This is a genomic window from Pseudomonas hefeiensis, assembly GCF_030687835.1.
In the GTDB taxonomy this organism is placed as follows: Bacteria; Pseudomonadota; Gammaproteobacteria; order Pseudomonadales; family Pseudomonadaceae; genus Aquipseudomonas; species Aquipseudomonas hefeiensis.
Window position 1 is genome coordinate 5,985,245 of record NZ_CP117449.1, and the last position, 55,490, is coordinate 6,040,734.

56 protein-coding genes and 1 pseudogene (2 of these 57 running past the window's edge) are annotated in these 55,490 nt (G+C 61.0%); 35 read left to right on the forward strand and 22 right to left on the reverse strand.

All coding sequences use genetic code 11. The features are described from left to right. The 5 genes and pseudogenes from PSH57_RS27020 to PSH57_RS27040 all read right to left on the reverse strand — a co-directional run. Nucleotides 1–1,565, reverse strand: a pseudogene (locus PSH57_RS27020) (Hpt domain-containing protein); it reaches 4,347 nt to the left of the window's first position. 138 nt (nt 1,566–1,703) lie between these two features. Continuing rightward, nucleotides 1,704–3,761 (reverse strand): methyl-accepting chemotaxis protein, encoded by a 2,058-nt coding sequence (locus tag PSH57_RS27025; RefSeq protein ID WP_256229994.1) that lies wholly within the window; start codon nt 3,759–3,761, stop codon nt 1,704–1,706. Between the two features lie 228 nt (nt 3,762–3,989). Continuing rightward, on the reverse strand, nt 3,990–4,529 hold the full coding sequence (locus PSH57_RS27030) for a chemotaxis protein CheW (protein WP_305386558.1): 540 nt from the start codon (nt 4,527–4,529) through the stop codon (nt 3,990–3,992). A 10-nt stretch (nt 4,530–4,539) separates the two neighbouring features. Next, nucleotides 4,540–4,905, reverse strand: a complete 366-nt coding sequence (gene pilH / locus PSH57_RS27035; RefSeq protein ID WP_047226188.1) for a twitching motility response regulator PilH — start codon at nt 4,903–4,905, stop codon at nt 4,540–4,542. Nucleotides 4,906–4,953: 48 nt separating this feature from the next. Then, a complete protein-coding gene (locus PSH57_RS27040; RefSeq protein WP_256229990.1) occupies nt 4,954–5,382 on the reverse strand; it encodes a response regulator in 429 nt (142 codons plus the stop codon). Between the two features lie 223 nt (nt 5,383–5,605). Here PSH57_RS27040 and gshB point away from each other — a divergent pair, with 223 nt between their 5' ends. From gshB to PSH57_RS27080, 8 genes are all read left to right on the forward strand, one after another. Next, nucleotides 5,606–6,559, forward strand: coding sequence for a glutathione synthase (gene gshB / locus PSH57_RS27045; protein WP_305386561.1), 954 nt, complete (start codon nt 5,606–5,608; stop codon nt 6,557–6,559). A gap of 77 nt (nt 6,560–6,636) precedes the next feature. Beyond that, complete coding sequence (locus PSH57_RS27050; RefSeq protein WP_305386564.1) at nt 6,637–7,533, forward strand: energy transducer TonB; 897 nt, start codon at nt 6,637–6,639, stop codon at nt 7,531–7,533. Nucleotides 7,534–7,900: 367 nt separating this feature from the next. Continuing rightward, nucleotides 7,901–8,833, forward strand: coding sequence for a transposase (locus tag PSH57_RS27055; RefSeq protein ID WP_305384149.1), 933 nt, complete (start codon nt 7,901–7,903; stop codon nt 8,831–8,833). Between the two features lie 193 nt (nt 8,834–9,026). Next, nucleotides 9,027–9,596 (forward strand): YqgE/AlgH family protein, encoded by a 570-nt coding sequence (locus PSH57_RS27060; protein WP_305386569.1) that lies wholly within the window; start codon nt 9,027–9,029, stop codon nt 9,594–9,596. Further along, the gene (gene ruvX / locus PSH57_RS27065) at nt 9,596–10,033 is read left to right on the forward strand and encodes a Holliday junction resolvase RuvX (RefSeq protein ID WP_092395470.1); all 438 of its coding nucleotides are present in this window, start codon (nt 9,596–9,598) and stop codon (nt 10,031–10,033) included. Before PSH57_RS27060 ends, ruvX begins: the two co-directional genes overlap by 1 nt. An 85-nt stretch (nt 10,034–10,118) precedes the next feature. Further along, nucleotides 10,119–10,625, forward strand: coding sequence for a bifunctional pyr operon transcriptional regulator/uracil phosphoribosyltransferase PyrR (gene pyrR / locus PSH57_RS27070; RefSeq protein ID WP_305386575.1), 507 nt, complete (start codon nt 10,119–10,121; stop codon nt 10,623–10,625). A 24-nt stretch (nt 10,626–10,649) separates the two neighbouring features. Then, nucleotides 10,650–11,654 (forward strand): aspartate carbamoyltransferase catalytic subunit, encoded by a 1,005-nt coding sequence (locus PSH57_RS27075; RefSeq protein ID WP_047226003.1) that lies wholly within the window; start codon nt 10,650–10,652, stop codon nt 11,652–11,654. Next, nucleotides 11,651–12,922 (forward strand): dihydroorotase, encoded by a 1,272-nt coding sequence (locus tag PSH57_RS27080; RefSeq protein WP_305386578.1) that lies wholly within the window; start codon nt 11,651–11,653, stop codon nt 12,920–12,922. The genes PSH57_RS27075 and PSH57_RS27080 overlap by 4 nt, the downstream gene beginning before the upstream one ends. Before the next feature lie 132 nt (nt 12,923–13,054). Here PSH57_RS27080 and PSH57_RS27085 read toward each other — a convergent pair whose 3' ends face one another. Further along, the gene (locus tag PSH57_RS27085; RefSeq protein ID WP_047226005.1) at nt 13,055–13,483 is read right to left on the reverse strand and encodes an NINE protein; all 429 of its coding nucleotides are present in this window, start codon (nt 13,481–13,483) and stop codon (nt 13,055–13,057) included. Between the two features lie 249 nt (nt 13,484–13,732). Here PSH57_RS27085 and PSH57_RS27090 point away from each other — a divergent pair, with 249 nt between their 5' ends. Then, nucleotides 13,733–14,344 (forward strand): C40 family peptidase, encoded by a 612-nt coding sequence (locus PSH57_RS27090; RefSeq protein ID WP_305386580.1) that lies wholly within the window; start codon nt 13,733–13,735, stop codon nt 14,342–14,344. Between the two features lie 145 nt (nt 14,345–14,489). Here the strand turns inward: PSH57_RS27090 and PSH57_RS27095 are convergent, their stop codons facing one another. After that, on the reverse strand, nt 14,490–15,524 hold the full coding sequence (locus PSH57_RS27095) for a type IV pilus twitching motility protein PilT (RefSeq protein ID WP_047226007.1): 1,035 nt from the start codon (nt 15,522–15,524) through the stop codon (nt 14,490–14,492). A gap of 53 nt (nt 15,525–15,577) precedes the next feature. Here PSH57_RS27095 and PSH57_RS27100 point away from each other — a divergent pair, with 53 nt between their 5' ends. From PSH57_RS27100 to PSH57_RS27140, 9 genes are all read left to right on the forward strand, one after another. Beyond that, nucleotides 15,578–16,264: a YggS family pyridoxal phosphate-dependent enzyme gene (locus PSH57_RS27100; RefSeq protein WP_305386582.1), complete on the forward strand. Its 687-nt coding sequence runs from the start codon at nt 15,578–15,580 to the stop codon at nt 16,262–16,264. Between the two features lie 42 nt (nt 16,265–16,306). Then, nucleotides 16,307–17,125 carry a pyrroline-5-carboxylate reductase gene (proC, locus tag PSH57_RS27105; RefSeq protein ID WP_305386585.1) on the forward strand — a complete coding sequence of 273 codons (819 nt, stop codon included), beginning with the start codon at nt 16,307–16,309 and terminating at the stop codon, nt 17,123–17,125. Nucleotides 17,126–17,135: 10 nt separating this feature from the next. Then, nucleotides 17,136–17,726 (forward strand): YggT family protein, encoded by a 591-nt coding sequence (locus PSH57_RS27110; protein ID WP_256229982.1) that lies wholly within the window; start codon nt 17,136–17,138, stop codon nt 17,724–17,726. Between the two features lie 155 nt (nt 17,727–17,881). Then, nucleotides 17,882–19,021, forward strand: a complete 1,140-nt coding sequence (gene metX / locus PSH57_RS27115; protein ID WP_305386589.1) for a homoserine O-succinyltransferase MetX — start codon at nt 17,882–17,884, stop codon at nt 19,019–19,021. A 7-nt stretch (nt 19,022–19,028) separates the two neighbouring features. Then, nucleotides 19,029–19,649, forward strand: coding sequence for a methionine biosynthesis protein MetW (gene metW, locus PSH57_RS27120; protein ID WP_305386592.1), 621 nt, complete (start codon nt 19,029–19,031; stop codon nt 19,647–19,649). 25 nt (nt 19,650–19,674) lie between these two features. After that, the gene (locus PSH57_RS27125; RefSeq protein ID WP_305386593.1) at nt 19,675–20,109 is read left to right on the forward strand and encodes a DUF4426 domain-containing protein; all 435 of its coding nucleotides are present in this window, start codon (nt 19,675–19,677) and stop codon (nt 20,107–20,109) included. Next, nucleotides 20,106–20,702 (forward strand): RdgB/HAM1 family non-canonical purine NTP pyrophosphatase, encoded by a 597-nt coding sequence (gene rdgB, locus PSH57_RS27130; protein ID WP_305386595.1) that lies wholly within the window; start codon nt 20,106–20,108, stop codon nt 20,700–20,702. Before PSH57_RS27125 ends, rdgB begins: the two co-directional genes overlap by 4 nt. Further along, nucleotides 20,699–21,898, forward strand: coding sequence for a radical SAM family heme chaperone HemW (gene hemW / locus PSH57_RS27135; RefSeq protein ID WP_305386597.1), 1,200 nt, complete (start codon nt 20,699–20,701; stop codon nt 21,896–21,898). The genes rdgB and hemW overlap by 4 nt, the downstream gene beginning before the upstream one ends. A gap of 17 nt (nt 21,899–21,915) precedes the next feature. Further along, nucleotides 21,916–22,239, forward strand: a complete 324-nt coding sequence (locus PSH57_RS27140; protein ID WP_092395450.1) for a DUF3392 domain-containing protein — start codon at nt 21,916–21,918, stop codon at nt 22,237–22,239. A gap of 180 nt (nt 22,240–22,419) precedes the next feature. Here PSH57_RS27140 and trmB read toward each other — a convergent pair whose 3' ends face one another. From trmB to PSH57_RS27160, 4 genes are all read right to left on the reverse strand, one after another. Continuing rightward, entirely contained in the window at nt 22,420–23,145 is a 726-nt protein-coding gene (trmB, locus tag PSH57_RS27145; protein WP_305386601.1) for a tRNA (guanosine(46)-N7)-methyltransferase TrmB, read from the reverse strand. 9 nt (nt 23,146–23,154) lie between these two features. Beyond that, entirely contained in the window at nt 23,155–23,949 is a 795-nt protein-coding gene (locus PSH57_RS27150; RefSeq protein ID WP_003177480.1) for a thiazole synthase, read from the reverse strand. 54 nt (nt 23,950–24,003) lie between these two features. Then, nucleotides 24,004–24,204 carry a sulfur carrier protein ThiS gene (gene thiS / locus PSH57_RS27155; RefSeq protein WP_305386604.1) on the reverse strand — a complete coding sequence of 67 codons (201 nt, stop codon included), beginning with the start codon at nt 24,202–24,204 and terminating at the stop codon, nt 24,004–24,006. A 90-nt stretch (nt 24,205–24,294) separates the two neighbouring features. After that, complete coding sequence (locus PSH57_RS27160) at nt 24,295–24,666, reverse strand: DUF423 domain-containing protein (protein ID WP_305386607.1); 372 nt, start codon at nt 24,664–24,666, stop codon at nt 24,295–24,297. 73 nt (nt 24,667–24,739) lie between these two features. On the opposite strand from PSH57_RS27160, the gene mtgA reads away from it, so the two are divergent. Continuing rightward, nucleotides 24,740–25,462, forward strand: coding sequence for a monofunctional biosynthetic peptidoglycan transglycosylase (mtgA, locus tag PSH57_RS27165; protein ID WP_305386610.1), 723 nt, complete (start codon nt 24,740–24,742; stop codon nt 25,460–25,462). A gap of 136 nt (nt 25,463–25,598) precedes the next feature. Here mtgA and rpoH read toward each other — a convergent pair whose 3' ends face one another. From rpoH to ftsY, 4 genes are all read right to left on the reverse strand, one after another. Further along, on the reverse strand, nt 25,599–26,453 hold the full coding sequence (rpoH, locus tag PSH57_RS27170; protein WP_092395442.1) for an RNA polymerase sigma factor RpoH: 855 nt from the start codon (nt 26,451–26,453) through the stop codon (nt 25,599–25,601). A 112-nt stretch (nt 26,454–26,565) separates the two neighbouring features. Next, a complete protein-coding gene (gene ftsX, locus PSH57_RS27175; RefSeq protein ID WP_305386614.1) occupies nt 26,566–27,588 on the reverse strand; it encodes a permease-like cell division protein FtsX in 1,023 nt (340 codons plus the stop codon). Next, nucleotides 27,585–28,256 carry a cell division ATP-binding protein FtsE gene (gene ftsE, locus PSH57_RS27180; RefSeq protein WP_024778908.1) on the reverse strand — a complete coding sequence of 224 codons (672 nt, stop codon included), beginning with the start codon at nt 28,254–28,256 and terminating at the stop codon, nt 27,585–27,587. The genes ftsX and ftsE overlap by 4 nt, the downstream gene beginning before the upstream one ends. After that, the gene (gene ftsY, locus PSH57_RS27185; RefSeq protein WP_305386618.1) at nt 28,253–29,695 is read right to left on the reverse strand and encodes a signal recognition particle-docking protein FtsY; all 1,443 of its coding nucleotides are present in this window, start codon (nt 29,693–29,695) and stop codon (nt 28,253–28,255) included. Before ftsY ends, ftsE begins: the two co-directional genes overlap by 4 nt. A 344-nt stretch (nt 29,696–30,039) precedes the next feature. On the opposite strand from ftsY, the gene PSH57_RS27190 reads away from it, so the two are divergent. Genes PSH57_RS27190 through PSH57_RS27205 form a run of 4 tightly spaced genes read left to right on the forward strand, consistent with a single transcriptional unit; the run spans nt 30,040 to nt 34,508 of the window. Beyond that, nucleotides 30,040–31,395 carry a M16 family metallopeptidase gene (locus tag PSH57_RS27190; RefSeq protein ID WP_305386621.1) on the forward strand — a complete coding sequence of 452 codons (1,356 nt, stop codon included), beginning with the start codon at nt 30,040–30,042 and terminating at the stop codon, nt 31,393–31,395. Continuing rightward, a complete protein-coding gene (locus PSH57_RS27195; RefSeq protein WP_305386623.1) occupies nt 31,388–32,878 on the forward strand; it encodes a M16 family metallopeptidase in 1,491 nt (496 codons plus the stop codon). Before PSH57_RS27190 ends, PSH57_RS27195 begins: the two co-directional genes overlap by 8 nt. Beyond that, nucleotides 32,878–33,489 carry a 16S rRNA (guanine(966)-N(2))-methyltransferase RsmD gene (gene rsmD / locus PSH57_RS27200; protein WP_305386625.1) on the forward strand — a complete coding sequence of 204 codons (612 nt, stop codon included), beginning with the start codon at nt 32,878–32,880 and terminating at the stop codon, nt 33,487–33,489. Before PSH57_RS27195 ends, rsmD begins: the two co-directional genes overlap by 1 nt. A 29-nt stretch (nt 33,490–33,518) precedes the next feature. After that, complete coding sequence (locus PSH57_RS27205; protein WP_305386628.1) at nt 33,519–34,508, forward strand: hydrolase; 990 nt, start codon at nt 33,519–33,521, stop codon at nt 34,506–34,508. Nucleotides 34,509–34,633: 125 nt separating this feature from the next. On the opposite strand, the gene PSH57_RS27210 is transcribed toward PSH57_RS27205, so the two are convergent. Together PSH57_RS27210 and PSH57_RS27215 are read right to left on the reverse strand one after the other, a co-directional pair. Then, on the reverse strand, nt 34,634–35,488 hold the full coding sequence (locus PSH57_RS27210) for a sulfurtransferase (RefSeq protein ID WP_305386629.1): 855 nt from the start codon (nt 35,486–35,488) through the stop codon (nt 34,634–34,636). Nucleotides 35,489–35,521: 33 nt separating this feature from the next. Continuing rightward, the gene (locus tag PSH57_RS27215; protein ID WP_305386631.1) at nt 35,522–36,193 is read right to left on the reverse strand and encodes a TetR/AcrR family transcriptional regulator; all 672 of its coding nucleotides are present in this window, start codon (nt 36,191–36,193) and stop codon (nt 35,522–35,524) included. 149 nt (nt 36,194–36,342) lie between these two features. Between PSH57_RS27215 and PSH57_RS27220 the strand changes: the two genes are divergently transcribed. The 5 genes from PSH57_RS27220 (at nt 36,343) to PSH57_RS27240 (ending at nt 41,058) form a co-directional block, all read left to right on the forward strand. Continuing rightward, complete coding sequence (locus PSH57_RS27220; protein WP_305386634.1) at nt 36,343–37,773, forward strand: coniferyl aldehyde dehydrogenase; 1,431 nt, start codon at nt 36,343–36,345, stop codon at nt 37,771–37,773. A gap of 27 nt (nt 37,774–37,800) precedes the next feature. After that, nucleotides 37,801–38,346 (forward strand): twin-arginine translocation pathway signal protein, encoded by a 546-nt coding sequence (locus tag PSH57_RS27225; protein ID WP_305386636.1) that lies wholly within the window; start codon nt 37,801–37,803, stop codon nt 38,344–38,346. A gap of 133 nt (nt 38,347–38,479) precedes the next feature. After that, nucleotides 38,480–40,075: a GMC family oxidoreductase gene (locus tag PSH57_RS27230; protein WP_305386639.1), complete on the forward strand. Its 1,596-nt coding sequence runs from the start codon at nt 38,480–38,482 to the stop codon at nt 40,073–40,075. Nucleotides 40,076–40,190: 115 nt separating this feature from the next. After that, entirely contained in the window at nt 40,191–40,670 is a 480-nt protein-coding gene (gene coaD, locus PSH57_RS27235; protein ID WP_007897855.1) for a pantetheine-phosphate adenylyltransferase, read from the forward strand. Between the two features lie 136 nt (nt 40,671–40,806). Continuing rightward, entirely contained in the window at nt 40,807–41,058 is a 252-nt protein-coding gene (locus tag PSH57_RS27240; RefSeq protein WP_047226031.1) for a YfhL family 4Fe-4S dicluster ferredoxin, read from the forward strand. Between the two features lie 148 nt (nt 41,059–41,206). Here PSH57_RS27240 and PSH57_RS27245 read toward each other — a convergent pair whose 3' ends face one another. From PSH57_RS27245 to PSH57_RS27255, 3 genes are read right to left on the reverse strand one after another with little or no spacing between them, the layout of a single operon-like run. Then, entirely contained in the window at nt 41,207–41,524 is a 318-nt protein-coding gene (locus PSH57_RS27245; RefSeq protein ID WP_305386643.1) for a multidrug transporter, read from the reverse strand. Between the two features lie 53 nt (nt 41,525–41,577). Continuing rightward, nucleotides 41,578–42,390 (reverse strand): bifunctional DNA-formamidopyrimidine glycosylase/DNA-(apurinic or apyrimidinic site) lyase, encoded by an 813-nt coding sequence (gene mutM, locus PSH57_RS27250; protein WP_305386646.1) that lies wholly within the window; start codon nt 42,388–42,390, stop codon nt 41,578–41,580. A 45-nt stretch (nt 42,391–42,435) separates the two neighbouring features. Beyond that, on the reverse strand, nt 42,436–43,251 hold the full coding sequence (locus PSH57_RS27255; RefSeq protein WP_305390485.1) for an HDOD domain-containing protein: 816 nt from the start codon (nt 43,249–43,251) through the stop codon (nt 42,436–42,438). A 199-nt stretch (nt 43,252–43,450) separates the two neighbouring features. On the opposite strand from PSH57_RS27255, the gene PSH57_RS27260 reads away from it, so the two are divergent. The 5 genes from PSH57_RS27260 to ilvD all read left to right on the forward strand — a co-directional run bounded on the left by PSH57_RS27260 (nt 43,451) and on the right by ilvD (nt 50,423). Then, nucleotides 43,451–44,647: a class I SAM-dependent rRNA methyltransferase gene (locus PSH57_RS27260; RefSeq protein WP_092395418.1), complete on the forward strand. Its 1,197-nt coding sequence runs from the start codon at nt 43,451–43,453 to the stop codon at nt 44,645–44,647. A gap of 439 nt (nt 44,648–45,086) precedes the next feature. Then, nucleotides 45,087–46,169 carry a SagB family peptide dehydrogenase gene (locus PSH57_RS27265; protein WP_305390486.1) on the forward strand — a complete coding sequence of 361 codons (1,083 nt, stop codon included), beginning with the start codon at nt 45,087–45,089 and terminating at the stop codon, nt 46,167–46,169. Beyond that, the gene (locus tag PSH57_RS27270; RefSeq protein ID WP_305386650.1) at nt 46,166–47,119 is read left to right on the forward strand and encodes a diiron oxygenase; all 954 of its coding nucleotides are present in this window, start codon (nt 46,166–46,168) and stop codon (nt 47,117–47,119) included. Before PSH57_RS27265 ends, PSH57_RS27270 begins: the two co-directional genes overlap by 4 nt. After that, nucleotides 47,112–48,314, forward strand: coding sequence for an MFS transporter (locus PSH57_RS27275; RefSeq protein ID WP_305386652.1), 1,203 nt, complete (start codon nt 47,112–47,114; stop codon nt 48,312–48,314). Before PSH57_RS27270 ends, PSH57_RS27275 begins: the two co-directional genes overlap by 8 nt. A 267-nt stretch (nt 48,315–48,581) precedes the next feature. Next, complete coding sequence (ilvD, locus tag PSH57_RS27280) at nt 48,582–50,423, forward strand: dihydroxy-acid dehydratase (protein ID WP_092452702.1); 1,842 nt, start codon at nt 48,582–48,584, stop codon at nt 50,421–50,423. A gap of 789 nt (nt 50,424–51,212) precedes the next feature. On the opposite strand, the gene PSH57_RS27285 is transcribed toward ilvD, so the two are convergent. After that, nucleotides 51,213–52,268, reverse strand: coding sequence for an HAD family hydrolase (locus tag PSH57_RS27285; RefSeq protein WP_305386654.1), 1,056 nt, complete (start codon nt 52,266–52,268; stop codon nt 51,213–51,215). A 243-nt stretch (nt 52,269–52,511) separates the two neighbouring features. On the opposite strand from PSH57_RS27285, the gene PSH57_RS27290 reads away from it, so the two are divergent. Beyond that, the gene (locus PSH57_RS27290) at nt 52,512–53,903 is read left to right on the forward strand and encodes an L-cystine transporter (RefSeq protein WP_305386655.1); all 1,392 of its coding nucleotides are present in this window, start codon (nt 52,512–52,514) and stop codon (nt 53,901–53,903) included. 108 nt (nt 53,904–54,011) lie between these two features. Here PSH57_RS27290 and PSH57_RS27295 read toward each other — a convergent pair whose 3' ends face one another. Next, nucleotides 54,012–54,524 carry a dihydrofolate reductase gene (locus PSH57_RS27295; protein WP_305416230.1) on the reverse strand — a complete coding sequence of 171 codons (513 nt, stop codon included), beginning with the start codon at nt 54,522–54,524 and terminating at the stop codon, nt 54,012–54,014. 75 nt (nt 54,525–54,599) lie between these two features. Between PSH57_RS27295 and PSH57_RS27300 the strand changes: the two genes are divergently transcribed. Beyond that, nucleotides 54,600–55,490, forward strand: the 5' portion of a protein-coding gene (locus PSH57_RS27300; protein ID WP_305390488.1) for a DUF2868 domain-containing protein. The gene runs 477 nt beyond the window's last position; the window shows 891 of its 1,368 coding nt (coding positions 1–891); the start codon lies at nt 54,600–54,602; its stop codon lies off the right edge, out of view.

A 55,490-nucleotide genomic window follows, 5' to 3' on the forward strand; every position in this document is an offset into this window, starting at 1 on the left:
ACATCGGCCAGGTGATCAAGCTCTTCCCAACCCGGCTGGGCGTGGTCCAACAGCAGATGTTCACGGATGAAACCGTTGCAGGCCTCCACCAGGCTGGCGGCCCGGCTCAGGGGGATCATCGCCAGCGCGCCGCGCACCTGGGTCAGCAACGCCGGTAGCGCTTGCAGTTGTTCGCTGTTCCAGTCGGCGTCGATGTAGTCGACGATCATGTCCTTGGCCTGTTGCAGGCAGGTGTGGGCTTCCTTGATGACAATCTGGTGGATCTGGGTCAGGTCGGTGGTGGGCAGGTGGCTGTCTTCAGGGCTCTCGGGCTCGACGGTGCCGACCATGCCGGCCAGGGTGGCCTCGACGTAGAGCAAGGCCCCGGCGACATCCATGAGCGTCGCGTCATCCGGCTCGCGATGACCTTGGGCGAGGCTCAGGACTACCGCCAATTGATCGATGATCACTTTTCGCGGCTGACCGAAGCCAAGCACCGCCAGGGTGTCAGCGATCTGTCGCAGGGGTGCCAGCAAGCTGTCCAGCTCAGAGGCGTGCTGGCGGTCACTGCGCACGAACAGGTCGAGCCGCTCCTTGACCCGCACCAGTTCTTCACAGAGTGCGGCGAGCACCGAGCGCATGGCATCACGGTCCGGTCCGGCCAGGCGTGCGCGTTCTTCGTCGACCATGGCGCTGTCGGGCAGCGCGTCGTCCAGTGAGTAGCGTTCTTTCATGATCTGCATCTGCCCGCTGGGATGTTCGGCCTTGGCAATATAGAACAACAAACTTGTTAGCAACTGTGGCGGCGCCGGTTGATTGATGCCTTGCATGCCCTGGTCCAACAGTCGCTTGAGTTCCTTGTCCGCCTCCTTGAACAGGCTGCGCAACGCCGGGCTATTGGCGATACGCCCCTCGCGCATGCCTTCGACCAGCGCCGACGCCACCTGCCACAACGCATTGAGCGGTGCTGCGGCGCACAACCCTTCCAGGCGATGGAAGACCTTGGCCAGGTAGCCTAAATGGGTGGCGTCGCCCTGTTCGCGCAACAGGCCCACCAGGGCCACTTGCAGGGTCTGGCGCAATTTGCGCAAAGTGCTTGGCAGGTCCGGCGGCTCGAGTCGCTTCAAGGCCTCGTCGCTGAGTGGCGCGATCTGCGGCAACTCAGGACTGAACAGGCTGGTCTCCGACAACAGGCTCTCACCCCGGGCGCTGCGCAAATCATTGATCAATGGCAGCACCACCAACGGCAGGTCGCGGCGGGCGCCCTGTATGCGGTCCAGATAGATCGGCAACTGCCCAAGGGCCTGGCTCAACAGGCTGATGGCTTCGTCGCGATGGGCGATGCGGTTGTCCTGCAGGGCGACGCACAGCTGTTCCATCTCCTCGGCCAGCAGCGCCGCGCCATAGAACTCGACCATCTGCAGGCCGCCATGCACCTGGTGGATGCAAGCCAGGCATTGCGCGAGGGCATCCGCCGCCTGCGGGTCGTCCACCAGGCGGTTGAGGGCCAGATGGGCCTGCTTCAGCGTTTCGGCAATCTCGCCCTTGACCCACTCCAGAGCCACATAGTCGTGCCGATCACCCATAACCACTCCAATCAGGAGAACACACCACCACTGCGGGGAAGGGATTTCTCTGTTGGAGCAAAGCTTGCTTGCGATGCAGGCGCCGCGGTTCCCGAAGTACCGCGTTATCTTCATCGCGGGCAAGCCTTGCTCCCACAGTCACACTTTTCCCTCATCAACAGCCGCCGCCGGCAAAGTAAAACCCGACACCGAACGACGCAACTGACTGGCCATTTTCGCCAGGTTGCCGATGCTTTCGGCGGTGGCGGTAGAGCCGGACGAGGTCTGGCTGGTGATTTGCTGGATCACGTTCATCGTCAAGGAAATCTGTCCCGCCGAGGTGGTCTGTTGCTGCGCCGCGTTGGAAATGCTCTGGATCAGCGCCGCCAGGGTTTTGGACACGCCTTCGATCTCTTCCAGGGCTACCCCGGCATCCTGGGCCAGCCGGGCGCCGCGCACTACTTCGGTGGTGGTCTGCTCCATGGAAATCACCGCCTCGTTGGTGTCAGCCTGAATCGCCCGCACCAGGGTCTCGATTTGCCGGGTCGCCGCCGAAGAGCGCTCCGCCAGCCGCTGCACTTCATCGGCCACTACCGCGAAACCGCGCCCGGCATCACCGGCCATGGACGCCTGGATCGCGGCGTTGAGGGCGAGGATGTTGGTCTGGTCGGCAATGTCATCGATCAGGCTGACAATGTCGCCGATTTCCTGAGATGACTCACCCAGGCGTTTGATGCGCTTGGCCGTGTCCTGGATCTGCTCGCGAATGTTGTCCATGCCATGAATGGTGTTATGCACCACCTCGTTGCCCTTGTTGGCGATCTCCACGGAGCGCTCGGCCACCGCCGACGACTCGGCGGCATTGGCCGAGACCTGATCGATGGACTGGGCCATTTCATTGATTGAAGTCGACGCTTCGGATATCTGCTGGGCCTGATGCTCGGAGGCCTGCGCCAGGTGCATGGCCGTCGCCTGGGTTTCCTGCACCGCAGCGGCGACCTGGCCGGCGGTGAGGTTGATGGTGGCCACGAGGTCACGCAGTTGGTCCACCGAATAATTGATGGAATCGGCGATGGTGCCGGTGAAGTCTTCGGTAACCGAGGCGGTGACGGTCAGGTCGCCATCGGCCAGGTCTTCGATCTCGTCCAGCAGGCGCATGATCGCGTTCTGGTTACGCTCGTTCTTTTCTGCGGTTTCACGCAACTGACGGTTGGTCTCGCGGACCATCACCAGTCCGATCAGGATGATCGACATCAGCGCCAACAGACCCAGCACATAGCCGCCAATGGCGTTTGTAGAACGTCCGCCGGCCAGGTTTTCGAACGCGGTGGCCAGGTGTGAAGCTTCGTCCAGCAAGGTTTGCGACAGATTGAAAATGTTGCCTGCCGACTCGCGGACCTTGAACAGCTCAGGAGAGGTTTCGAGGATTTCGTCCACCGAGCCGGAGACGAATTCGAAGAGTTCGCTGATCTCACTCAGGCGGGCCCGGGCATCGCGGTCCTGTACCTGGGAGATCTTCAAGGCCGGGTCACCTTGCGACATGCCATTGAGCACCTGACCAAAACGTGCGGCATCGCGGCCAAAGGTATCGGCGGCCTGGCTGGCGTTTTCATCCCCCGCCAGCACGGTGTTCACCGCACCGAGAATCCGTTCGGCCAGCAACGACTGGCGCTGGGCCATAGCGACCTGCGCGGCAGGCGCGCCGCGTTGCAGGAGGATTTCGACGACTTTTTCGTACTCGACCTGCAATTGCGGCACGGTTTCGGCGAGGGTCGCCGCCACCTGATGCAGCGACAGCACGGTCTGTTCGCTGGACAGGATGGCATCAGTGTTCTTGAGCAGGCGCTCCCAGTCCAGCTGTACCGCACGCATCTGCGGACGCAGGGCCGCAGGTGCCGGTGGCAGGCCGGTCACCGGGTCGCCCTGCTTCAGGTAGCCCCAGCGCTGGGCGAAATCATTGCGTGCCTCGCTCAGCAACTTGAACGCTGCGGCCTTGCCGGCGGCAGCCTCGGTGGCGTTCTTGGCAATGCGCTGGGACAGCACCCGCAACTCACCGGCATGGCCGATGTACTGCTTGTCGTAGTTGGACTGGGTGTTGAGGTAAGCGAAGTTGGCGAACAGCAGCATGATGAAGACAATCAGCGCGACAAACAGCACGATGATCTGCGAACGACTGCGCGACGCTTCCAGAGGCTTGCCTGTATTTGCTTTGATCATCGGTTCTCGCCTGTACTGCCCAATCCAACCTACTTGCCGCTGCCAACTGTAAGCAAGCCTGTGTAGTGCAGTCTGCTCAATCAGTGTGACTCTGTGGGAGCAAGGCTTGCCCGCGATGAAAACGCCTCGGCCTCTTGAGGACCGCAGCGCCTGGATCGCGAGCAAGCTTTGCTCCCACAAAGCCCGCTCCCGCTGACTCGCTCCCACAAGGGACCGTGCGGCATCTCGTCAAACAGCTACATCCATGAACCCCGGCGACTGCGCCAGGGCAAACGGGCTGAACACCTGCCACTGCCGCTCGCCGCGAAACCGACCTTTGACGAAGACCGCCTCCGGGCCGTCAAGGTCGTCCATCAGCGTCGGCTCCAGGCTGTCTTGGGCAAAATGCTGCAATCCGAGGACTTCATCCACCAGCAACCCGGTAAAGATCTCGTCGTGATCGACCACCAGCACCCGCCGCTGCTTGCGCACGCTCGACAGCTCATGGCCGAAGAAACCGCACACATCCATCAACGGCAACAAGCGCCCGCGCAGATTAGCCACTCCGCGAACCCACGGCTTGACCCCGGGCAAATGTGTGTAGCGCGGCTCGTGCAGCACTTCGCTGACTTCGCCCATCGGCGCCACGTACCAGTGCTCACCCAAGCGAAAGCCGATGCCGCTCCAACCGGCGCGGTGGGTCGGTTGTGACGGCAGGTCCGCCCCCAGCAGCCGGCAACGCCGGTCGATCTGCAGGAGCAGTTCGAATGCGGTCAGGGATTGGCTCATGGCCCCGTCATCAACCCGCCAGCACGTTGTTCAGGGTCTTGATCAGGGTTTCTTCGTCCACCGGTTTGGTCAGGTAATCCTTCGCGCCTTGGCGAGTGCCCCAAACCTTGTCGGTGTCCTGATCCTTGGTGGTGATGATGATCACCGGGATGTGGCCGGTGTCCGGGTCCTTGGTCAATTGGCGCGTGGCCTGAAAACCGTTGAGGCCAGGCATGACGATGTCCATCAGGACCGCGTCGGGTTTTTCCTGGCGGGCCAGAGCCACGCCGTCGGCGCCGTTTTCGGCCTTCAGGACCTGGTGGCCGTGCTTTTCCAGCATGCCGGTCAGTTTGTACATTTCAGTCGGCGAATCATCGACGATCAGAATTCGTGCCATGGTGTTCCCCATTTTTCGTTGACCCCCAGGCCCGATGGCCGAGCGTCATTAATGTGCCTGGTGCGGCTGGACAGCGGCAAAGCCCGGAACAAGAGCCTGTATCGCGCCCAGCAATTCTTCCTTGCTGAAAGGCTTGGTCAAAAACTGATCGGAGCCGACGATGCGCCCCTTGGCCTTGTCGAACAAACCGTCCCGGGACGACAACATGATCACCGGCGTGGCCTTAAAAACACTATTGTTCTTGATCAGGGCGCAGGTCTGGTAACCGTCCAGGCGCGGCATCATGATGTCGACAAAGATAATGCCCGGATGATGGTCGGCGATCTTGGCCAGGGCATCGAAGCCGTCGACAGCCGTGATGACCTCACAACCGACGTTGCGCAACAAGGTCTCGGCGGTGCGACGGATGGTCTTCGAGTCGTCGATGACCATGACCTTCAAGGCGCTGGGTTGCTGCTGCGTAAGATGCTCTGCCATTGCCACTGCAAACCGGTTTTTAACGCGTAAGTGTGAACGACAGCGCAAACCCTTGATGTTCAAGGCCCGCACGTCACATGCCAGCCTTTTTAGCACAGTCTCCATCGCCGATCTATCGGCCGCTCGGCACAGTGGTTTTTCCTTGACCGCCAATCTTCCGGGCGCCACTCTGACGCCACTTTTTCACACCATTTGTGCCCATCAATTTTCGAGGAACCAAGCCATGAGCGTACGCGTCGGCATTGTCATGGACCCTATCGCCCGCATTTCCTATAAAAAGGATAGCTCGCTGGCCATGCTGCTGGCCGCTCAGAAACGCGGCTGGGAGCTGTTCTACATGGAGCAGCGCGACCTCTACCAGGCCGAAGGCCAGGCACGGGCGCGGATGAAGCCGCTGAAAGTCTTCGCCAACCCCGAAAAATGGTTTGAACTGGGCACCGAAAGCGATGCGCTGCTCAGCGACCTGGACGTGATCCTCATGCGCAAGGATCCGCCGTTCGACATGGAGTTCGTGTATTCCACCTACTTGCTGGAGCAGGCCGAAAACGCCGGTGTGCTGGTGGTCAACAAACCCCAGAGCCTGCGCGACTGCAATGAAAAGCTGTTCGCCACGCTGTTCCCGCAATGCACGCCGCCCACCATTGTCAGCCGTCGCCCGGACGTACTGCGTGAATTCGCCGACCATCACGGCGACGTGATCCTCAAGCCCCTGGACGGCATGGGCGGCTCCTCAATCTTCCGTCACACCGCCGGCCACCCCAACCTGTCGGTGATCCTGGAAACCCTGACCTTGCACGGTCAGCAGCAGATCATGATCCAGGGTTACCTGCCGGCCATCGTCGATGGCGACAAGCGCATCCTGATGATCGACGGCGAACCGGTGGACTATTGCCTGGCGCGCATTCCCGCGGCCGGCGAAACCCGCGGCAATCTGGCGGCCGGCGGGCGTGGCGAGGCGCGTCCGTTGACTGAAAAGGACCGCTGGATCGCGGCCCAGGTCGGCCCGACCCTGCGGGAGAAAGGCCTGCTGTTCGTGGGCCTGGACGTGATCGGCGAGCACCTGACGGAAATCAACGTCACCAGCCCGACCTGCATCCGCGAGATCGACAACGCCTTCGGCACCGACATCGGCGCGATGCTGATGGATGCCATCGATCAGAAGCTCAAGGCTCGTTGATCCAGATCCTGCTGAAGGAAACCCACATTGCGTTATCATGCCCGGCCTGAAAAAAACGCGATGTTGGTTTCCTTGCCATGACCCTCCCGTCCGATCTGCCCCAAGAGCTCGCCCATCGCGGCGTGCGCCCGGCTGATCGTCTCGGTTTTACCCTGTTCCTGGCGGCATTGATCCACTTGGCACTGCTGCTGGGCGTCGGGTTTGCCACGGTAGACCCCAAACAGATCAGCCAGACCCTGGAAATCACCCTGGCTACTTTCAAAAGCGAAGCCAAGCCACAGAAAGCGGACTTCCTCGCCCAGGAAAACCAGCAAGGCAGTGGCACCCTGGAAAAAAAGGCCACGCCCAAGACCACCCAGATCGCGCCGTTCCAGGACAATAAGGTGCAAAAGGTCACACCGCCGCCAGCGGCCAAGCCCGAGGTCCGGGAGACGGCGCCCAAGGCAGCCGTGACCACCGTGGCGCCGAAACCGAAAAAAGCCCCGGTCAAAGAAGAGGTCAGGCCCGACCCCAAACCCAAGGCCCCGCTGCCCACCTTTGACAGCGCCCAACTGTCCAGCGACATCGCCAGCCTGGAAGCCGAGCTGGCCCAGGAACAGCAGCTATATGCCAAGCGCCCGCGTATCCACCGCCTGAGCGCCGCCTCGACCATGCGCGACAAGGGCGCCTGGTACAAAGATGAGTGGCGCAAGAAAGTCGAGCGCATCGGCAATCTCAACTACCCCGACGAAGCCCGGCGCAAGCAGATCTATGGCAACTTGCGGCTGCTGGTCTCGATCAACCGCGACGGCTCGCTGTATGAAGTGCTGGTGCTGGAGTCCTCCGGCCAGCCATTGCTGGATCAGGCCGCCCAGCGGATCGTACGCCTGGCCGCGCCGTTCGCACCGTTTACCGGGGACCTGTCGGACATCGATCGCCTGGAAATCATCCGCACCTGGAAGTTCGCCCGGGGCGATCGCCTCTCCAGCAACTGACACGCTTTAATGGTGGACATGGAGCCTGAACCTGCCGCAGATCCCTTGTGGAAGCCGGCTGTGTGGGAGCAAGGATTGCTCGCGATCCAGGCGCTGCGGTCCTCAAGAGACCGCGGCGTTTTCATCGCGGGCAAGCCTTGCTCCCACACAGCCCGCTTGTGTCTTGCGCTACGTTTAGACTGAAGGTGAGAGCGGTGGGTGGCAAGCTGAATGCCCGGAGTGCTTAAAGCACGTGTGGGAGCCCATGCTGCCACTCACCTCTCCACTCTGGTCATTGAGCCCGAACAGTTGAACGAGCCCACCTCGAACAGTTACAAGCGTGGGCCAAGCCAGAGCGCTCTCACCTTGAGTGTAAGAGGGTTTGGCCATGTTTTCCTATCCAGCAGGTATTGATGTTTCAAAAGACAGTCTTCAGGTTCAGGTTGATCTCTTAGATGTTGGGGTGAGTTGCCCTAACGCTGAAGATGATTTTCCTGGATTAATTGGTTGGCTGCTGCTCCATCAGGTCACCCGTGTGTTGTTGGAAGCCACTGGCGGTTACGAGCGAAACGTCATGAAAGCGCTTCAGGCTGCAGGTTTTGAGGTCATTCGGATCAACCCCTGCCGAGCCAAGAGCTTTGCCAAAGCAATGGGACAACAAGCTAAAACCGACCCGATAGATGCGCGCCTCCTGGCGCAATTTGCAGCGGTCATCAAATCGGCTAACAGCCGGATCACAAGTGCCGAACAGGACGACTTGCGCGCACTGGTCCAGCAACGGGAAAACTTTACTCAGCAGAGAGATGACGACAAACGCAGATTTAAAACGGCCTCATCTGAGGCCGTTAAACCCGCGTTGCAGAGTCATATCGACTACCTGTGCGAAGCCATTAAGTTGATAGAAAAGATGATCCGTCAAAGCGCTGAAAGCCTGGACAGTGAAAAAGTCACTCGCCTGTGCTCGGTCAAGGGGATCGGTCTCGTCACGGCAGCCAGCGTAATGGCCTATCTTCCAGAGCTCGGCGAGGTTGGGCGACATCAGATAGCCGCATTAGCAGGCATCGCCCCCTACAACGACGATAGCGGCACGCACAAAGGCCAACGCCATATCAGCGGCGGTAGGTTCTCCGCCAGGCGCGCTCTGTACATGGCCTGCTGGTCAGTGATCAGGTATCAGCCTGACTTCAATGCACGCTACAAGGCGCTGCGCGAGAAAGGCAAATGCGCGAAGGTTGCGCTCATCGCATGTATGCGGATCTTGTTGATACGTCTAAACGCAATGATCCGGGATGGTTCTGAGTGGAAGGGAGACGTCGCGTAGATTGTGATTCCGGTTCCCTCAGACAATTGCATAGCCCAGAGCTGTGGGAGGCTCGCTGCCTCTGAAAAAGATGGCTAAATAAACCATCCAAGACAGTTGCTCCCACATTTGATTGGTGTCGCCTGCCAGATTGAGGCATTTGCTACACATCCCCAGCTTGTCAGTTCGCCCCTGCGCCGCCACACTAGCGCCTATGAAAAACGTCAGCCCCACCTACCTCAAGCATCACTTCCTGATTGCCATGCCGCACATGGCCGATCCGAACTTTGCCCATACCTTGACCTACATCGTCGAGCACACGGCCAATGGGGCCATGGGGCTGGTAATCAATCGCCCGCAGGAATTGAACCTGGCGGACATTCTTGAGCAGTTGCGCCCGGATGTAGAACCGCCACTCTTGTGCCAGCACGTTCCGATTTTCATCGGCGGCCCGGTGCAGACTGACCGGGGCTTCGTGCTCCATCCGACAGGGCCGTCCTACCAGGCCACCGTGGACCTGGACGGCGTATCGCTGTCCACCTCCCAGGACGTGCTGTTCGCCATCGCCGATGGCGTAGGCCCGGAAAAAAGCCTGATCGCCCTCGGCTATGCCGGCTGGGAAGCCGGGCAACTGGAAGCCGAACTGGCCGATAACGCCTGGCTGACCTGCCCGTTTGACGCCGACATCCTGTTCAACACCAGCAGCGAACTGCGCCTGGAAGCGGCGGCCAACCGGTTGGGGGTCAACCTCAGCCTGCTCACCAGCCAGGCAGGACACGCCTGATGGCCCTGCGCCTGCTGTTGGGCTTCGATTACGGCACCAAACAGATCGGCGTAGCGGTCGGCCAGGTGATTACCGGCCAGGCCCGCGAGTTGTGCACGCTGAAGGCGCAGAACGGCGTTCCGGACTGGAATCAGGTCGAAGCACTGATCAAGGAATGGAAACCCGACGCCGTGGTGGTCGGCCTGCCGCTGAACATGGACGGCACGCCCAGCGACATGTGCGTTCGTGCGGAGAAATTTGCCCGCAGGCTCAACGGCCGCTACAACCTGCCCTTCTATACCCACGATGAGCGCCTGACCACGTTCGAGGCCAAGGGCGAACGCCTGGTACGTGGCGGTCAGAAAGGCAGTTACCGCGACAACCCGGTGGACGCTATCGCGGCCGCCCTGCTGCTTCAAGGCTGGCTCGACGCCAACGCCGCCCTGTTCGAAACCTGATTTTTCTGAAAGCGCCGCCAGGGCGCTTTCTTTTAGCGATAATCCGGGCCGCTGACCACCGGCCCGGAAACCTGAAGGAGCCAGCATGAGCCTGCCCAATCCCGCCGAACTGATCAGCCAGATGGCGATTCGTCTCACGGCGCACCTGGAACAACGCGGCATCAGCGAACCGCGCTACATCGGCATTCGCACTGGTGGCATCTGGGTCGCCCAGGCCTTGCTCGAAGAACTGGGCAGCGATGCGCCGCTGGGTACCCTGGATGTGTCGTTCTACCGCGACGACTTCAGCCAGAACGGCCTGCACCCGCAAGTACGCCCCTCGGCCCTGCCGTTCGAGATTGAAGGCCAGCATCTGGTATTGATCGACGACGTACTGATGAGCGGCCGGACCATCCGCGCCGCCATGAATGAACTGTTCGATTATGGCCGCCCCGCCAGCGTGACCCTGGTGTGCCTGCTGGACCTGGACGCCGCCGAGTTACCGATCCGCCCGAACGTGGTCGGTGCGACGCTGACGCTGGCCGCTCACGAGCGAGTCAAGCTGTCCGGCCCCGCTCCGCTGCAACTCGAACTGCAAGACCTTGCCCTTTAACTGCCCTTGTAAGAGTCCATTGCGATGACGCCTCTCGAAACCAAGCGAGCGCTACAGCTCAACGATCAGGGCCAGCTGCGGCACTTCCTGTCCCTCGACGGCCTGCGCCGCGAGCTGCTGACAGAAATCCTCGACACCGCCGACTCGTTCCTCGAAGTCGGGGCGCGGGCGGTGAAGAAAGTCCCGTTGTTGCGCGGCAAGACCGTGTGCAACGTGTTCTTCGAAAACTCCACCCGCACCCGCACCACCTTCGAACTGGCGGCCCAGCGGCTGTCGGCGGACGTGATCACCCTGAACGTCTCCACGTCTTCGGCGAGCAAGGGCGAAACCCTGCTCGACACCTTGCGCAACCTCGAGGCCATGGCGGCCGACATGTTCGTCGTGCGTCACGGTGATTCCGGCGCCGCGCACTTCATTGCCGAACATGTGTGCCCGCAGGTGGCGATCATCAACGGCGGCGACGGCCGTCACGCCCACCCGACCCAGGGCATGCTGGACATGCTGACCATCCGTCGGCACAAGGGCAGCTTCGAGAACCTGTCGGTGGCTATCGTCGGCGACATCCTGCACTCACGGGTGGCCCGTTCGAACATGCTGGCCCTCAAGACTCTCGGCTGCCCGGACATCCGCGTGATCGCGCCGAAAACACTGCTGCCCATTGGCGTCGAGCAATACGGCGTGAAGGTCTACACCGACATGACCGAAGGTCTCAAGGACGTGGACGTGGTGATCATGCTGCGCCTGCAGCGCGAACGCATGACCGGCGGCCTGCTGCCCAGCGAAGGCGAGTTCTACCGCCTGTTCGGCCTGACTACCGCGCGCCTGGCCGGGGCCAAGCCGGACGCCATCGTCATGCACCCGGGGCCGATCAACCGCGGGGTGGAAATCGAGTCAGCGGTGGCTGACGGGCCGCATTCGGTGATCCTCAACCAGGTGACCTATGGCATCGCCATCCGCATGGCCGTACTGTCCATGGCCATGAGCGGGCAAACGGCCCAGCGCCAATTCGACCAGGAGAACGCCCAGTGAAGCTCAGCATTCTCGGCGCACGCGTGATCGATCCGGCCAGCGGCCTGGATCAAGTAACGGACATCCATATCGATGCCTGCAAAATTGTCGCCCTTGGCGCCGCTCCGGCCGGTTTTACCGCCGTCGATACCCTCAACGCTCAAGGCCTGGTGGCCGCTCCGGGGCTGGTGGACCTGAACGTCGCCCTGCGCGAACCCGGTTACAGCCGCAAAGGCAACATCGTCAGCGAGACCCGGGCCGCCGCCGCCGGTGGCGTGACCAGTTTGTGCTGCCCGCCGCAGACCAAGCCAGTACTGGATACTTCGGCCGTGGCCGAACTGATCCTCGATCGCGCCCGCGAGGCCGGCAACACTAAGGTTTTCCCTATCGGCGCGCTGAGCAAAGGCCTCGATGGCGAACAACTGGCTGAACTCATTGCGCTGCGCGACGCCGGTTGCGTGGCGTTCGGCAACGGCCTGAACAGTTTCCGCAACACCCGTACCCTGTGTCGCGCCCTGGAATACGCAGCGACCTTCGGCCTGACGGTGATCTTCAACTCCCAGGATCATGATCTGGCTGAAGGTGGGCTGGCCCACGAAGGCCCGACCGCCAGTTTCCTCGGCCTGCCGGGCATTCCGGAAACCGCCGAAACCGTGGCCCTGGCCCGGGACCTGCTGCTGGTGGAACAAAGCGGCGTGCGCGCGCACTTCAGCCAGTTGACCAGCGCCCGCGGCGCCGCGCTGATCGCCCAGGCCCAGGCTCGCGGCCTGCCCGTCACCGCCGATGTGGCGCTGTACCAACTGATCCTGACCGACGAAGCGCTGATTGACTTCAACAGCGTCTATCACGTCCAGCCGCCGCTGCGCACCCGCGCCGACCGTGACGGCTTGCGCGAGGCCGTGAAGTCCGGGGTGATCTCGGCCATCTCCAGCCATCACCAACCCCACGAGCGCGATGCCAAGCTGGCACCATTTGGCGCCACGGAACCGGGCATCAGCAGCGTCGAACTGTTGCTGCCGCTGGCCATGACGCTGGTGGAAGACGGATTGCTGGACCTGCCGACCTTGCTGGCACGCCTGAGCAACGGGCCGGCCGAAGCGCTGCAATTACCGGTGGGTAAACTGGCAGTGGGCGCAGCGGCGGACCTGGTGCTGTTCGACACGGCAGCGTCCACCGTGGCCGGCGAAGCCTGGCGCTCCAAGGGTGACAACTGCCCGTTCCTCGGCCACAGCTTGCCGGGGGTGGTGCGTTACACCCTGATGGATGGGCGGATCACTCACCAGATCTGACACCGAGTCGCCTGCTTCGCGAGCAAGCCCGCTCCCACATGAGATCTTCGGTGGACACAAGATTTGTGAACACCTCGGATTCAATGTGGGAGCGGGCTTGCTCGCGAATGCAGGCGACCCGGTCTAGCTGATTTAGTGAAAAGCCCCACGCTTCTGCGCATTGCGAATCGAAACCTGATCGTTCAGCGTCCAGAAGTCATACAGCACCCCCAGGAAAAACACCCCGCCGGTCAGCAGGTAAAGGATGCCGGTGAGCCATTTGCCCTGGTACATGCGGTGCACACCCAGCACACCGAGAAACGTCAGCAGAATCCACGCCACGCTGTACTCGAGGGGACCCGGGGTGAAGCGCAGATCGGCTTCCCGATCCATGGCCGGAATCAGGAACAGGTCGATCAACCAACCGATGCCCAACAGGCCAAAGGTGAAAAACCAGATCGTGCCGGTGACCGGTTTGCCGTAATAGAAGCGGTGGGCGCCGGTAAAGCCGAAAATCCACAAGAGATAGCCGATCACTTTGCTGTGGGTATCGCGTAAAGCGTCCTGCTGATAGCTGTTCATGAATCGCCTCTTTTGCCTCGATAGATAAATTTGTTCGGATTATTTGTGACTTTTTTATGGATTGCCGACAAGCGGTCTCGCGCGTCTGGAACCCGGTAAACCCCCGCGCTGTCTGGGTTCTGTCAGATAATCAGCTCAATATGTCGCAATTATGCGGGTTTGCCCCCAGGTTGCGATTCGACAAACGGCCTCGGAACACTAAAAAAAGCTGTTATAAAGTTGCGCGCTTACCTTCAAGAGCCCTGCCTAATGCGTCCATTTTTCAAGACATGGCTAACCATTTGCCTATTATTGCCCTTGGCCGCCCACGCCACCAATCGTGAGCAACGTCTTCCCAACGTCAACGGCTACACCCCTAAATCCCATGTTTCTGCTCCTTCGAGCAAGAACAAGCGAAATGCTCAGCGTTTGAGCAGCGTCAATAGCAAGCTGGTTCCGGTCATGACTGCCAAGACGAGCAGCAACGTCTTGAGCCGTGCCGTGAACGTACTGGGAACACCTTACCGTTGGGGCGGCAGCAGCCCAAGCAAAGGTTTCGATTGCAGCGGCCTGGTGAAATACGCCTTCAACGATGCCACCTTCGACCTTCCGCGCACGTCCAACGCGATGGCCAGCGGTCACGGTCAGAAGGTCGATCGCAAGGACCTCAAGCCTGGCGACCTGATTTTCTTCAAACTCAAGAGCCGCCGTGTCAACCACGTGGCCATCTACCTGGGCAACGACCGCTTCATCCACGCCCCGCGTCGTGGCAAGTCGGTGACCATCGATACCTTGAACAAGCCGTACTGGAACAGCCACTACGTCCTTGCCAAGCGGATTCTGCCCAAAGAGCCGAAAGGGATGCAGGTGGTTCAGCGCTGATTTGAAAGTGGCATATTTGCCAGTTCAAGCAAAACTGTGGGAGCGAGCCTGCTCGCGATAGCCGTACATCCGTCAACTTCAATGTTGGCTGATCCAACGCTATCGCGAGCAGGCTCGCTCCCACAGGGGTTTCTGTAGCCGATCCTCAGAAATTATCCGGCGTACGCGCCCGCTCCCGCGCGTGCTCGCGGCTGATCAGCCCCTTGTTCAGCAGATCCTTCAAACACATATCCAATGTCTGCATCCCCAGCGACCCACCGGTCTGGATCGCCGAGTACATCTGCGCCACCTTGTCCTCGCGGATCAGGTTACGGATCGCCGATGTACCCAGCATGATTTCATGAGCCGCGACCCGGCCGCCGCCAATCTTCTTGACCAGCGTCTGTGAAATCACCGCCTGCAAGGATTCGGACAACATCGAACGAACCATGGATTTCTCATCCCCCGGGAACACATCCACTACCCGGTCGATGGTCTTGGCCGCCGAGGTGGTGTGCAGGGTGCCGAACACCAGGTGACCGGTTTCGGCGGCGGTCAGAGCCAGGCGGATGGTCTCCAGGTCACGCATCTCCCCCACCAGAATCACGTCCGGGTCTTCGCGCAGGGCTGAGCGCAGGGCCGTGGAGAAGCTTTGGGTGTCACGGTGCACTTCGCGCTGGTTAATCAGGCATTTGCGCGGTTCGTGGACAAACTCGATGGGGTCTTCGATGGTGAGGATGTGATGGTGTTTGTGGGTGTTGAGGTAGTCGATCATCGCCGCCAGGGTGGTGGACTTGCCGGAGCCGGTCGGCCCGGTCACCAACACCAGCCCGCGAGGCGCCTCGGTCACTTTGCGAAACACTTCGCCCATCCCCAGGTCTTCCATGGTCAGGACTTTCGACGGGATGGTCCGAAACACCGCACCTGCACCGCGATTCTGGTTGAACGCATTGACCCGGAACCGTGCGACGCCCGGCACGTCGAAGGAAAAGTCGGTCTCCAGAAACTTCTCGTAATCTACCCGCTGCCGGTCGTTCATGATGTCGTAGATCAGCTCATGGACCTGCTTGTGGTCCAGGGCCGGCAGGTTGATCCGCCTCACATCGCCATCGACACGAATCATTGGCGGCAGCCCGGCGGACAAGTGCAGGTCCGATGCGCCCTGCTTGGCGCTGAACGCCAGTAACTCAGTGATATCCATAGCGCTCCTCAATTCCAGTAGAATGCCGCGAACCTCACCGCTGGCGCTTCTTTATGTCCACGATAGCAGACAACATTGCCCAGGTTAGATCGCGTATCCGCGCAGCCGAACAAGCCGCCCACCGCGACGAACACAGCGTGCAGCTGCTGGCGGTGAGCAAGACCAAGCCCGCCCAGGCGCTGCGTGAAGCCTATGCCGCCGGCCTGCGGGACTTTGGCGAGAACTATCTGCAGGAGGCGCTGGGCAAACAGGCCGAACTGACCGACCTGCCCTTGATCTGGCACTTCATCGGCCCCATTCAATCGAACAAGACGCGCGCTATCGCCGAACATTTCGACTGGGTGCACTCCGTGGATCGCTTGAAAATTGCACAACGCCTGTCCGAGCAGCGCCCGGCCGACCTGCCGCCGCTGAACATCTGTATCCAGGTCAACGTCAGCGGCGAAGACAGCAAATCCGGCTGTACGGCGGCGGATCTGCCCGCTCTGGCCAGCGCCATCAGCGCGTTGCCACACCTGAAGCTGCGCGGGTTGATGGCGATTCCCGAGCCAACCGAAGAACGTGCCGCCCAGGATGCCGCCTTCGCAGCGGTTCAACGCTTGCAAGCCGATCTGAAGCTACCGCTGGACACCCTTTCCATGGGCATGAGCCATGACCTGGAATCCGCCATTGCCCAGGGCGCCACCTGGGTGCGGATCGGTACAGCCCTGTTTGGCGCTCGCGACTATAGCGCTAGCTAGTCGTAAGCCATGCTGACTCAACTCTCTAATCAAGGACCTGTCATGAGCAACACACGTATTGCCTTCATTGGCGCCGGCAACATGGCCGCCAGCCTGATCGGCGGCCTGCGGGCCAAGGGTCTGGACGCTTCGCAGATTCGCGCCAGCGATCCGGGTGCCGAGACTCGCGCCCGGGTGAGCACAGAGCACGGCATCGAAACGTTCGCCGACAACGCCCAGGCCATCGAGGGCGTGGACGTCATCGTGCTGGCGGTCAAGCCACAAGCGATGAAAACCGTTTGCGAGGCCCTTCGCCCAAGTCTCAAACCCCATCAGATGGTGGTGTCGATCGCCGCCGGCATCACCTGCGCCAGCATGAACACCTGGCTCGGCGCCCAGCCGATCGTGCGCTGCATGCCCAACACCCCGGCGCTGCTGCGCCAGGGCGTCAGTGGGCTGTTCGCGACCGCACAAGTGACCGCTGAACAGCGCCAGCAGGCCGAAGAGTTGCTATCGGCCGTAGGCCTGGCGCTGTGGCTGGAAACCGAGCAGCAACTGGATGCAGTGACGGCGGTGTCCGGCTCGGGCCCGGCATACTTTTTCCTGCTGATCGAAGCCATGACCGCCGCCGGTGAAAAACTCGGCCTGCCACGGGAAACCGCCGCCAAGCTGACGTTGCAGACCGCACTGGGCGCCGCCCACATGGCAGTGTCCAGCGATGTCGATGCGGCCGAACTGCGGCGCCGGGTGACTTCACCTGCCGGCACCACCGAAGCGGCTATCAAATCGTTCCAGGCCGGGGGCTTCGAAGCCCTGGTGGAAAAAGCACTCGGCGCCGCCGCGCACCGCTCGGCCGAAATGGCCGAACAACTGGGCCAATAAGGAGCCATTCATGATCGGATTGAACACTGCAGCGGTCTACGTGCTGCAAACCCTCGGCAGCCTGTACCTGCTGATCGTGCTGCTGCGCTTTGTGCTGCAACTGGTGCGCGCCAACTTCTACAACCCGCTGTGCCAGTTCATCGTCAAGGCCACCCAGCCGTTGCTCAAGCCGCTGCGCCGGATCATTCCGAGCGTGTTCGGCCTGGACATGTCATCGCTGGTCCTGGCGATCATCGTGCAACTGGCGCTGATGGCCCTGACCCTGCTGCTGACCTACGGCACCACCGGCAACCCGCTGCAATTGCTGATCTGGTCAATCATTGGCGTGACCGCGCTGTTCCTGAAGATTTTCTTCTTCGCCCTGATCATCAGCGTGATCCTGTCCTGGGTCGCTCCCGGCAGCCACAATCCGGGCGCCGAACTGGTGAACCAGATCTGCGAGCCGGCGCTGGCACCGTTCCGCCGCATCGTGCCGAACCTCGGCGGGCTGGATATCTCGCCGATCCTGGCGTTCCTGGTGCTCAAGCTGATCGACATGCTGGTGATCAACAACCTGGCGGCGATGACCATGATGCCGCAAATCCTGCGTCTGCTGATCTGACCCAATATCGGCCTGATCAGTCAGCACTCCTCTCTGTGGGAGCAAAGCTTGCTCCCACAGGGTTTGCACCCGCCGAACAATCAGCTCCGGCCTTTGCTTGCCGCTTGCCACAGCGGTCTTTAGACTTACGCCTCATTTCAACGAGAGCAGGGTCGATGCCAGCTGCCTTTCCCCCCGATTCCGTTGGTCTGGTGACGCCGCAAATGGCGCATTTCAGCGAGCCCCTGGCCCTGGCCTGCGGTCGTTCGTTGCCAGCCTATGACCTGATTTTCGAAACTTACGGCACCCTCAATGCCACGGCGAGCAATGCCGTGCTGATCTGCCACGCCTTGTCGGGGCATCACCACGCCGCCGGCTACCACAGCATCGACGACCGCAAACCTGGCTGGTGGGACAGCTGCATCGGCCCGGGCAAGCCCATCGACACCAACAAGTTCTTCGTCGTCAGCCTGAACAACCTCGGCGGCTGCAACGGTTCCACCGGCCCCAGCAGCCTCAACCCGGACACCGGCAAGCCCTTTGGCGCCGATTTCCCGGTGCTGACCGTGGAAGACTGGGTCCACAGCCAGGCACGCCTGGCCGATTGCCTCGGCATCGGCCAGTGGGCTGCGGTGATCGGCGGCAGCCTGGGCGGCATGCAAGCCCTGCAATGGACCATCACTTACCCGGACCGCGTGCGCCACTGCCTGGCAATCGCCTCGGCTCCCAAGCTGTCGGCGCAGAATATCGCCTTCAACGAAGTGGCGCGCCAGGCGATCCTCACCGATCCCGAATTCCACGGTGGTTCGTTCCAGGAACACGGCGTGATCCCCAAGCGCGGGCTGATGCTGGCGCGGATGGTCGGGCATATCACCTATCTGTCCGACGACTCCATGGGCGAGAAATTCGGCAGGGGTCTCAAGAGCGAAAAGCTCAACTACGACTTCCACAGCGTCGAATTCCAGGTGGAAAGCTACCTGCGCTACCAGGGCGAGGAGTTCTCCGGACGCTTCGATGCCAACACCTACCTGTTGATGACGAAAGCCCTGGACTATTTCGATCCGGCGGCGAACTTCGACAATGACCTGGCGAAAACCTTTGCAGGCGCCACCGCCCGTTTCTGCGTGATGTCATTCACCACCGACTGGCGCTTTTCCCCGGCCCGCTCGCGGGAACTGGTGGACGCGCTGATGGCCGCCCGCAAGGACGTCTGCTACCTGGAAATCGACGCGCCCCAGGGTCACGACGCCTTTTTGATCCCGATCCCGCGCTACCTGCAGGCGTTCGGCAACTACATGAATCGTATAACGCTGTGAGGACGCCATGAGAGCCGATCTGGACATCATCCAGGAATGGATCCCCGCCGGCAGCCGCGTGCTCGACCTGGGCTGCGGCAACGGCGAACTGCTGACCTGGCTGCGCGACCACAAGCAAGTCACCGGCTACGGCCTGGAAAACGATGCGGACAACATCGCCGAGTGCGTGGCCAAGGGCATCAATGTCATCGAGCAGGACCTGGACAAGGGCCTCGGCAACTTCGCCAGCAACAGCTTCGACGTCGTGGTCATGACCCAGGCGCTGCAAGCGGTGCACTACCCGGACAAGATCCTCGACGAAATGCTGCGGGTCGGGCGCCAGTGCATCATCACCTTCCCCAACTTCGGTCACTGGCGCTGCCGCTGGTACCTGGCGAGCAAGGGGCGCATGCCGGTGTCGGAGTTCTTGCCCTACACCTGGTACAACACGCCGAACATCCACTTCTGCACCTTCGAGGATTTCGAGGCGCTGTGCCGCGAACGCCAAGCCAAGGTCATCGATCGCCTGGCGGTGGACCAGCAGCACCGCCACGGGTGGGCCAGCAAGCTATGGCCTAATCTGTTAGGTGAAATAGGCATCTATCGGGTCAGCAGCCCAGGCCTTGCCGATCATCAGGTCGCGGTGTGAACCCCGGCCTTACCAGGAGCACGACATGAAACGTCTAGCGTTGTTTCTCATCACCGCCTGCCTGAGCGCCGGGGCCATGGCCGCGGATGTCATCAAGAGCGATCGAAAGGAAGTGTTCGGCGACATCACCGTGCACTACAACACCTTCAATTCCACCTTCCTGACGCCGGACATCGCCAAGGCTGCCGAGCTGACTCGCAGCAAGAACCAGGGCGTGATCAATGTTTCGGTGATCAAAGGCGGCAAGCCATTGATGGCCCAGGTCAGTGGCACGGTGAAGGACCTGACCAGCAAGACAGTCCCCCTCACCTTCCGCCAGATCACCGAACAAGGCGCGATCTATTACATCGCCCAGTATCCAGTGGACCAACAGGAAACCCGCACCTTTGAAATCAAGGTGCAGACCGGCGACAAAATCAACACCATCAACTTCAACCAGGAACTGTTCCCCGGCGAATGATGAATTTCACCCAACTCGTACTGGCCAGCCACAACGCCGGCAAACTCAAGGAACTCCAGGCCATGCTCGGCGGGTCGGTGCAACTGCGCTCGATTGGCGAGTTCAGCCAGGTCGAACCTGAAGAAACCGGCCTGTCATTCGTCGAGAACGCCATTCTCAAGGCCCGCAATGCCGCGCGCATTAGTGGCCTGCCGGCGCTGGCCGACGATTCCGGGCTGGCGGTGGACTTTCTCGGCGGTGCGCCGGGCATCTATTCAGCCCGCTACGCAGATGGCAAAGGCGACGCGGCGAACAACGCCAAGCTGCTCGACGCCCTCAAGGACGTGCCTGAAGCCGAGCGCGGCGCGCAGTTCGTGTGTGTGCTGGCCCTGGTGCGCCATGCCGACGATCCGCTACCGATCCTCTGCGAAGGCTTGTGGCACGGACGCATCTTGACCTGCGCCAGCGGCGAGCACGGCTTTGGCTACGATCCGCTGTTCTGGGTGCCGGAGCGCAACTGCTCCAGCGCCGAGCTGGGTCCGGTGGAAAAAAACCAGCTGAGCCACCGCGCGCGCGCCATGGCTCTGCTGCGCCAACGCCTGGGCCTGCAATGATCGATGAGTCCCCCGCACCTCTGATCCATGGCGGTGCGCAAACGCCTCGGGCGCCGCTGCCAGTGCTGCCGCCCCTGGCGTTGTACATCCACATCCCGTGGTGTGTACGCAAATGCCCGTATTGCGACTTCAACTCCCATACCGCCAGCCCGCAATTGCCGGAAGAGGAGTACGTCGACGCATTGCTGGCCGATCTCGACCAGGACTTGCAGGCGGTGTATGGCCGGGAACTGAGCTCGATCTTTTTCGGCGGCGGCACTCCAAGCCTGTTCAGCGCCCAGGCCCTGGGCCGCCTGCTCAAAGGTGTCGAGGCGCGAATCCCCTTCGCCCATGACATTGAAATCACCCTGGAAGCCAACCCAGGGACCTTCGAACAAGAGAAATTCGTCGCATACCGGGCACTGGGCATCAATCGCCTGTCCATTGGCATCCAGAGCTTCCAGGAAGCCAAGCTCAAGGCTTTGGGCCGGATTCATAACGGTGACGAAGCTGTGCGCGCCGCCGGCATGGCCCGTCAGGCCGGGTTCGACAATTTCAACCTGGACCTGATGCATGGACTGCCCGATCAATCCCTGGACGACGCCTTGAGCGACCTGCGCCAGGCCATTGCCTTGAAGCCAACGCATTTGTCCTGGTATCAACTGACGCTGGAACCCAATACGGTGTTCTGGAACCAGCCGCCGACACTGCCGGAAGACGACACGCTGTGGGACATCCAGGAAGCCGGCCAGGCGTTGCTGGCCGAGCATGGCTACGCCCAATACGAAGTCTCGGCCTATGCCCAACCCGGCCGGGCGGCGCGGCATAACCTCAATTACTGGAGTTTCGGCGACTTCATCGGCATCGGCGCGGGCGCCCACGGCAAGCTCAGCCATCCGGACGGGCGTATTGTGCGCACCTGGAAGACCCGCCTGCCCAAGGACTACCTCAACTCAGCCAAACGCTTCCTGGCCGGCGAGAAAACCCTGAGCAATGAAGAACTGCCCTTCGAGTTCCTGATGAACGCGCTACGCCTGACCGAAGGCGTGGACGCGCGGCTTTACCCCGAGCGCACCGGTCTGTCCTTGCAAAGCCTGGCCGAAGGCCGGCGCGAGGCCGAACAAAGCGGGTTGTTGCGGGTCGAACCGGCACGTCTGGCAGCCACTGAGCGCGGACAGTTGTTTCTCAATGACTTGTTGCAGAAATTTTTGAGCTAATCACACAAGGAAACCCCATGGATCTGGTACTCGACCTGCTCGCCACCGTGTCCCGCTGGAGCCGCAGCAACCTGTCGGAAATCTCCCTGGCATTGGTAGGCTGCCTGCTGGTGCTGTTTGGCGCAGACATCAAGGGTTGGGTCGAACAACGCCTTGGCAATATTGCCGGGGCCTTGCGCGTCCCGCTGATCGCCCTGCTGTGCATGATCGGCAGCGGCGCGGCCCTGATCTACGCCACGCCATGGATTGTCCGGGGGTTGAGCCAGTTCAACAACTACAGCCTGGCGCCGGTGTTGTTGGTGGTGCTGGTGTTGATTGGGGTGGTGGCGGATCGTCGCTGATACAGAGCACACCACAAACAAATGTGGGAGCAAGGCTTTGTGGGGTGAGCTTCTGTGGTAGCAAGCTTTTTGGGATGAGCTTCTGTGGGAGCAAGGCTTGCCCGCGATAGCAGCGCCTCAGGATCAACTTGAACCCCGGGTTGCCTGCATCGCGAGCAAGCTTTGCTCCCACAGTTTTCCTTAAGCCACCTTCTCGAACTTCAAGTCCCAAACCCCATGCCCTAGTCGTTCGCCACGGCGTTCGAACTTGGTGATCGGTCGTTCTGCCGGGCGCGGCACGCATTTGCCGTCTTCGGCCAGGTTACGGTAGCCCGGGGCGACGTTCATCACTTCCAGCATGTACTCGGCGTAAGGCTCCCAGTCGGTAGCCATGTGCAGCACGCCGCCGACCTTCAACTTGCTGCGCACCAGTTCAGCGAACGACGCCTGGACGATACGGCGCTTGTGATGACGGCTCTTGTGCCAAGGGTCGGGGAAGAACAGCATCAGCCGGTCGAGGCTGTTGTCGGCCACGCAGCGGTTGAGCACTTCAATGGCGTCGCAGTCGTAGACCCGCAGATTGGTCAGCCCTTGGGTCAACACGCCGTTGAGCAGCGCGCCCACACCGGGACGGTGGACTTCCACACCGATGAAATCCTGCTCCGGCGCCGCGGCGGCCATTTCCAGCAGCGAGTGGCCCATGCCGAAGCCGATTTCCAGCGAGCGCGGCGCCGAACGGCCGAACACTTGGTCAAAATCCACCGGCGCATCGGCCAGGGGCAGGACGAACCGCGGCGCGCCCTGGTCCAGGCCGCGTTGCTGGCCTTCGGTCATGCGCCCGGCGCGCATCACAAAACTCTTGATGCGGCGATGTTGGCGCTCTTCGCCTTCTTCCGGGAGGACAGGCGTGTCGTTCGATTCAGTCATCAATGGCTCTTACTTGATCAGACCATCCAGCGGCGAGGAGGCGCTGGCGTAGAGTTTTTTCGGCATGCGCCCGGCGAGGTACGCCAGACGCCCGGCCACAATGGCGTGCTTCATGGCTTCGGCCATCAGGATGGGTTGCTGGGCATGGGCAATGGCCGAGTTCATCAGCACCGCCTCACAGCCCAGCTCCATGGCGATAGTGGCGTCAGAGGCAGTGCCGACGCCGGCATCCACCAACACCGGAATCTTGGCTTCTTCCAGGATGATCTGCAGGTTGTACGGGTTGCAGATCCCCAGGCCCGTGCCGATCAGGCCGGCCAGTGGCATCACCGCGATGCAGCCGATTTCCGCCAGTTGACGGGCGATGATCGGGTCGTCGCTGGTGTACACCATCACGTCGAAACCTTCCTTGACCAGGGTTTCGGCGGCCTTGAGGGTTTCGATCACATTGGGGAACAGGGTTTTCTGGTCAGCCAGGACCTCCAGCTTCACCAGGTTGTGGCCGTCGAGCAGCTCACGGGCCAGGCGGCAGGTGCGCACAGCCTCGATGGCATCGAAGCAACCGGCGGTGTTGGGCAGGATGGTGTAGCGATCTGGCGGCAGGATATCCAGCAGGTTCGGTTCGCCCGGGTTCTGGCCGATGTTGGTGCGGCGCACGGCAACGGTCACGATTTCGGCGCCCGAGGCTTCGATGGCCAGGCGGGTTTCTTCCATGTCGCGGTATTTACCGGTGCCAACCAGCAAACGCGACTGGTAGGTACGACCGGCCAGGACGAAGGGCTTGTCGCTACGAACGATGCTCATGGGAAATCCTCTGTTGGGGTGAGGTTCTTGCGAAATGCTGTGAAACAGACGACGTTAACCGCCGCCGATGGCGTGTACCACTTCGACAGAATCACCGTCGCTCAACGTGGTTTCAGCGTGCTGGCTGCGCGGGACGATATCCAGATTGAGCTCCACCGCGACGCGGCGTCCGGTAAGTTCCAGACGGGTCAGCAGGGCCGCAACGGTTTCACCGTCGGGCAGATCAAGGGGTTCGCCGTTCAACTGAATGCGCATGCCGGATGCCGCCATCATTTTTAGGGGCTGGCATTCTAGCCCGATCAGTCTGGACGACCCAAGCCATTCGTCATGAATTGGACCGTGCGGTCAGCCCAACCGCCAGGCGGCAAGCCCCAGGCACAACCAGCCGATCAGGAACGCCACCCCACCGAACGGCGTGATAATGCCCAGTTTGCTGATGCCGGTCATCGTCAGTAAATACAGGCTGCCGGAGAACAGCAGGATACCGATCACAAATGAAATCCCGGCCCAGGTGACGATACGTCCGGGGATGTGTGTGGCCAGCAGCGCGACGCCCAGCAACGCCAGGGTGTGTACCAACTGATAGGTGACACCGGCGTGGAAGATCGCCAGGTAATCGGCGCTCAGGCGGTTTTTCAGGCCATGGGCGGCGAATGCCCCCAGTGCCACGCCGGTGAAGCCGAAAAAAGCAGCCAGCATCAGAAAACTACGCAGCATGAGAACTCCAGTCAGACTCGGTGGACAGGGTCTGTATAATGGCCCGCTCGACGGGTTCGGCCAAGCCATCTCTATGTTGCGTTCATTGTTTCGACGATTCGTTAAAGCCCTGCTCTGGTTCGCCGTCGGCAGCGTTGTCCTGGTGCTGCTGTTTCGCGTGGTGCCGCCACCGTTCACCGCGCTGATGATCGAGCGCAAGGTTGAATCCTGGTTCAGTGGCGAGCCGATCGACCTGCAGCGTACCTGGCAACCCTGGGATCAGATTTCCGACAACCTCAAAGTCGCGGTAATCGCAGGTGAGGATCAGAAATTTCCCGAGCACTGGGGCTTCGACTTCGGTGCGATCCAGGCCGCGCTTACCCATAACGGACGCGGTGGCTCGATTCGCGGCGCCAGCACCCTCAGCCAGCAAGTGTCCAAGAACCTGTTCCTGTGGCCGGGCCGCAGCTGGCTGCGCAAGGGTCTGGAAGCCTGGTTTACCGCGCTGATCGAAATGCTCTGGCCCAAGCAGCGGATCCTCGAGGTGTACCTCAACAGCGTCGAGTGGGATGACGGTGTGTTCGGCGCCGAAGCCGCGGCACGGCATCACTTTCGGGTGAGCGCCGACGCATTGTCCCGGCAACAGGCCAGTCTGCTGGCGGCGGTCCTGCCCAACCCCCGAGTATGGAGCGCCGCACGCCCAAGCCCGTATGTACTGCGTCGCGCGAACTGGATTCGGCGGCAGATGAGCCAGTTGGGGGGCGACAGCTATCTGCTGGGACTCAATGACTCGCGACGGGCGCCTTGGGCGCAATAGACCACACCCTGAAGATCCCCTGTGGGAGCGGGCTTGCTCGCTCCCACAGGGGATCTGCGTCGAGTCCAATATTGAGCACACAAAAAAACGCCCCGATCATCACTGATCGGGGCGTTTTTTATTGCTGTTGCGCAGGTCAGGCAGCAATCGACGTCTTGAGCTTGTTCATCGCGCTTTTCTCGAGCTGACGAATCCGCTCGGCCGACACGTTGTACTTCTGCGCCAGGTCGTGCAGCGTGGCTTTTTCCTCGGCCAGCCAGCGCTGGTAGAGAATGTCACGGCTGCGCTCGTCCAGCACTTCCAGGGCCTCGTGCAGGTTGGTGTTGGAGTTGTCGCTCCAGTCGGCGTCTTCCAGTTGACGCGCCGGGTCGTACCGGTGGTCTTCCAGATAGTTGGCCGGCGACTGGAAAGCGCTGTCGTCGTCCGCTTCGGCGGCCGGGTCGAAGGCCATGTCATGGCCGGTCAGACGACTTTCCATCTCGCGCACTTCCCGTGGCTCAACGCCCAGGCTTTCGGCAACGCGATGGACTTCTTCATTGTTCAGCCAGGCCAGACGCTTCTTCTGGCTGCGCAGGTTGAAGAACAGCTTGCGCTGGGCCTTGGTGGTCGCGACTTTCACAATGCGCCAGTTGCGCAGGATGAACTCGTGAATTTCCGCCTTGATCCAATGCACCGCAAACGACACCAGACGCACACCCATTTCCGGGTTGAAACGCTTGACCGCCTTCATCAGGCCGACGTTGCCTTCCTGGATCAGGTCGGCCTGGGCCAGCCCGTAGCCGGAATAGCTGCGGGCGATATGTACTACAAAACGCAGGTGGGCGAGCACCATCTGCCGAGCCGCCTCAAGATCCTGCTCATAATAGAGACTCTCGGCCAGTTCACGCTCCTGCTCGGGCGTCAGCAAAGGGATGCTGTTCACCGTGTGCACATAGGCCTCCAGGTTCGCACCCGGGACCAGAGCATAAGCAGGTTGCAAAGAAGTGGTCATACGAAAAAACCTCCGACTCACATAACTCGTGCAGTTCAGCACTGCGAAAATTGACCGGGAACCGTAGGACAAGTTCCCACAAAAACCGAAAGGTCAATACGCGCAAAAAACACTATTTTGGAGCAAGCTCACGCAAGTGGCGTGCTACCGCAATCCATGCACCGATATAACCCAACAGTACCGCGCCAAGCAAGAGCGACAGACCGTCGGCGACTGGCACTCCGGCCAGGGAAAAATCACTGCCGTACAAACCGGCCAGCCCCACTACCGCATCATTCAGCCAGTCCAGGCCAAACGCCAATACGCCCCAGGACAGAATCCCGGCACCAAAGCCATACAGCGCCCCCATATAAAGGAAGGGCCTGCGCACATAACTGTCCGTACCGCCGACGAGTTTAATCACTTCTATCTCGGTGCGGCGGTTTTCAATATGAAGACGAATGGTATTGCCTATCACCAAAAGTAATGCAGAAACCAAAAGCACCGTCAGACCGAAGACAAACCGGTCGCCGAGCTTGAGGATCGCCGCAAGACGCTCGACCCAGACTAGATCAAGTTGCGCCTGCTGTACCTTCGGCAACTCGGAAAGTCTTTGTCTTAATGCTTCAAGGGTGGGCTTGTCGACTTCGTCCGGCGTCACCAGCACCACACCTGGCAGCGGGTTTTCCGGCAGTTCCTTGAGGGCATCGCCCAGGCCGGACTGCTGCTGGAATTCTTCCAGCGCTTGCTCGCGACCAATGTATTCGGCGTCTGCCACACCCGGCATAACCTTGATCTGCTCGCGCAACGCCTGGCCGTCGCCCTGGCTCGCGTCCAGTTGCAGGTACAGGGAAATCTGCGCCGCACGCTGCCAGGAGCCACCCAGGCGCTCCACATTACTTAGCAATAATGACAGGCCCATGGGCAAACTCAGGGCCACCGCCATCACCATGCAAGTGAAAAAACTGCCGATCGGTTGCTTGCCCAGGCGCTTCAGGCTGTCCAGCAAACTGGCGCGATGGCTTTCAACCCAGGCGTGAAACAGTGTCGCGAAATCCGGACCGTCGTCATCGTCGCGCTTCTTCTTTGACGGCTGCGGATCGGAGGCTTTCGGGGCCACGCGTTCGGCGACCTTGGGGCTGCGGGTCGCACTCATACGCCAGCCTCCCCGTCACCGATCAGTCGACCGCGTTGCAAGGTGAGCATACGGTGACGCATGCGTGCGATCAGGGCCAGGTCGTGACTGGCAATCAGCACGCTGGTGCCCAAGCGATTGATGTCTTCGAATACGCCCATGATTTCCGCCGCCAGACGCGGGTCCAGGTTACCGGTAGGTTCGTCCGCCAGCAGCAAGGCCGGGCGATGAACGATGGCACGGGCGATGCCCACGCGCTGTTGCTGGCCGGTGGACAGGTCGCCCGGGTACAGATCGGTCTTGTCCGACAGGGCCACACGCTCCAGGGCCGAATCCACGCGCTTGTTGATCTCGGCCTTGGACAGACCAAGAATCTGCAAGGGCAGCGCCACGTTGTTGAACACCGTGCGATCGAACAGCAACTGGTGATTCTGGAACACCACGCCGATCTGCCGGCGCAAGTAAGGAATCTGGGCATTGCTGATGGTGCTCAGGTCCTGGCCGGCCAACAGCAGTTTGCCGGTGGTGGGCCGTTCCATCGCCAGCAACAGGCGCAGCAAGGTACTTTTACCGGCGCCCGAGTGGCCGGTGACAAACAGAAACTCGCCACGACGGACCCGAAAGCTCAGCTCATGCAAGCCGACGTGACCGTTCGGATAGCGTTTACCGACCTGTTCGAAACGAATCATGAATGCTCCCGCTCGGCAAACAATGCCTGGACAAAGGGCTCGGCTTCAAAGGTGCGCAGGTCGTCGATGCCTTCACCCACGCCAATGTAGCGAATCGGCAGGCCAAACTGCTTGGCCAGGGCGAAAATCACCCCGCCCTTGGCGGTGCCGTCGAGCTTGGTCAGGGCCAGCCCGGTCAGTTGGACGGTCTGGTTGAACTGCTTGGCCTGGTTAATCGCGTTCTGGCCGGTGCCGGCGTCCAGCACCAACAGCACCTCATGGGGCGCGTCGGCATCGAGTTTGCCGATCACCCGGCGAACCTTCTTCAACTCTTCCATCAGGTTGTCTTTGGTGTGCAGGCGACCGGCTGTGTCGGCGATCAGCACATCGATGCCACGGGCCTTGGCGGCCTGCACGGCGTCGAAAATTACTGAAGCGGAGTCGGCGCCGGTGTGCTGGGCAATTACCGGGATCTTGTTGCGCTCGCCCCACACTTGCAGCTGTTCGACCGCGGCGGCGCGGAAGGTGTCACCGGCGGCGAGCATGACTTTCTTGCCCTCCAGCTGCAGCTTCTTCGCCAGTTTGCCGATGGTCGTGGTCTTGCCAGCGCCGTTGACGCCCACTACCAGGATCACGAACGGCTTGTTCTGCGAGGCAATCAGCAGCGGCTGCTCCACCGGCTTGAGCATGTTGGTCAACTCGCCCTGCAGAGACTTGTACAAAGCGTCGGCGTCGGTGAGCTGCTTGCGCGCCACCTTTTGAGTCAGGCTCTGGATGATCACCGATGTCGCCTCGACGCCGACATCGGCGGTCAGCAAGCGGGTTTCGATGTCTTCCAGCAATTCGTCATCGATGACTTTCTTGCCCAGGAACAGGCTGGCCATGCCTTCGCCGATACTGGCGCTGGTCTTGGACAGGCCTTGTTTGAGACGGGCGAAGAAGCCGACCTTGTTCTCTTCGGTGGCAGGCGCTGGCTCTGCCGGAGCTGGCAATTCAACTACGGCAGGCTCCGGTTCAGGGGCGGCTGGGGCAGCAACGGGCGTAATGGCAGGCGCTGACACCTCGACGATCGGCTCCACAACCGGGGTCGCGACAGGCTGCGTCAGTACCGGAATCGGCGGGGCGATATGCGGCGCCTGTGCATCCTCCACCAGCCCTACCGGCTCTTCCGCCACGGGCAAGGTCAGCCAGGGGGTTTGCCCTTCGGGCGGGGTCAGCGGTTGCTCGGTCGCCGGTTCAGCGCTCAGCTCAGGCTCAGGCTCGGCCGGTTGCAATACGGGCTCGACAATCGGCAGGACAATTGGGGCAGCTTGTTCGGCCACCGCCTCGGCGTCGGGCTCAGGCAGCGGTTGCGGCTGTTCGACGACGGTTTCCTGCGGCTTCTTGCGCAGCCACCCGAACAGGCCTTTTTTCTCGCCAGCCGCAGCTGGGGTTTTCTTGTCGTCGTTGGAACCAAACATGGAGGACGGCTATCTCACGGTAGCGACGCGCCATCAGGGCGCCTCGGTGATAAATATTCGATGCTGAACAGACTGCGTTTCACCCAGCTTGTTCACGCGCAACATTTTGTCGAGTTGTCCCCAGGACACCTCAAGGTCGATTTTTTCGAAGGACTGGCACGGCATTATCGGCGAAAACGCTGGGATCAACGAACAAACCCAGCGCTTCTTCCGGGAACCCAAACAGCCCAGGACCGAGAAAAGGCCCGATAGGCGTGGCCGCCAGTAAAACGGATCAGTATCCTAGCACCCTCTCGCCCGCCGACGCTAAGACCTAGCGGGCAGCCCAACAGGTTTAAACACGAATGAATGCTCTTGCCCGCCGTGCTGCAGGCCTGCTGCTCAGCACAGTTTGTCTGCCTTTTTCAGCCTTGGCTGCCGATCCACAACCCACCCATGAATTTACCCTCGACAATGGCCTGAAGGTCGTAGTGCGCGAAGATCATCGCGCGCCGGTGGTGGTGTCCCAGGTCTGGTACAAGGTTGGCTCCAGTTATGAAACCCCGGGCCAGACCGGTTTGTCCCACGCCCTGGAACACATGATGTTCAAGGGCAGCTCGAAAGTCGGCCCCGGGGAAGCCTCGCTGATCCTGCGCGACCTTGGCGCCGAGGAGAACGCCTTCACCAGCGATGACTTCACCGCGTATTACCAGGTGCTGGCCCGCGATCGCCTGGGCGTTGCCTTCGAACTGGAAGCCGATCGCATGGCCAGCCTGCGCCTGCCGCCGGAGGAGTTCAGCCGCGAGATCGAGGTGATCAAGGAAGAGCGCCGCATGCGCACCGACGACAAACCCATGTCCAAGGCCTACGAACGCTTCAAGGCCATGGCTTACCCGGCCAGCGGTTACCATACGCCGACCATCGGCTGGATGGCCGACCTGGAGCGGATGAAAGTCCAGGAACTGCGCCATTGGTATGAATCCTGGTACGCGCCGAACAACGCAACCCTGGTGGTGGTCGGCGACGTCACGCCCGACGAGGTCAAGACGTTGGCCCAGCGTTACTTTGGCCCGGTTGCCCGGCGCGAGGTGCCGCCGGCTAAGATCCCACTGGAGCTGGCCGAACCCGGCGAGCGGCAGATTACCCTGCATGTGCAGACCCAACTGCCAAGCCTGATGCTGGCCTTCAACGTGCCGAGTATCGCCACCACCACCGACAAACGCTCAGTCAATGCCCTGCGGCTGATCTCGGGCTTGCTGGACGGCGGCTACAGCGGGCGGATCCCGACCCAGCTGGAACGCGGCGAAGAACTGGTGTCCGGCGGTTCGTCGAGCTACGACGCCTTTACCCGTGGCGACACGCTGTTCACCTTGTCGGCCACGCCCAACACCCAGAAAAACAAAACCATGGCCCAGGCCGAGGCCGGTCTGTGGCGCTTGCTTGAGCAGTTGAAAACCACTGCCCCGACCGCCGAGGAACTGGAGCGCGTCCGCGCCCAGGTCATCGCCGGCCTGGTGTACGAGCGCGATTCGATCACCAGCCAGGCCACCGCCATCGGCCAGCTGGAAACGGTCGGTTTGTCCTGGAAACTGATGGACACCGAACTCGCCGAACTGCAAAGCGTGACCCCGCAAGATATCCAGAAGGCAGCCCAGCTGTATTTCACCCGCTCGCGCCTGAGCGTCGCGCACGTCCTGCCCGAGGAGAAAGCTCATGAGTGAGCGCAAATCACCGCGTCTGGTGCTGATCGCTGTGGTGTTGGTCGCCCTGATCGGCGCCCTGGCCTTTTACCTGTCGCCATCCAATGACACCGACGCCAGCCAGGCGCTGGACAAGGCCAAAGCCAGCAACAAGCTGCAATCTTTGGCCGAACTGGACGGCAAGGCCCCCAGCCGTCGCCAGCTCGACGTACAAACCTGGAAGACCGCTGACGGCGCCAAGGTGATGTTCGTCGAAGCCCGGGAACTACCGATGTTCGACCTGCGCCTGACTTTCGCCGCTGGCAGCAGCCAGGACGGCGATACGCCCGGCCTGGCGCTGTTGACCAACGCCATGCTCAATGAGGGCGTAGCTGGCAAGGATGTCAGCGCCATTGCCCAAGGGTTCGAAAGCCTCGGTGCCGACTTCGGCAACGGTGCCTTGCGAGACATGGCCCTGGCGTCACTGCGCAGTCTCAGCGCGGTGGACAAGCGTGAGCCGGCGCTGAAGCTGTTCGCCGACGTCGTCGGTAAACCGACCTTCCCCGCCGACTCCTTTGCGCGCATCAAGAATCAGTTACTGGCCGGCTTCGAGTACCAGAAGCAGAACCCCGGCAAACTGGCGGGGCTGGAACTGATGAAGCGCCTGTACGGTGACCATCCGTATGCCCATTCCAGTGACGGCACCGCGCAGAGCATTCCCGCGATCACGCTGGCTCAGGTCCAGGCGTTCCACGCCAAGGCCTATGCCGCCGGCAACACCGTAATAGCACTGGTGGGAGACCTGTCCCGCGCCGAAGCCGAAGCGATTGCCAACCAGGTATCCGCCGCGCTGCCCAAAGGCCCGGCGCTGGCGAAGACCGTGCAAGCGGTTGAACCGAAGGCGAGCATTGGTCATATCGAATTCCCGTCCAAACAGACCAACCTGATGCTCGCACAACTGGGCATCGATCGGGATGACCCGGACTATGCGGCCGTGTCCCTGGGCAACCAGATTCTCGGCGGCGGTGGCTTCGGCACCCGACTGATGACCGAAGTCCGGGAAAAGCGTGGCCTGACCTACGGCGTGTATTCAGGCTTCTCGCCGATGCAGGCCCGTGGCCCGTTCATGATCAACCTGCAGACACGCGCCGAAATGAGCGAAGGCACGCTGAAACTGGTACAGGATGTGTTTGCCGATTACCTGAAGAACGGCCCGACCCAAAAAGAACTCGATGACGCCAAGCGCGAGCTGGCCGGTAGTTTCCCGCTGTCCACCGCCAGCAACGAAGACATCGTCGGCCAGCTCGGAGCCATGGGTTTCTATGACTTGCCACTCAGCTACCTGGAGGACTTCATGCGTCAGTCCCAGGAACTGACCGTCGAACAGGTCAAGGCCGCACTGAACAAACACCTGAGCACGGATAAAATGGTCATCGTCACCGCCGGCCCGACCGTGCCGCAAAAGCCGCTGCCGGCCCCCACTGAAAAACCTGCCGAGCAACCGCTCGGGGTTCCGGAGCACTAATGGCCCGCCCATCCAATTCCAGCAAGAAACCCGTGCACAACGGTGTGAACCAGTTGCGCATCATCGGCGGCCAATGGCGCAGCCGGCGCTTGAGCTTCCCCGACGCGCCGGGCCTGCGCCCAACCCCGGACCGGGTGCGTGAAACCCTGTTCAACTGGCTCGCGCCCTACGTGGCCGGCGCTCGGGTACTCGACCCGTTTGCCGGCAGCGGTGCATTGTTTCTTGAGGCGTTGTCTCGTGGCGCCGTCATGGGTCAGGCACTGGACGCCAGCAGCCTGGCGGTCTCCAGCCTGAAGGAGCACCTGGGCACACTGCGTTGCACCGTCGGCCAGGTGCAGACCGCCGACGCGCTGCGCTATCTGGACAGCCAGCCGGCGACGCCTTTCGACCTGGTGTTCCTCGACCCGCCTTTCAATCAGAACCTGCTGCCAGCCGTTTGCACCTTGCTCGAAGAACGTCATTGGCTAGCCGACGATGCCTGGGTCTACACTGAAAGCGAAGCCGCCCCGTCCACCCTGGGGTTGCCGGGCAACTGGCGCCTGCATCGTGAACAGAAATCCGGACGGGTGTATTACGCGTTGTGGCAACGTGTGGCAGAGGCCGTTGGCTGAACAGCTGGCCAGTGCATCGAGAAATGATCGTGTCTGCTGCATCTGAACGTTTCGTCCCGGCCCTGGGCCTTGGCAACCCGCACTTGCAAACCTTGTGGGGGCCGTTGTGGCGCAAGACCACCCACATCGCTCGGGAACGTGAGCGCCTGTGGCTGGAGGACGGCGACTTTCTCGATCTCGACTGGCATGGCCCTCACCGAGTCGATGCGCCACTGGTGCTGGTGCTTCACGGCCTGACCGGCTCTTCCAACTCGCCCTACGTGGCCGGCCTGCAACAGGCTCTTGGCAGTCAGGGCTGGGCCAGCGTAGCGTTGAACTGGCGCGGTTGCTCGGGAGAACCGAACCTGTTGCCCCGCAGCTATCACTCCGGGGCCAGCGAAGACCTGGCCGCCGCCATCGCCCATCTGCGGGCCCGACGGCCCTTGGCACCGCTGTTTGCAGTGGGGTATTCACTGGGCGGTAACGTGTTGCTCAAGCACCTGGGGGAAACGGGTGACGACAGTCAGTTGCAAGGAGCGGTCGCGGTTTCAGTACCGTTTCGCCTCGACCAGTGTGCCGATCGCATCGGACAGGGGTTTTCCAGGTTTTATCAGGCCCATTTCATGCGCGAGATGGTGGCCTACGTGCGCAACAAGCAACGCCAGTTCCAGCACGACGGACGCCACGAAGGGTTGGCGACTCTCACGGCGCTGGGCTCGCTGGAAAACATGCGCACCTTCTGGGACTTCGATGGGCGGGTGACGGCGCCACTGCACGGCTTCTCTGACGCGGCGGATTATTACCGCCGCGCCTCCAGTCGTTACTTTCTTGGCAGGATCAGCACGCCGACCCTGGTCATTCAGGCCTGCGACGATCCTTTTGTGTTTCCCCACAGCTTACCCGAGCCTGGCGAGTTGTCCGCCTCTACCCAGCTTGAACTGCATGCACAAGGCGGGCATGTGGGTTTTGTCGACGGGAGCTTGCGCCGCCCAGGGTATTACCTGGAGCGGAGAATCCCCAGTTGGCTGGCGGGCCTGTAATGCAGAAGCTGAGGAGTGCAACGAGGCTGCGATCTTTCCCGACCACTTGAGGCCAGAGTGAAGGCAAGATCAAAAGATCGTCCGAACGCGACCCGAACCTTCGCCAGCTCCTAGGGGGCCTGCATTCAGTCGCCGACGGCCCTTTGTCTTTGGGGATCTGTGATCCACTCGCTCCACGAGCCGGCATACAACCGCCCTAACGGATACCCCGCCAGGCACAAGGCAAACAGGTTGTGGCATGCCGTCACGCCGGAGCCGCAATAGGCCACCAATTCCGTCGGCGAGCGTCCTCCCAGTTTCTCGGCGAATCGCTGCTTGAGCTGGTCGACTGGCAGGAAGCGCCCGTCAGCCCCCAGGTTCTCGGTGAACGCTGCGCACTGCGCGCCCGGAATATGTCCGGCCACCGGATCGATCGGCTCGACTTCGCCCTTGAAACGCGGCAACGCCCGGGCATCGAGCAGGGTCATGTCCGGCTCACCGAGACGCTGCTCAAGCGCCTCGGCACTGAGTAGCAGGGTCGCGTCCGGTGAACCACTAAAGGTCCCGGGACCGTTGACCGGTGGATCGAGACTCAAGGGCAAACCGGCACCATGCCAAGCCTTGAGCCCGCCGTCGAGGAGGTAAACGCCATCGCGTTTACCCAGCCAGGCCAGCAACCACCAGGCCCGGGCGGCATAGGCACCGGGACCGTCGTCATACAAAACGATGTCGCTGTCGTTGCCGATCCCCCAGGCCCGCAAACGCTTCATCAGGACCTCAGGCTCCGGCAGCGGATGGCGGCCGGTCACGCCTTTGGTCACCGGCCCACTCAGGTCCCGCTCAAGATCGGCGAATGATGCCCCGGCAATATGGCCTTCGGCGTAACTGCGCTGGCCGTAGTCCGGGTCCTCCAGGGCAAAACGACAATCGAGGATCACCAGCCCGGGCTGTGACCTCCTGTGTTCCAGGGCTTGGGGACTGATGAGTTGCGCAATGGGCATAACGGGCTCCTGTGGCTCGAACGAATTTGAATCCTACGGCCCTTCCTCCAGGGTCTGGGCCAGGGGGACATAGAACTCTTTGAACAGCGCATCCACCGCTTCGCGGGCCTGATCAGTCACGAAACCGGCCTCTAGCACCAGTACTTGATAGACACCGCGCTTGATGGCCTGCTCGCTCAAGTGGTTGGAATTTTCCCGTGTGGTGCAGAGGAAACGGACCCAGGACGTGAGAATGATCCAGGCATTAAGGGTCAGGGACTCGATTTGCACCCGGTCCATTTTCAGGATACCGGCAGCGACGAAGCCTTCGTAGATAGCGGTGCCGTGAATCAGGCTACGCTGGGAAAAACGACGATAGCGCGCGGCAAGGTCCGGGTCGCTGTCCAGCAGATGCTCCAGGTCTCGGTGCAGGAAACGGTAGCGCCACATCGCCGAGAGCAACTCCTGCAGATAGAAGCGCTTATCCTCGACGGTGGCCACCCGGCCTTGGGGCGGGCGCAGGAAACTGTCCACCAGGTTTTCGTACTCACTGAACAATACGGCGATGATCGCCTGCTTGTTGGGGAAGTGGTAGTAGAGATTGCCCGGGGACATATCCATATGGGCGGCGATATGGTTGGTGCTGACGCTGCGCTCACCCTGCTGATTGAACAGCTCCAGGCTGTTTTGCACGATGCGCTCGCTGGTTTTTATTCGTATGGCCATAGTTTGAGCTTTAATTCGACGAAAGCATTGAACGGCATCTTACGACCTATCGGTCACGGGACAAACCCAAAGGCGTTCGCGGATGCCGGTTGACTTTTTAGAGCATAAGCTCTAGAAAACACTCACTCTAATACTATCGGTGCCCGCCCATGCCTGCCGACGTTGCTTACTTGCACGAAGCTCAACAGCACGTGGGCGAACTGAAGACGCTCTTCGACGTCCAGCGCCAGGCCTATGCCGCCCATCCGATGCCGCCCGCCGAGCAGCGGCGGCAATGGCTCAAGGCGTTGCGAGACTTATTGAGCAATGAACGACAGGCGTTGATCGACGCTATCAGCCAGGATTTCAGCCACCGCAGCGCGGACGAAACGCTGCTGGCCGAGCTCATGCCGAGCCTGCACGGCATCCATTACGCCAGCCGACACCTCAAGGGCTGGATGAAATCTTCCCGGCGCAAGGTCGGCGTGGCCTTCCAGCCGGCGTCAGCCAAAGTGGTGTACCAACCGCTGGGCGTGGTCGGGGTCATCGTGCCCTGGAACTACCCGCTGTTCCTGGCCATCGGGCCGCTGGTGGGGGCTTTGTCGGCGGGTAACCGAGTAATGCTCAAGCTGAGCGAATCGACCCCTGCTACCGGGTTGCTGCTCAAGCAATTGCTGGCGCGAATTTTCCCTCAGGATCTGGTGTGCGTGGTGCTCGGCGAGGCTGAGGTCGGCATGGCGTTTTCCAGGTTGCCCTTCGATCACTTGCTGTTCACCGGCGCCACCAGCATCGGCAAGCACGTGATGCGCGCAGCCGCCGAGAACCTGACCCCGGTCACACTCGAACTGGGAGGCAAATCGCCCGCCATCGTATCCGCGGACGTGCCCCTCAAGGACGCCGCCGAGCGCATCGCATTCGGCAAAACCCTGAATGCCGGGCAAACCTGTGTCGCACCGGACTACGTGCTGGTACCGCAGAACCGTGTAGGAGAATTCGTTGAAGCGTATCGCGAAGCGGTTCGCGGGTTTTATCCGACCCTGACTGACAATCCGGACTACACCGCGATCATCAACGAACGACAATTAGCGCGGCTCAATGGCTACATCAGCGATGCCACCAGCAAGGGCGCGTTGCTGATCGAGTTGTTCGATCGAGGCCAGGGGCGACGCATGGCTCACAGCCTGTTGCTCAACGTCAGCGATGACATGACCGTCATGCAGGACGAAATCTTCGGCCCGCTGCTGCCCATCGTGCCCTATCAGGACCTGGACCAGGCATTTGCCTACATCAATCAGCGGCCTCGCCCGCTGGCACTCTACTATTTTGGCTACAACAAGGCCGAACACAATCGCGTACTCAACGAGACCCATTCCGGCGGCGTTTGCTTGAACGACACGCTGCTGCACGTCGCCCAGGACGACTTGCCCTTCGGTGGCATTGGCGCCTCGGGAATGGGGCACTACCACGGGCACGAAGGCTTCCTGACGTTCAGCAAGGCCAAGGGCGTACTGACCAAACAGCGGTTCAACGCCGCGAAACTGATTTACCCGCCTTACGGCAAGCCACTGCAGAAATTGATCCAGAAGTTGTTTGTCCGCTAGCCGCAGTCTTTTCGGGTAATAACAATAATGACCCCAAGCCTGATCGATACACCCGTCCTGTCACGCCGCGGCCTGCTGCAGTTCAGCCTCGGTGCCAGCGTCTTCCTGGTCACCGTCGGGTTGGGTGCCAGCCTGAGCGGTTGCCGGCCCAGCCGTTCGGCCAGCGGTCTTGTCGCCTTGCGTGACAACGACTTGGCGTTTTTGCGAGCGGTCATTCCGGTGATGCTGGATGGCTCCGTGGTCGCTGAAAAGCTTCCTGGCGCCGCGGAAGCGACCTTGCAAAGCCTGGACACCGCCCTGGCTCATCTGTCCCTGCCCATGCTCAAACTCACGCACCAGTTATTCGACGTGCTCACGCTGGGCATTACCCGTGGGCCACTGACCGGGATCTGGGGCACGTGGGAAAACGCCAGCGCCGATGACATCCGAAAATTTCTCGATCGGTGGGAAAACAGCTCGCTGGACCTGCTTCGCCAGGGTCATAGCTCGTTGCTGCAAATGATCATGATGGCGTGGTACAGCCGGGCCGAGGCCTGGGCGCATTGCAGATACCCTGGACCGCCGAAGATTTGAAACCGAGCGGGCTCTATCGCGGGCAAGCCTTGCTCCCACAGTGGATCGCCGGGCACCTGTGGGAGCAAAGCTTGCTCGCGATGGCTGACTCAAGCGCGCCGCCCCCACTCAGACACAACAAGAGACCCCAAACATGCCCGTATCCGACCCCTTTCGCGAAGGCCTGGCCCGCGGCTGGACCACCTACAACGGTGCGCAGTTGGCCCAGGACCTGACCCTGGAAGCGGACGTAGCGATCATCGGCAGCGGCGCCGGTGGGGGTACCACGGCCGAAATCCTCAGCGCCGCCGGCTACAAGGTGTTGTTGATCGAGGAGGGCCCCCTCAAAACCAGTCATGACTTCAAGCTGCTCGAGGACCAGGCCTACACCAGCCTTTACCAGGAAGGCCTCGGACGCATGAGCAAGGACGGCGCCATCACCATTCTCCAGGGCCGGGCAGTGGGTGGCACGACACTGATCAACTGGACCTCCTGCTTCCGCACGCCCGATCAAACCCTTGATCATTGGGTCACCGAGCACAACGTCAAGGGTCACAGCCCTGAGGAGATGGCGCCCTGGTTCGAAAAAATGGAACAGCGCCTGGGGGTGGCGCCCTGGCCGATTCCGCCCAATGCCAACAACGACGTGATCCGCAAAGGCTGTGAACAGCTGGGCTATAGCTGGCACGTCATCCCGCGCAATGTGCGCGGTTGCTGGAACCTGGGCTATTGCGGCATGGGCTGCCCGACCAACGCCAAGCAGTCGATGCTGGTCACCACCATTCCGGCCACGCTGGACAAGGGCGGCGCGCTGCTTTACCTGGCACGGGCCGAACGGCTGATGATCAAAAACGATGCGGTTGTCGGCCTCGAATGCCTGGCCATGGACGAGCGCTGCGTGGCGCCGACAGGGCGGCACATCACGGTCAAGGCGCGGCATTACGTACTGGCCGGCGGCAGCATCAACAGCCCGGCCTTGCTGTTGCGCTCCGAAGCGCCGGACCCGCACGCGCGCCTGGGTAAACGCACCTTCCTGCACCTGGTGAACATGTCGGCCGGTCAATTCGACGAGGTGATCAATCCGTTCTACGGCGCGCCACAATCGATTTATTCAGATCATTTCCAGTGGCAGGACGGCACCACCGGCAAGATGTCCTACAAACTGGAAGTGCCGCCCCTGCACCCGGCCCTCGCCGCAGCGCTGCTGGGCGGGTTTGGCAGCGAGAATGCCGAGCACATGGCGCAACTGCCCCACACCCACGCCATGCTGGCGCTACTGCGCGATGGTTTTCACCCGGACAGCAGCGGCGGCAACGTTCAGTTGCGCAGCGACGGCACACCTGTGCTCGACTACGCGGTGTCACCTTATGCCTGGGACGGTTTGCGCCGGGCGTTTCACAGCATGGCCGAGATTCAGTTCGCCGGCGGAGCCAGGGCGGTCATGCCAATGCACAGCGACGCCCGTTACGTGAAAACCCTGGCCCAGGCCCGTACGCTGATCGACGACTTGGACCTTGCCCTGTACCGCACGCGCCTGGGCAGCGCCCATGTGATGGGTGGTTGCGCCATGGGCGAAGATCCGAAAAGCGCCGTCACCGACAGCCTTGGGCGCCATCATCAATTGAGTAATGTTTCCATCCATGATGGCTCGCTGTTCCCCACCAGCATTGGCGCCAATCCGCAATTATCGGTGTACGGGCTGACGGCACAATTGGCGACCTCCCTGGCCGATCGCTTGAAAAATCCATGAGTTTGCGGATTATTCGCCCTGTCTATAGTGCTTACTTACCCCACAGCCGACTTGGCCGACCGAGTAGGCTGCGATACCATCCGACTCCCCAACGGACACCCGCCAGGACGACGCGATGAACCGAGTGTTGTACCCAGGTACCTTCGACCCTATTACCAAGGGCCATGGCGATCTGGTCGAACGCGCCTCGCGCCTGTTCGACCATGTGATCATTGCCGTCGCCGCCAGCCCGAAGAAAAACCCGCTGTTCCCGCTGGAGCAACGTGTGGAGCTGGCCCGCGAGGTCACCAAACATCTGCCCAACGTGGAAGTGGTCGGCTTCTCGACGCTGCTGGCGCACTTTGCCAAGGAAAAGAACGCCAATGTGTTCCTGCGTGGCCTGCGTGCGGTCTCGGACTTCGAATACGAGTTCCAACTGGCCAACATGAACCGCCAGTTGGCGCCGGACGTCGAAAGCCTGTTCCTGACGCCATCGGAGCGCTACTCCTTCATTTCCTCGACCCTGGTGCGGGAAATTGCAGCGCTGGGCGGCGATATCACCAAGTTCGTCCACCCGGCAGTGGCCGATGCGTTGACCCTGCGCTTCAAGAAATAACCCGCTGGCTGCGATCCGCTTCGCAGCCGGCACAGCGCAGTCCATCGCGCCCGCGTGCACTGCGCTCGCCAATGCGGCACAATTGCGTACATACGTTTTTCAGATGCCCGGGCTCCACGCCCCGGCAGGAGCCTGCATGTCCCTGATCATCACCGACGACTGCATCAATTGCGACGTCTGCGAACCCGAGTGCCCAAACGAGGCCATTTCCCAAGGCGAAGAGATCTACGTCATCGACCCGAACCTGTGCACCCAGTGCGTCGGCCACTACGACGAGCCCCAGTGCCAGCAGGTCTGCCCGGTGGATTGCATTCCGCTGGACGAGGCCCATCCGGAAACGGAAGAACAGTTGATGGCGAAATATCGCAAGATTACTGGCAAGGTTTGAGCCAGAAGACTCTGTAGCGCTTGTGCAGGCCTCATCGCGAGCAGGCTCGCTCCCACAGGGACCGGCTGTGTTCACAAAGTTTGTGTCTTAAGCAAAATCCCTTGTGGGAGCGAGCCTGCTCGCGATGAGGCCAGCAGCCACAGCGAAATCACTCCTGCTCAAACCCCTCGCCAACACACCCCAGGCACCGCACAAACGTCGCCTTCGCCGGATCCACCACCAACGCCTTCCCCGCGTCACCGACGCCACCGCCCAATGCAGTGAAGGGTAACGACACCACAAATGCCCCGGCACCGATCACGGTGGCGGCGAGCAGCAATGGGCGGGCGATCAGCAGGTCGCCGATCATGGCGTAGGCAGGCGGATTCTGGATGGTGTAGCGCGGGTCGCCGCTGCCGCTGTTCGCCTGGGCAGGCAAACCGATACACAACAGCAGCGCGAGAACGACAGGTCGAAGCAGATTCATCGGGCGATCCTTCGGGGGCTAAGTGGCCCCTAGACTATAGACCGTAGGACGGATCAGCTCTGGCAGCGCGGGCACCAGACGCTGGCGCGCTGGCCCAGGCGGATTTCCCGCAGCCCCGTGCCGCAGACCTTACATGACTCGCCACCCCGGCCATACACGAACAGTTCCTGCTGGAAGTAACCCGGCTGGCCGTCTCCCCCGATGAAATCACGTAGCGTTGTACCGCCGCGCTCGATGGCATGGGCAAGGATGCGTTTGATCTCGATCGCCAGTTTCAGGTAGCGCGCCCGGGAAATGCCTCCGGCCTCCCGACGCGGGTCGATCCCGGCGGCGAACAACGCTTCGGTCGCATAGATATTGCCCACCCCCACCACCACGGCGTTATCCATGATGAACGGCTTGACCGCCATGGAACGCCCTCGCGAGAGCTGGAACAGACGCTCGCCATCGAATAGATCGGTCAACGGTTCCGGCCCGAGGCGAATCAGCAGTTCGTGGTTGAGCGGGTCGAGGCTCCAGAGCATCGCCCCGAAGCGGCGCGGGTCGGTGTAGCGCAAGGCCAGGCCGGATTCCAGCTCGATGTCCACATGCTCATGTTTGGCGGCGGGCATGCCGATTTCCACCAGCCGCAGGTTGCCGGACATGCCCAAGTGGCTGATCAAGGTGCCGACTTCGGCGTTGATCAGCAAGTACTTGGCTCGCCGGTCCACCTGCACGATCCGCTGCCCTGACAGTCGCACGTCAAGGTCTTCGGGAATCGGCCAGCGCAATCGTCGATCGCGCACGACCACGCGGCTGACACGCTGCCCTTCCAGGTGTGGCGCAATTCCGCGGCGAGTGGTTTCGACTTCCGGCAGTTCTGGCATGGGGGTTCTCGAATAAGGCGAAGGCCTGGAGCTGGTTTTCGACGCCTAGCGAGTGGCGAGGTCGCGAATTTCCTGTTTCTGGGTCTGGAAATCGTATTCCGACAAACCGATGTAATCGAGCACCAGAGCGCCGACACACGACCACTCATGGTCTACCGGCTGATTGCCCAGGACCCGGTGCGATGCGCAGATGTTTTCAGACATTTTCAGGATCGCCAGCAGGTTTTTCAGCTGACTGTTGTTGCGTGACGTCTCATCGCTGAAAATCGCCAGGGCGTTGTGGTGGTTGGCGATGGCCTGGCTGACATGGTCCGGCAGGCGCCAGGATTTGGAAGTGTAATACCCGACCACCGCATGGTTGGTATTGAATACGCGGTTCTCGGTGTCCACCACCCGGCACTCGGCGCTGGCATTTGCGTAGGCCTGCTCCAGCACACTCATGTAATTGGGGAACTGCTTGAGCATCAACGGCACGCCGCAATCATGGAACAGCCCCAAAGCGTAGGCTTCATCACCATTTTCCAGGCCGACGCGCTTGGCCAGGGTCAGGCAGGTCATCGCCACGTCCTGGGCCGTATCCCAGAAACGATTCAGGGTGACGATGGCATCATCGTGCAACTCGCCCTTGATCGACTGCGCGTTGATCAGGTTGATGATCGAACGGCTGCCCAGCAGGTTCACCGCGCGCTGAATCGAAGTGATCTTATTGCGCAGGCCGTAGTACGGCGAATTGACGATCTTGAGCAAGGCACCCGAGAGGCCCGGGTCCTGGGAGATCAGCTTGGCAATGGTCTCCAGGTCCGGATCAGGCATGTACTGCTCCATCTGCAGATCCACCATGATCTGCGGCTGGGGCGGCACACTGATGCCTTGCAGGGACTGTTGGATCTGTGCGGCGGAAAGCTCTTCGGACATGGGCATACACTCTGGGTCAGGCGGCGATTCTAACCCTTAAAGATGGATCCGATACACCGTCGGGCAAATTGCACCACATGTCCACCACAAGCCCCGCCCGCGCCGCAACACGCTATACTCCCGCTCTTTTTTCCGGAGCGACGTCATGTCCCTGCCCAGCCTGCGCCTCAAAGCCAACGCCGACCGTCGCCTGCGCGCCGGCCACCTGTGGGTCTACAGCAACGAAATCGATGTAGCCGCCACCCCGCTGCACGGCTTCAAGGCCGGCGACCAGGCCATCCTCGAAGCCGCTGGCGGCAAGCCGTTGGGCATCGTCGCGATGAGCCCCAACAACCTGATCTGCGCCCGCCTGCTGTCCCGTGACGTGAAACTGCCATTGGACAAATCCCTGCTGGTGCATCGTCTCAACGTGGCGTTGTCGTTGCGCGAACGTCTGTTCGACAAGCCGTTCTATCGCCTGGTCTATGGCGATTCCGACCTGTTGCCTGGCTTGGTGGTCGACCGGTTCGGCGACATTCTGGTGGTGCAGATCGCCTCCGCCACCATGGAAGCCCATAAAGAAGATGTGATCGCCGCCCTGACCCAGGTCCTCAAGCCCAGCGGCATCCTGTTCAAGAACGACTCCGCCGCCCGCGACGCCGAAGGCCTGAACCGCTACGTCGAGACGGTGTTCGGCCTCGTACCGGAGTGGGTCGCCCTGGAAGAGAACGGCGTGAAGTTCGAAGCACCGGTCATGGCAGGCCAGAAAACCGGCTGGTTCTACGACCACCGCATGAACCGCGCACGCCTGGCACCATACGCCAAGGGCAAGCGCGTCCTGGACCTGTTCAGCTACATCGGCGGCTGGGGCGTACAAGCCGCGGCGTTCGGTGCCAGCGAAGTATTCTGCGTCGACGCCTCGGCCTTCGCCCTCGATGGCGTAGAGCGCAACGCGGCGTTGAATGGCTTTGCCGAAAAGCTGACCTGCATTGAAGGCGACGTGTTCGAAGCTTTAAAAGAACTCAAGGCCAGCGAAGAACGTTTCGATGTCATCGTTGCCGACCCGCCAGCGTTCATCAAGCGCAAGAAAGACCTGAAAAACGGTGAAGGCGCCTATCGCCGCCTCAACGAACAAGCCATGCGCCTGCTCAGCAAGGACGGCATCCTGGTCAGCGCTTCGTGCTCGATGCACTTGCCCGAAGACGACCTGCAGAACATCCTGCTGACCAGCGCCCGGCACCTGGATCGCAACATCCAACTGCTCGAACGCGGCGGCCAGGGACCGGACCACCCGGTACACCCCGCCATCGCCGAAACCCGCTACATCAAGAGCATCACCTGCCGGTTGTTGCCCAACAGCTGAATGATCTGCGGGGCCGGAGCCAAGGCTCCCGCCCCCGGACACTGACGTTCATTACACGCAGCCCTGGCTGCGTTTTTTTTGCATGTGCGAAAAGTTACCGCGCGCTTAAGTCAATGCCTACAAATGAACTTTTCGTATGAGCCATCCCACATTATTACTAGAACTTTCCTACTCAATGTCCACTTGCCAAACACCCATTAAAAACTATGATTGAACTGTCACTTCGCAAGTGATGACTATCGAAAAGAACAACACTTACTCAAACCAATTATTTAAACAAAGGAGCTGCATCATGAAAGCAATCAATCTGGAAGCTAACAAAATCGCAAACCTGGCCGGCCTGATTATTCCAACAAGCCGCTAAGTCAGTAAAGGGTGGAGCTGGGGAGTGCCGGCGCCCCAGCCCATCCACACTCGCCACCCCTGCGGAAAAACCTTAATGCATATAAATCCGTGCGTTTTCATACTTGCGCGCCCGCCGCATCAGATTGTATGGAACTATGAACATCACACTCAATTCGAGCTTGATCTTCATTATTCAATTCGACTGGCACAACTGATTGACGACCCTTCACACTTCGACACTTGCAACCCCATCGATATCGAACTCCTGAATGCCGGGATATTGACAGCAGAACCCCAAAAAGCCCTCGAATGGGGGTGGGACGAGTTATCCAGAATATTTCATATCGGCACAAAGAATATTCCTTGCGAAAGTGTTCCCCAAAGCGCCAATGAATGGGCAACCCTGTATCTGCAGCATTGCAACGAGGTTCTATCATCACCGCCGCCGGCTCGCCGCCTAAAACCGTGCCCGGTCGACCGGATTACCCTGCCTTCCTCCTCCCTGGTCGACATCGAGGACGTTTCGCTGGGACAGGCGCTTGTCAGTCGAAGCACCTCTCGCTCATTCAGCGAACAACCCATTTCAATCGAGCAAGTCAGCACCCTCCTGTACCTGACCCTGGGCTACCTGAAAGAGCGCCCTTTCGTCCATGAGACCGGCCATCCCGAAACACTGGGCGCACGGCGCAGCAGCCCCTCGGGCGGCGGCCTGAATACCTGCGAAGGTTATCTATACGTGCGCCACGTCTGCGGCCTGGAGCCGGGTGTCTACGCCTACCACCCGGACGAGCATGCCCTGAGCCTCGTGCAGCCGCTACCGGATGCCCCCCTGGGCCAACTGCTAAGCGGTCAGCACTTCATTGATCCGTTGCCATTCGGGCTGTTCATCACTTCGCGCTTCGACAAGCTCTGGTGGAAGTACGAACACTCCCGTGCCTATCGAATGGCTTTTGTCGAAACGGGCCACGTGTCCCAGACCTTTTTGATGGTGGCCACTGCGCTGGGCCTCAAGACCTGGCTGACCGGGGCATTGAGCGACCGTCAGGTGGAGCGGCTGCTTGACCTTGAAGACACTCCCGAACAGCCGTTGTTTTTTGTCGGCTGCGGTCATGGCGACGGGCAGGTCCACTGCCAGGAACTGATGGCGCTGGTCAATGGCCAGGACTCTGCATCATGACCGGCCCGACCTTTACTCAGATGCCTCGCTACACCTTGGGCGACTGGGATAACAAAGCTGCGGTGCGTGTGCGGAAAAACAATTACCGCCTCCCCGACGATCTGGAGCATCAACTCGCCAGTCGGGACTGGTTTGCGCCAGCCTTCATGCCCTATATCGAACATCCGCTGATCGATAAGGCGGGGCGCGCCACTGCCCAACGCCTGGCGGCCAACCACCTGGTGCATTTCCTCGACTACACCACCTTGCTCGAACACCGAGTGGTCAATCGCGCGGTGGAAACCATTGTCCATGGCGAACTGGCCGTACCGATCCCCTGCCAGATGAAAACCGCCGGCCTGCAGCTCTACACCGACGAGGGTTATCACGCACTGTTTTCCAATGAAGTGGCCGAACAGATCGCCGCCCTGTACGACATCCGCGACCGGCCGCTCCCCAGGCGCATCGGCCGACTGTTGGGCGTGATCGACGCCACAACCCCCCCGGATCACCCCCTGGCGTGGTTTCTGCTGGGGTTCGTCTCCGAAACGATCATCGCCAAGGAGCTGCTGTCCATCACCCGCGAGACCCTGGTCTCCACGGTTTACCAGATGCTCAGAAATCATCTCGAGGACGAGGCGCGCCATAGTCGCTATTTCAGCGAGGTGTTCCAGTACCTGTGGTCCGCCTTGGCCCCTGACCAGCGTGCCCTGGCCGCAAGGCTGCTGCTGGACGTCGTCGGCCTTTACTTCGAGCCCGACACCCCCTGGTTGATGCATAGCCTCGCCAGTGTCGGCTTCGACGAACAGGACTCTTTGAAGATCGTTGCAAACCTCCTGCAACCGGACGCTCACGCCCGACGAGTGCGCTCGGGGGCGGTATCGACTTTCGCGGCCATGCAGCAGGCAGGTTTCTTCGATGACGCCCTCAATCGGCAGATGTTCTTCCAGGCGGGGTTTATCGATGGCTGACACTCAATATCTCGCCACACGCAAAACGGCCACTGTCGGCTTATTGCTGATGCTGACCATGCTCGGCGTATTCCCCATCGATGTGGTGCTGCCTTCGTTTCCGGCACTGTCCGAACACTTTGAGCGTCCATCGCCCGATATCGCCCTGTCTGTCAGTCTGTTCGCGGTGGGTATCGCCCTGTCGCAATTGTTGGTCGGCCCGCTTTCCGACGCCATGGGGCGAAAAAACCTGTTGTTGATCGGGATCATCGTCTCCGCCTTCGGTGCAATCGGGTGCGTACTCGCCAACGACTACTGGTTCTTCCTGCTTTTCCGGGTCATCCAAGCCGTGGGATGTGGTTGTTTCGTGCTCTCTCAGGCATTGATCCAGGACCTGTTTACAGGCCAGGAGCAGCAGCGATTACGGATTTTCCTGGTCACCTGCGGCGGCATTTTCATTTCCGTTTCACCCTTGGCCGGCACCGGGCTGCAAAGCTGGATGGGCTGGCGCGGCAGCTTCCTGGTATTCATTGCCCTGGCTGTCAGTGTGTTTTTGAGTGCCAGTCTCCTACTCAAGCCTTTACCAGCGGATAGCCAACCCAGGCGCCCGGACTTCATTGCGTCCTACCGGAAGGTATGCAGTGACTTCAACTTCATGGCGTACTGGCTGACGTCAGCTTTGGCTTTTTCCTGCCATTTTTCTTTCATCGTCATCTCACCGCTGGTTTTCATCGACCAACTGCAACTGTCGGCCAAGGCTTTTTCGCTGACGTTGCTGGGCTACGGGCTGGCCTATATCGGCGGTGGAGCGCTCGCGACCGTGCTGAGCAACCGGATCGACCCACAGACGCAAATCCTCACGGGGCTGTGCCTGATCCTGACGGCGGGTGTATTGATGCTTGGGCTCTCCAGCCACCTCGGCTTGTCGGTCACTACCCTGTTGCTGCCCATGATCGTGTGCACCGCCGGAACGACCATTGCCCGTGCAGCCGCCCACACCCGGGCGATGAATATCTTCCCCGAGCAAGCCGGTACATCGGCCTCGGCCGGCAGCGTGCTGATCTTCATTATCGGCGGTTTGACCAGTGCTGCGCTCAGCCTCACTCCGCTGGACCTGCAAACCACCCTGGCCCTATGCCTGATACTGCTCAGCTTCCTGGGGCTGGGGCTCAATGGTCTACTTCGGCATCGCCACAGGGCGCTGGCGACGGGTTGAAGGTTGCCAGTCGTCATCCCGAGCGCGACATTGGCGCCCGATCAGCACTTTGCGTCATTTCATCCTGACGCCAGCGGTGTAGAATCGCGACATTCATCGCCATTCATCCCCGGCGGGTTTATGAGCTCATGCTGAGGCGCGCAGTGATCCTGCAAAGTCGTCGGCCACTTCCGGACACACGGCCAAACCCGGGTGTTCCAGACGTCAACAGAAGCTCACTTCCCATTGATACCTGATACGTACCTGATTTGCCGCCCGGAGTGCTCCATGCCTGATTACCGCTCGAAAACATCCACACATGGCCGCAACATGGCCGGCGCCCGTGCATTGTGGCGCGCCACGGGGATGAAGGATGACGACTTCAAAAAGCCGATCATCGCCATTGCCAACTCCTTCACCCAGTTCGTGCCAGGCCATGTCCATCTCAAGGACCTGGGCCAACTGGTTGCCCGGGAGATCGAACGCGTTGGCGGTGTAGCCAAAGAGTTCAACACCATTGCCGTGGATGACGGTATCGCCATGGGCCACGACGGCATGCTTTATTCGTTGCCCAGTCGCGAGATCATCGCCGACTCGGTCGAATACATGGTCAATGCCCATTGCGCCGATGCCATCGTGTGCATTTCCAACTGCGACAAGATCACCCCCGGCATGCTTATGGCGGCCTTACGCCTGAACATCCCGGTGATCTTCGTTTCCGGCGGCCCGATGGAAGCCGGCAAGACCAAGCTCGCCAGCCATGGCCTTGACCTGGTGGACGCCATGGTGATCGCCGCCGACTCCAGCGCGTCTGACGAGAAAGTCGCGGAGTACGAGCGCAGCGCCTGCCCGACCTGCGGTTCGTGCTCCGGCATGTTCACCGCCAACTCGATGAACTGCCTGACCGAAGCCCTGGGCCTGGCCCTGCCGGGCAACGGTTCAACCCTCGCCACCCACAGCGATCGCGAACAGCTGTTCCTGCAGGCCGGCCGGACCATCGTCGAGCTCTGCAAGCGTTACTACGGTGAGAACGACGAGTCGGTGCTGCCGCGCAACATCGCCAACTTCAAGGCGTTCGAAAACGCCATGACCCTGGACATCGCCATGGGCGGTTCCACCAACACCATCCTGCATTTGCTGGCCGCCGCCCAGGAAGCCGAGATCGATTTCGACCTGCGCGACATCGACCGCCTGTCCCGTCACGTGCCGCAGTTGTGCAAGGTCGCGCCGAACATCCAGAAGTACCACATGGAAGACGTGCACCGCGCCGGCGGGATCTTCAGCATCCTCGGCTCCCTGGCCCGTGGTGGCCTGCTGCACACCGACCTGCCGACCGTACACAGCAAAACCATGGCTGAGGCCATCGCCAAGTGGGACATCACCCAGACCACCGACGAAGCCGTGCATCATTTCTTCAAGGCCGGCCCGGCAGGCATTCCGACGCAAACGGCGTTCAGCCAATCGACTCGCTGGGAAACCCTGGACGATGACCGTGAAAACGGCTGCATCCGCAGCGTCGAGCATGCGTACTCCAAAGAAGGTGGCCTGGCCGTGCTGTACGGCAACATCGCGCTGGATGGCTGCGTGGTGAAAACCGCCGGCGTCGACGAATCGATCCATGTGTTCGAAGGCAACGCCAAGATTTTCGAAAGCCAGGACAGCGCGGTGCGCGGGATCCTCGCCGACGAAGTGAAGGCCGGCGATATCGTGATCATCCGCTACGAAGGGCCAAAAGGCGGTCCGGGCATGCAGGAAATGCTTTACCCCACGTCCTACCTGAAGTCCAAAGGCCTGGGCAAAGACTGCGCCCTGCTGACCGACGGCCGTTTCTCCGGCGGCACCTCGGGCCTGTCCATCGGCCATGCCTCACCGGAAGCCGCCGCTGGCGGTGCCATCGGCCTGGTGCGCGACGGCGACAAAGTCCTGATCGACATTCCGAATCGCTCGATCAACCTGCTGATCAGCGATGAAGAGCTGGCCGGACGCCGTGTTGAACAGGACAACAAAGGCTGGAAGCCGGTGGAAGTGCGTCCGCGCAAAGTCACCACCGCCCTCAAGGCCTATGCCCTGCTCGCCACCAGCGCCGACAAGGGCGCGGTGCGTAACAAGGCGATGCTCGACGGGTTGTAAGGGTCGTTAGCCGCAATAAAAATGCCCCGCCTAGTGCGGGGCATTTTTTTGCAGTGAAACAAACCACCGATGATCACCTGTGCGAGCCTGCTCGCGAAAGCGGTATGTCAGTCGGAATCGATGTTGATGTGCCGCCGTCATCGCGAGCAGGCTCGCTCCCACAGTAATCCGAGCCGTCCGCAAGCCTTGCATCCCCCCACAGTAGTCCGAGTCGTTCGCAAGCCTTGCATCCCCCGCAGATCCCCTGTGGGAGCGGGCTTGCTCGCGAAAGCGGTGTGTCAGTCGCAATCGATGTTGAATGGGCCGCCGTCTTCGCGAGCAGGCTCGCTCCCACAGTAATCCGAGTCGCTCGCAAGCCTTGCATCCCCCGCAGATCCCCTGTGGGAGCGGGCTTGCTCGCGAAAGCGGTATGTCAGTCGGAATCGATGTTGAATGTGCCGCCGTCTTCGCGAGCAAGCCCGCTCCCACAGTAGTCCGAGTCGCTCGCAAGCCTTGCATCCCCCCGCAGATCCCCTGTGGGAGCGAGCCTGCTCGCGAAAGCGGTGTGTCAGTCGCAATCGATGTTGATGTGCCGCCGTCATCGCGAGCAGGCTCGCTCCCACAGTAATCCGAGCCGTCCGCAAGCCTTGCATCCCCCCACAGTAGTCCGAGTCGTCCGCAAGCCTTGCATCCACCGCAGATCCCCTGTGGGAGCGGGCTTGCTCGCGAAAGCGGTGTGTCAGTCGCAATCGATGTTGAATGGGCCGCCGTCTTCGCGAGCAGGCTCGCTCCCACAAGGCTTCGTGGGGTTTACTGGATATCTTCCGGCTTGACGATCACCCAGTTCTTGTCCGCCGTCACCGGCAGCCCTTCCTTGGCCTGGGCTGCGGCGTGCTTGGCCATCATGCCGTTGATCTGGTCCATGTACTTGTCCTTGCGGTTGACCCACAGGTGAATGCCACCCTTGGCCACGTTCACATCGTGGAACAGCATGTAGCCGTCGCTGCTGGGGGTGTCGCCGGCCACAAGCACCGGTTTTTTCCATTCGTCGATGTAGGTCAGGATTGCCGCGTGCTTGCCAGCCATCCAGGTCGCCGGAGTCCACAGATACGGTGTGTACTCAAGGCTCAGGTTGGCCTTCTCGTCATATTTTCCATTGGTGATCTGCTTGCGGGCGGTGGTCAGCTCGCCGGTCTTGCGATCCTTGAGCAGCGTGGTCACGCCGATGATGTTCTGCGGCTTGAGGTTGTAGCCGTACTTCGGATCAGCGGCGACCATGCGCACCAGTTCTTCCGAAGCCGCGGTCATGACATAGACCTCGATGCCGTTTTCCATCAGTTTGTTGTAGAGCTCGACCTGACCGGTGAAAATCTTCGGCGGGTTGACGTTGTAGTTGACCACCTTGTCGCCGTCGTAATACGTGGTCGGGACCGGCTTGCCAGAAGCCATCAATTCGTCGACGTAGCCTTTGAGTTCCTTGAGGGTAAAGCCGGAAAACACCTGGGCGACCCAGGGGTAGCAGACCATGTCGTCCACTTCGCACAAACGGTAGTAGTAGCTGAACAGGCTTTCCTTGTGTTCGGCCGTGTCTTTGAACGGTATCAGCTTCAAGGACGGGTCGAGGGTTTCACGGGTGATGAGGCCCTTGTTCTCCATGAACGGCAGTAACGACTCCTCCAGGTCGTAGCGGTAACTGGTGTTGTCCATGTCGAACACCGCGTAGTTACCCTTGTTGGCGTTGGCCGCAATCATCGCGTCCAGCGCCTTGGCCTGTTGCGCAGGCCAGTGCTTGAGCTCAGTGGCGAGCGCCTGGCCAACGAGGCCCAGGCCCAAGGCGACAACGAGAAGGTGAGGTACAAGCTTCATCGGCGTTTCTCCAGGGTTCAAAGAGCTCGACGCTAACAAATGCTTGTGACGTTTCTCACCTGCCCGCGACCGCTTGCGTCTTGATAGCGCCAGCGGCATGCCCATAAACGTCATTGCCTTATTCCATAAACGACAATCTACATACCTTTTTATTATTAATTCATTAGATATCAGGCTGTTAGGCTTCCCCGCCTCACCGTCGCGGTTTCAGGCGACGGGCACAAGTCCTATCGGAGTTTTTTGATGAGTCTGCCGCTGATCCTCAATCTGCTGGTGTTCCTCGCCTTGCTGTTCGCTCTGGCGCAAACCCGTCACAGCACCTGGAGCCTGGCCAAAAAAGTGCTGCTGGCACTGGTGTTGGGCGTGGTGTTCGGCATCGTCCTGCACACGATTTACGGCGCCGGCAACCCGGTGTTAAAAGCCTCGATCAGCTGGTTTGACCTGGTGGGCAACGGCTACGTGCAGTTGCTGCAAATGATCGTGATCCCGCTGGTCTTCGCCTCAATTCTCAGCGCCGTGGCGCGCCTGCATAACGCCTCATCCCTGGGCAAGATCAGCTTCCTGACCATCGGCACGCTGCTGTTCACCACCGCCATCGCCGCCCTTATCGGCATCGGCCTGACCAACCTGTTCGGTCTCACCGCCGAAGGCCTGGTGGCCGGCACCCAGGAAATCGCCCGCCTGCAGGTGATCCAGAGCGACTATGCCGGCAAGGTCGCTGACCTGAATATCCCGCAATTGCTGCTCTCGTTCGTTCCGCAGAATCCCTTTGCCGACCTGGCCCGGGCCAAGCCGACCTCGATCATCAGCGTGGTGATATTCGCGGCTTTCCTGGGTGTCGCGGCGCTGCAATTGCTCAAGGATGACGTGGAAAAAGGTCAGAAAGTGGTCAACGCCATCGACACCCTGCAAAGCTGGGTGACACGTCTGGTGCGGCTGGTGATGAAACTGACCCCGTACGGCGTACTGGCGCTGATGACCAAAGTGGTGGCCGGTTCCAACGTGCAGGACATCATCAAGCTCGGCAGTTTCGTGGTGGTGTCGTACCTGGGGCTGGGTCTGATGTTCGTGGTTCACGGCCTGCTGGTGTCCGCCGCTGGAATCAACCCGCTGCGCTTCTTCCGCAAGATATGGCCGGTCCTGACCTTCGCCTTCACCAGTCGCTCCAGCGCCGCGACCATCCCGCTGAGTATCGAAGCCCAGACCAGCCGCCTCGGCATTCCACGGGCCATTGCCAGCTTCAGCGCGTCGTTCGGCGCCACCATCGGCCAGAACGGCTGCGCCGGCCTCTACCCGGCCATGTTGGCGGTGATGGTCGCACCGACCGTGGGCATCAACCCGCTGGATCCGGTGTGGCTCGCGACGCTGGTAGCGATTGTGACCTTGAGCTCGGCCGGGGTGGCCGGTGTTGGTGGCGGCGCAACATTTGCCGCGTTGATCGTGCTGCCGGCCATGGGCTTGCCGGTTTCCCTGGTGGCGCTGCTGATTTCCGTCGAGCCGCTGATCGACATGGGCCGCACGGCGTTGAACGTCAGCGGCTCGATCACCGCCGGGGCGATCACCAGCCAGGTGATGCAGCAGACCGACAAGGCGTTACTGGATGCCGAGGAGCATGGGGAGTTGGTGCAGGCTTGATTGCCTGATACTTGTGGGAACAAGGCTTGCTCGCGAAGAACGGTGATGCGGTTTGACTGAAGCACCGCGTCGTCTGAATCGCGAGCAAGCTTTGCTCCCACATGTGGCTTACAGCTTTTCCCACACCTCAAAGCTGTAGGCCGGCTTATCTTCCTCGGCCGGGTTCGGCTGGTTCGAAACCAATTCCCACTGGCTCGAATCGAACTCCGGGAACCAGGCATCGCCATCCGGGCTCAGCGCCACGCGGGTCAGGTACAAGCGATCCGCCTGATCCAGGGCCTGGGTGTATAGCTGGGCGCCACCAATCAACATCAGTTCGTCGACACCCTGCTGCAACGCCCACGACTCGGCCCGTTCCACCGCTGCCTCCAGCGTGGAAAAGACTTCCGCGCCCTCCAGCACGAGGTCCGGCTGACGACTGACGACGATATTCAAGCGCCCCGGCAGCGGCCGTCCCAGAGAGTCCCAGGTCTTGCGACCCATGATGATCGGCTTGCCCAAGGTGGTGGCCTTGAAGTATTTAAAGTCCCCCGGCAAGTGCCAGGGCATGCTGTTGTCGACGCCGATCACACGGTTTTCACCGAGGGCTGCGATCAGGCTTAAAGGGAGTGTTTTTTTCATGCCGGCGAGGATACCAGAGGCCACAGCGGTTATGCTCAACGCTCATTTGCGACGGAAGCGCCTGTGCCTGAACCTCTGACAGAACTGCACGACCTCTGGTTGACCGAGACGGTACGCTTGCGTGAAGAACACGCCGGCCCGCTCGAGGACCAGGAAGCCAATCGCCTGGCCCGCGCGGCGGGTGGCGACTTATCCAGCCGTATCCGCCACCGCGCCCGCTGGCTGGCCGAGCGCGACGGCCTCAGCCAGGCCCTGCATCACTGGCTGCAAGGGGCGCGCCTGGCGCTGATCATAATGGCTGTACTCGCCATCATCAGTGGCGCCGGCCTGGGGTTTGCCGCACTCGGCGACGGACAAACGCCGGTCAATGTGTTCTGGGCCCTGGGCAGTCTGTTGGCGTTGAACCTGATCTTGCTTATTGGCTGGGCCCTGGGCCTGATCTTTGCAGGTGAGCAAGGTGCCGCGTTGGGGCGCTTGTGGTTGTGGCTCAGCGAAAAACTCGCCCGCGATGCCAAGGCTGCGCAACTGGCGCCAGCCCTGCTGCTGTTATTGCAACGGCACAAGCTCAATCGCTGGGCGCTCGGTGCGTTGGTCAATGGTTTGTGGTTGCTGGCGATGCTCAGCGCGCTGGTCATCGTACTGATGCTGATGGCCACCCGGCGCTACGGTTTTGTATGGGAAACCACCATTCTCGGCGGCGAGACTTTCGTCGTCATGACCCAGGCCCTCGGCGCGCTGCCCGCCCTGTTCGGTTTGAGCGGGCCAACCGAAGAGATGATTCGCGCCAGTGGCGACGCCGCGCTGAATATCGAAAGCGCCCGCCAGGCCTGGGCCGCCTGGCTGGTGGGCGTGACGCTGGTCTACGGCGTGTTGCCGCGCCTGTGCCTGGCGCTGTTGTGCCTGTGGCGCTGGCGTCGCGGCCGCGCCACGCTGCGCCTGGACTTGAACCTGCCAGGCTATGCCCAA

Excerpts from the sequence above, each read along its gene's own strand:
- PSH57_RS27025 (WP_256229994.1), bottom strand. The coding sequence starts at position 3,761 with ATGATCAAAGCAAATACAGGCAAGCCTCTGGAAGCGTCGCGCAGTCGT.
- PSH57_RS27030 (WP_305386558.1), bottom strand. The coding sequence starts at position 4,529 with ATGAGCCAATCCCTGACCGCATTCGAACTGCTCCTGCAGATCGACCGG.
- pilH (WP_047226188.1), bottom strand. The coding sequence starts at position 4,905 with ATGGCACGAATTCTGATCGTCGATGATTCGCCGACTGAAATGTACAAA.
- PSH57_RS27040 (WP_256229990.1), bottom strand. The coding sequence starts at position 5,382 with ATGGCAGAGCATCTTACGCAGCAGCAACCCAGCGCCTTGAAGGTCATG.
- gshB (WP_305386561.1), top strand. The coding sequence starts at position 5,606 with ATGAGCGTACGCGTCGGCATTGTCATGGACCCTATCGCCCGCATTTCC.
- PSH57_RS27050 (WP_305386564.1), top strand. The coding sequence starts at position 6,637 with ATGACCCTCCCGTCCGATCTGCCCCAAGAGCTCGCCCATCGCGGCGTG.
- PSH57_RS27055 (WP_305384149.1), top strand. The coding sequence starts at position 7,901 with ATGTTTTCCTATCCAGCAGGTATTGATGTTTCAAAAGACAGTCTTCAG.
- PSH57_RS27060 (WP_305386569.1), top strand. The coding sequence starts at position 9,027 with ATGAAAAACGTCAGCCCCACCTACCTCAAGCATCACTTCCTGATTGCC.
- ruvX (WP_092395470.1), top strand. The coding sequence starts at position 9,596 with ATGGCCCTGCGCCTGCTGTTGGGCTTCGATTACGGCACCAAACAGATC.
- pyrR (WP_305386575.1), top strand. The coding sequence starts at position 10,119 with ATGAGCCTGCCCAATCCCGCCGAACTGATCAGCCAGATGGCGATTCGT.
- PSH57_RS27075 (WP_047226003.1), top strand. The coding sequence starts at position 10,650 with ATGACGCCTCTCGAAACCAAGCGAGCGCTACAGCTCAACGATCAGGGC.
- PSH57_RS27085 (WP_047226005.1), bottom strand. The coding sequence starts at position 13,483 with ATGAACAGCTATCAGCAGGACGCTTTACGCGATACCCACAGCAAAGTG.
- PSH57_RS27090 (WP_305386580.1), top strand. The coding sequence starts at position 13,733 with ATGCGTCCATTTTTCAAGACATGGCTAACCATTTGCCTATTATTGCCC.
- PSH57_RS27095 (WP_047226007.1), bottom strand. The coding sequence starts at position 15,524 with ATGGATATCACTGAGTTACTGGCGTTCAGCGCCAAGCAGGGCGCATCG.
- PSH57_RS27100 (WP_305386582.1), top strand. The coding sequence starts at position 15,578 with ATGTCCACGATAGCAGACAACATTGCCCAGGTTAGATCGCGTATCCGC.
- proC (WP_305386585.1), top strand. The coding sequence starts at position 16,307 with ATGAGCAACACACGTATTGCCTTCATTGGCGCCGGCAACATGGCCGCC.
- PSH57_RS27110 (WP_256229982.1), top strand. The coding sequence starts at position 17,136 with ATGATCGGATTGAACACTGCAGCGGTCTACGTGCTGCAAACCCTCGGC.
- metX (WP_305386589.1), top strand. The coding sequence starts at position 17,882 with ATGCCAGCTGCCTTTCCCCCCGATTCCGTTGGTCTGGTGACGCCGCAA.
- metW (WP_305386592.1), top strand. The coding sequence starts at position 19,029 with ATGAGAGCCGATCTGGACATCATCCAGGAATGGATCCCCGCCGGCAGC.
- PSH57_RS27125 (WP_305386593.1), top strand. The coding sequence starts at position 19,675 with ATGAAACGTCTAGCGTTGTTTCTCATCACCGCCTGCCTGAGCGCCGGG.
- rdgB (WP_305386595.1), top strand. The coding sequence starts at position 20,106 with ATGATGAATTTCACCCAACTCGTACTGGCCAGCCACAACGCCGGCAAA.
- hemW (WP_305386597.1), top strand. The coding sequence starts at position 20,699 with ATGATCGATGAGTCCCCCGCACCTCTGATCCATGGCGGTGCGCAAACG.
- PSH57_RS27140 (WP_092395450.1), top strand. The coding sequence starts at position 21,916 with ATGGATCTGGTACTCGACCTGCTCGCCACCGTGTCCCGCTGGAGCCGC.
- trmB (WP_305386601.1), bottom strand. The coding sequence starts at position 23,145 with ATGACTGAATCGAACGACACGCCTGTCCTCCCGGAAGAAGGCGAAGAG.
- PSH57_RS27150 (WP_003177480.1), bottom strand. The coding sequence starts at position 23,949 with ATGAGCATCGTTCGTAGCGACAAGCCCTTCGTCCTGGCCGGTCGTACC.
- thiS (WP_305386604.1), bottom strand. The coding sequence starts at position 24,204 with ATGCGCATTCAGTTGAACGGCGAACCCCTTGATCTGCCCGACGGTGAA.
- PSH57_RS27160 (WP_305386607.1), bottom strand. The coding sequence starts at position 24,666 with ATGCTGCGTAGTTTTCTGATGCTGGCTGCTTTTTTCGGCTTCACCGGC.
- mtgA (WP_305386610.1), top strand. The coding sequence starts at position 24,740 with ATGTTGCGTTCATTGTTTCGACGATTCGTTAAAGCCCTGCTCTGGTTC.
- rpoH (WP_092395442.1), bottom strand. The coding sequence starts at position 26,453 with ATGACCACTTCTTTGCAACCTGCTTATGCTCTGGTCCCGGGTGCGAAC.
- ftsX (WP_305386614.1), bottom strand. The coding sequence starts at position 27,588 with ATGAGTGCGACCCGCAGCCCCAAGGTCGCCGAACGCGTGGCCCCGAAA.
- ftsE (WP_024778908.1), bottom strand. The coding sequence starts at position 28,256 with ATGATTCGTTTCGAACAGGTCGGTAAACGCTATCCGAACGGTCACGTC.
- ftsY (WP_305386618.1), bottom strand. The coding sequence starts at position 29,695 with ATGTTTGGTTCCAACGACGACAAGAAAACCCCAGCTGCGGCTGGCGAG.
- PSH57_RS27190 (WP_305386621.1), top strand. The coding sequence starts at position 30,040 with ATGAATGCTCTTGCCCGCCGTGCTGCAGGCCTGCTGCTCAGCACAGTT.
- PSH57_RS27195 (WP_305386623.1), top strand. The coding sequence starts at position 31,388 with ATGAGTGAGCGCAAATCACCGCGTCTGGTGCTGATCGCTGTGGTGTTG.
- rsmD (WP_305386625.1), top strand. The coding sequence starts at position 32,878 with ATGGCCCGCCCATCCAATTCCAGCAAGAAACCCGTGCACAACGGTGTG.
- PSH57_RS27210 (WP_305386629.1), bottom strand. The coding sequence starts at position 35,488 with ATGCCCATTGCGCAACTCATCAGTCCCCAAGCCCTGGAACACAGGAGG.
- PSH57_RS27215 (WP_305386631.1), bottom strand. The coding sequence starts at position 36,193 with ATGGCCATACGAATAAAAACCAGCGAGCGCATCGTGCAAAACAGCCTG.
- PSH57_RS27220 (WP_305386634.1), top strand. The coding sequence starts at position 36,343 with ATGCCTGCCGACGTTGCTTACTTGCACGAAGCTCAACAGCACGTGGGC.
- PSH57_RS27225 (WP_305386636.1), top strand. The coding sequence starts at position 37,801 with ATGACCCCAAGCCTGATCGATACACCCGTCCTGTCACGCCGCGGCCTG.
- PSH57_RS27230 (WP_305386639.1), top strand. The coding sequence starts at position 38,480 with ATGCCCGTATCCGACCCCTTTCGCGAAGGCCTGGCCCGCGGCTGGACC.
- coaD (WP_007897855.1), top strand. The coding sequence starts at position 40,191 with ATGAACCGAGTGTTGTACCCAGGTACCTTCGACCCTATTACCAAGGGC.
- PSH57_RS27240 (WP_047226031.1), top strand. The coding sequence starts at position 40,807 with ATGTCCCTGATCATCACCGACGACTGCATCAATTGCGACGTCTGCGAA.
- PSH57_RS27245 (WP_305386643.1), bottom strand. The coding sequence starts at position 41,524 with ATGAATCTGCTTCGACCTGTCGTTCTCGCGCTGCTGTTGTGTATCGGT.
- mutM (WP_305386646.1), bottom strand. The coding sequence starts at position 42,390 with ATGCCAGAACTGCCGGAAGTCGAAACCACTCGCCGCGGAATTGCGCCA.
- PSH57_RS27260 (WP_092395418.1), top strand. The coding sequence starts at position 43,451 with ATGTCCCTGCCCAGCCTGCGCCTCAAAGCCAACGCCGACCGTCGCCTG.
- PSH57_RS27265 (WP_305390486.1), top strand. The coding sequence starts at position 45,087 with ATGCATATAAATCCGTGCGTTTTCATACTTGCGCGCCCGCCGCATCAG.
- PSH57_RS27270 (WP_305386650.1), top strand. The coding sequence starts at position 46,166 with ATGACCGGCCCGACCTTTACTCAGATGCCTCGCTACACCTTGGGCGAC.
- PSH57_RS27275 (WP_305386652.1), top strand. The coding sequence starts at position 47,112 with ATGGCTGACACTCAATATCTCGCCACACGCAAAACGGCCACTGTCGGC.
- ilvD (WP_092452702.1), top strand. The coding sequence starts at position 48,582 with ATGCCTGATTACCGCTCGAAAACATCCACACATGGCCGCAACATGGCC.
- PSH57_RS27285 (WP_305386654.1), bottom strand. The coding sequence starts at position 52,268 with ATGAAGCTTGTACCTCACCTTCTCGTTGTCGCCTTGGGCCTGGGCCTC.
- PSH57_RS27290 (WP_305386655.1), top strand. The coding sequence starts at position 52,512 with ATGAGTCTGCCGCTGATCCTCAATCTGCTGGTGTTCCTCGCCTTGCTG.
- PSH57_RS27295 (WP_305416230.1), bottom strand. The coding sequence starts at position 54,524 with ATGAAAAAAACACTCCCTTTAAGCCTGATCGCAGCCCTCGGTGAAAAC.